The sequence below is a fragment of the Olleya sp. Ti.3.14 genome (assembly GCF_038154885.1).
Classification (GTDB): domain Bacteria; phylum Bacteroidota; class Bacteroidia; order Flavobacteriales; family Flavobacteriaceae; genus Olleya.
In genome coordinates this window covers 807,401-865,071 of the sequence record NZ_JBAKAO010000001.1, presented here as the reverse complement: position 1 = coordinate 865,071, position 57,671 = coordinate 807,401, and the positions used below count along the sequence as shown (strand labels likewise).

64 protein-coding genes and 1 tRNA gene (2 of these 65 running past the window's edge) are annotated in these 57,671 nt (G+C 31.2%); 24 read left to right on the top strand and 41 right to left on the bottom strand.

Translation table 11 applies throughout. From position 1 onward, the window contains the following. The 6 genes from V6251_RS04100 to V6251_RS04075 form a co-directional block, all read right to left on the bottom strand. On the bottom strand, window positions 1-1,616 hold the beginning of the coding sequence (locus tag V6251_RS04100) for a choice-of-anchor L domain-containing protein (protein ID WP_341587135.1). Its footprint begins 3,202 nt before the window's first position; the window shows 1,616 of its 4,818 coding nt (coding positions 1-1,616); it begins with the start codon at window positions 1,614-1,616; its stop codon lies off the left edge, out of view. Between the two features lie 124 nt (window positions 1,617-1,740). Continuing rightward, window positions 1,741-3,579 carry a T9SS type B sorting domain-containing protein gene (locus tag V6251_RS04095; RefSeq protein WP_341587134.1) on the bottom strand — a complete coding sequence of 613 codons (1,839 nt, stop codon included), beginning with the start codon at window positions 3,577-3,579 and terminating at the stop codon, window positions 1,741-1,743. 33 nt (window positions 3,580-3,612) lie between these two features. After that, window positions 3,613-5,973, bottom strand: a complete 2,361-nt coding sequence (locus V6251_RS04090) for a T9SS type B sorting domain-containing protein (protein ID WP_341587133.1) — start codon at window positions 5,971-5,973, stop codon at window positions 3,613-3,615. Between the two features lie 3 nt (window positions 5,974-5,976). Further along, window positions 5,977-9,318, bottom strand: coding sequence for a T9SS type B sorting domain-containing protein (locus tag V6251_RS04085; protein WP_341587132.1), 3,342 nt, complete (start codon window positions 9,316-9,318; stop codon window positions 5,977-5,979). A gap of 82 nt (window positions 9,319-9,400) precedes the next feature. Further along, window positions 9,401-10,225, bottom strand: a complete 825-nt coding sequence (locus V6251_RS04080; RefSeq protein ID WP_292949665.1) for an ABC transporter permease — start codon at window positions 10,223-10,225, stop codon at window positions 9,401-9,403. A gap of 19 nt (window positions 10,226-10,244) precedes the next feature. Beyond that, on the bottom strand, window positions 10,245-11,153 hold the full coding sequence (locus V6251_RS04075; RefSeq protein ID WP_292949662.1) for an ABC transporter ATP-binding protein: 909 nt from the start codon (window positions 11,151-11,153) through the stop codon (window positions 10,245-10,247). A gap of 83 nt (window positions 11,154-11,236) precedes the next feature. Between V6251_RS04075 and V6251_RS04070 the strand changes: the two genes are divergently transcribed. Continuing rightward, complete coding sequence (locus V6251_RS04070) at window positions 11,237-12,310, top strand: hypothetical protein (protein ID WP_341587131.1); 1,074 nt, start codon at window positions 11,237-11,239, stop codon at window positions 12,308-12,310. On the opposite strand, the gene V6251_RS04065 is transcribed toward V6251_RS04070, so the two are convergent. The 5 genes from V6251_RS04065 to V6251_RS04045 are packed head-to-tail and all read right to left on the bottom strand — an operon-like array spanning window position 12,307 to window position 16,340. Then, on the bottom strand, window positions 12,307-12,825 hold the full coding sequence (locus tag V6251_RS04065; RefSeq protein ID WP_145002413.1) for an IS1096 element passenger TnpR family protein: 519 nt from the start codon (window positions 12,823-12,825) through the stop codon (window positions 12,307-12,309). The genes V6251_RS04070 and V6251_RS04065 overlap by 4 nt on opposite strands. Window positions 12,826-12,864: 39 nt before the next feature. Beyond that, window positions 12,865-13,881 carry a COX15/CtaA family protein gene (locus V6251_RS04060; protein ID WP_341587130.1) on the bottom strand — a complete coding sequence of 339 codons (1,017 nt, stop codon included), beginning with the start codon at window positions 13,879-13,881 and terminating at the stop codon, window positions 12,865-12,867. A gap of 17 nt (window positions 13,882-13,898) precedes the next feature. After that, window positions 13,899-14,351, bottom strand: a complete 453-nt coding sequence (locus V6251_RS04055) for a GNAT family N-acetyltransferase (RefSeq protein WP_341587129.1) — start codon at window positions 14,349-14,351, stop codon at window positions 13,899-13,901. Window positions 14,352-14,356: 5 nt separating this feature from the next. Further along, entirely contained in the window at window positions 14,357-15,772 is a 1,416-nt protein-coding gene (locus V6251_RS04050; protein WP_341587128.1) for a CCA tRNA nucleotidyltransferase, read from the bottom strand. A 7-nt stretch (window positions 15,773-15,779) separates the two neighbouring features. Beyond that, the gene (locus tag V6251_RS04045; RefSeq protein ID WP_341587127.1) at window positions 15,780-16,340 is read right to left on the bottom strand and encodes an L-threonylcarbamoyladenylate synthase; all 561 of its coding nucleotides are present in this window, start codon (window positions 16,338-16,340) and stop codon (window positions 15,780-15,782) included. A 66-nt stretch (window positions 16,341-16,406) separates the two neighbouring features. Here V6251_RS04045 and V6251_RS04040 point away from each other — a divergent pair, with 66 nt between their 5' ends. After that, entirely contained in the window at window positions 16,407-17,414 is a 1,008-nt protein-coding gene (locus tag V6251_RS04040; protein ID WP_341587126.1) for a UDP-glycosyltransferase, read from the top strand. Here V6251_RS04040 and V6251_RS04035 read toward each other — a convergent pair. After that, window positions 17,409-18,368: a hypothetical protein gene (locus V6251_RS04035; RefSeq protein WP_341587125.1), complete on the bottom strand. Its 960-nt coding sequence runs from the start codon at window positions 18,366-18,368 to the stop codon at window positions 17,409-17,411. The genes V6251_RS04040 and V6251_RS04035 overlap by 6 nt on opposite strands. 97 nt (window positions 18,369-18,465) lie before the next feature. Between V6251_RS04035 and V6251_RS04030 the strand changes: the two genes are divergently transcribed. Then, entirely contained in the window at window positions 18,466-19,365 is a 900-nt protein-coding gene (locus V6251_RS04030) for a hypothetical protein (protein ID WP_341587124.1), read from the top strand. Window position 19,366: 1 nt separating this feature from the next. Next, window positions 19,367-20,164: a glycosyltransferase family 2 protein gene (locus tag V6251_RS04025; protein ID WP_341587123.1), complete on the top strand. Its 798-nt coding sequence runs from the start codon at window positions 19,367-19,369 to the stop codon at window positions 20,162-20,164. On the opposite strand, the gene V6251_RS04020 is transcribed toward V6251_RS04025, so the two are convergent. After that, complete coding sequence (locus V6251_RS04020; RefSeq protein ID WP_341587122.1) at window positions 20,161-20,907, bottom strand: glycosyltransferase family 2 protein; 747 nt, start codon at window positions 20,905-20,907, stop codon at window positions 20,161-20,163. The two genes, V6251_RS04025 and V6251_RS04020, sit on opposite strands and share 4 nt — an antisense overlap. A gap of 80 nt (window positions 20,908-20,987) precedes the next feature. On the opposite strand from V6251_RS04020, the gene V6251_RS04015 reads away from it, so the two are divergent. After that, window positions 20,988-21,707: a polysaccharide deacetylase family protein gene (locus V6251_RS04015; protein WP_341587121.1), complete on the top strand. Its 720-nt coding sequence runs from the start codon at window positions 20,988-20,990 to the stop codon at window positions 21,705-21,707. Here V6251_RS04015 and V6251_RS04010 read toward each other — a convergent pair. Continuing rightward, complete coding sequence (locus V6251_RS04010) at window positions 21,704-21,925, bottom strand: hypothetical protein (protein ID WP_145002395.1); 222 nt, start codon at window positions 21,923-21,925, stop codon at window positions 21,704-21,706. The genes V6251_RS04015 and V6251_RS04010 overlap by 4 nt on opposite strands. Further along, window positions 21,925-22,662 (bottom strand): glycosyltransferase family 2 protein, encoded by a 738-nt coding sequence (locus V6251_RS04005; protein WP_341587120.1) that lies wholly within the window; start codon window positions 22,660-22,662, stop codon window positions 21,925-21,927. The genes V6251_RS04010 and V6251_RS04005 overlap by 1 nt, the downstream gene beginning before the upstream one ends. A 44-nt stretch (window positions 22,663-22,706) precedes the next feature. On the opposite strand from V6251_RS04005, the gene V6251_RS04000 reads away from it, so the two are divergent. Continuing rightward, on the top strand, window positions 22,707-23,528 hold the full coding sequence (locus V6251_RS04000; protein ID WP_341587119.1) for a glycosyltransferase family 2 protein: 822 nt from the start codon (window positions 22,707-22,709) through the stop codon (window positions 23,526-23,528). On the opposite strand, the gene V6251_RS03995 is transcribed toward V6251_RS04000, so the two are convergent. Then, a complete protein-coding gene (locus V6251_RS03995) occupies window positions 23,525-24,604 on the bottom strand; it encodes a glycosyltransferase family 9 protein (protein ID WP_341587118.1) in 1,080 nt (359 codons plus the stop codon). The two genes, V6251_RS04000 and V6251_RS03995, sit on opposite strands and share 4 nt — an antisense overlap. Before the next feature lie 287 nt (window positions 24,605-24,891). On the opposite strand from V6251_RS03995, the gene V6251_RS03990 reads away from it, so the two are divergent. Beyond that, entirely contained in the window at window positions 24,892-25,467 is a 576-nt protein-coding gene (locus V6251_RS03990) for a lipopolysaccharide kinase InaA family protein (RefSeq protein ID WP_341587117.1), read from the top strand. Window positions 25,468-25,542: 75 nt separating this feature from the next. Here the strand turns inward: V6251_RS03990 and V6251_RS03985 are convergent, their stop codons facing one another. Further along, the gene (locus V6251_RS03985) at window positions 25,543-26,358 is read right to left on the bottom strand and encodes a 2,3,4,5-tetrahydropyridine-2,6-dicarboxylate N-succinyltransferase (RefSeq protein ID WP_145002385.1); all 816 of its coding nucleotides are present in this window, start codon (window positions 26,356-26,358) and stop codon (window positions 25,543-25,545) included. A 102-nt stretch (window positions 26,359-26,460) separates the two neighbouring features. Between V6251_RS03985 and ruvX the strand changes: the two genes are divergently transcribed. From ruvX to mazG, 4 genes are all read left to right on the top strand, one after another. Beyond that, on the top strand, window positions 26,461-26,871 hold the full coding sequence (gene ruvX / locus V6251_RS03980) for a Holliday junction resolvase RuvX (protein ID WP_292949606.1): 411 nt from the start codon (window positions 26,461-26,463) through the stop codon (window positions 26,869-26,871). Between the two features lie 9 nt (window positions 26,872-26,880). Next, window positions 26,881-27,474 carry a peptide deformylase gene (gene def / locus V6251_RS03975; RefSeq protein ID WP_341587116.1) on the top strand — a complete coding sequence of 198 codons (594 nt, stop codon included), beginning with the start codon at window positions 26,881-26,883 and terminating at the stop codon, window positions 27,472-27,474. 104 nt (window positions 27,475-27,578) lie between these two features. Next, window positions 27,579-28,001, top strand: a complete 423-nt coding sequence (locus tag V6251_RS03970; RefSeq protein WP_341587115.1) for a DUF5606 family protein — start codon at window positions 27,579-27,581, stop codon at window positions 27,999-28,001. A gap of 108 nt (window positions 28,002-28,109) precedes the next feature. Next, window positions 28,110-28,883, top strand: coding sequence for a nucleoside triphosphate pyrophosphohydrolase (mazG, locus tag V6251_RS03965; RefSeq protein WP_341587114.1), 774 nt, complete (start codon window positions 28,110-28,112; stop codon window positions 28,881-28,883). A 646-nt stretch (window positions 28,884-29,529) separates the two neighbouring features. On the opposite strand, the gene V6251_RS03960 is transcribed toward mazG, so the two are convergent. From V6251_RS03960 to V6251_RS03950, 3 genes are read right to left on the bottom strand one after another with little or no spacing between them, the layout of a single operon-like run. Continuing rightward, window positions 29,530-30,738, bottom strand: coding sequence for a peptidylprolyl isomerase (locus tag V6251_RS03960; RefSeq protein ID WP_341587113.1), 1,209 nt, complete (start codon window positions 30,736-30,738; stop codon window positions 29,530-29,532). Window positions 30,739-30,757: 19 nt separating this feature from the next. Next, window positions 30,758-31,303, bottom strand: a complete 546-nt coding sequence (gldI, locus tag V6251_RS03955) for a gliding motility-associated peptidyl-prolyl isomerase GldI (RefSeq protein WP_099569773.1) — start codon at window positions 31,301-31,303, stop codon at window positions 30,758-30,760. Further along, entirely contained in the window at window positions 31,293-32,312 is a 1,020-nt protein-coding gene (locus V6251_RS03950; RefSeq protein ID WP_341587112.1) for a DHH family phosphoesterase, read from the bottom strand. The genes gldI and V6251_RS03950 overlap by 11 nt, the downstream gene beginning before the upstream one ends. A gap of 142 nt (window positions 32,313-32,454) precedes the next feature. Here V6251_RS03950 and V6251_RS03945 point away from each other — a divergent pair, with 142 nt between their 5' ends. Beyond that, window positions 32,455-32,874: a nucleoside-diphosphate kinase gene (locus V6251_RS03945; RefSeq protein WP_028281614.1), complete on the top strand. Its 420-nt coding sequence runs from the start codon at window positions 32,455-32,457 to the stop codon at window positions 32,872-32,874. A 151-nt stretch (window positions 32,875-33,025) separates the two neighbouring features. Here the strand turns inward: V6251_RS03945 and V6251_RS03940 are convergent, their stop codons facing one another. From V6251_RS03940 to recF, 5 genes are all read right to left on the bottom strand, one after another. Continuing rightward, on the bottom strand, window positions 33,026-33,217 hold the full coding sequence (locus tag V6251_RS03940) for a cold-shock protein (RefSeq protein WP_028281615.1): 192 nt from the start codon (window positions 33,215-33,217) through the stop codon (window positions 33,026-33,028). 168 nt (window positions 33,218-33,385) lie between these two features. Next, window positions 33,386-33,577 carry a cold-shock protein gene (locus tag V6251_RS03935; protein WP_028281616.1) on the bottom strand — a complete coding sequence of 64 codons (192 nt, stop codon included), beginning with the start codon at window positions 33,575-33,577 and terminating at the stop codon, window positions 33,386-33,388. Window positions 33,578-33,687: 110 nt separating this feature from the next. Continuing rightward, window positions 33,688-33,984 (bottom strand): DUF721 domain-containing protein, encoded by a 297-nt coding sequence (locus V6251_RS03930; protein ID WP_292949577.1) that lies wholly within the window; start codon window positions 33,982-33,984, stop codon window positions 33,688-33,690. Beyond that, a complete protein-coding gene (locus tag V6251_RS03925) occupies window positions 33,984-34,397 on the bottom strand; it encodes a lipocalin family protein (protein WP_341587111.1) in 414 nt (137 codons plus the stop codon). The genes V6251_RS03930 and V6251_RS03925 overlap by 1 nt, the downstream gene beginning before the upstream one ends. Window position 34,398: 1 nt before the next feature. Then, complete coding sequence (recF, locus tag V6251_RS03920) at window positions 34,399-35,478, bottom strand: DNA replication/repair protein RecF (protein WP_292949571.1); 1,080 nt, start codon at window positions 35,476-35,478, stop codon at window positions 34,399-34,401. Window positions 35,479-35,611: 133 nt separating this feature from the next. On the opposite strand from recF, the gene V6251_RS03915 reads away from it, so the two are divergent. The 7 genes from V6251_RS03915 (at window position 35,612) to V6251_RS03885 (ending at window position 42,050) form a co-directional block, all read left to right on the top strand. After that, entirely contained in the window at window positions 35,612-36,382 is a 771-nt protein-coding gene (locus V6251_RS03915; RefSeq protein WP_145006699.1) for a tetratricopeptide repeat protein, read from the top strand. A gap of 8 nt (window positions 36,383-36,390) precedes the next feature. Continuing rightward, window positions 36,391-36,870 (top strand): 6,7-dimethyl-8-ribityllumazine synthase, encoded by a 480-nt coding sequence (gene ribH, locus V6251_RS03910; protein WP_341587110.1) that lies wholly within the window; start codon window positions 36,391-36,393, stop codon window positions 36,868-36,870. Between the two features lie 319 nt (window positions 36,871-37,189). Then, window positions 37,190-37,471, top strand: a complete 282-nt coding sequence (locus V6251_RS03905; protein ID WP_145002363.1) for a riboflavin synthase subunit beta — start codon at window positions 37,190-37,192, stop codon at window positions 37,469-37,471. A gap of 4 nt (window positions 37,472-37,475) precedes the next feature. Continuing rightward, entirely contained in the window at window positions 37,476-39,326 is a 1,851-nt protein-coding gene (gene mutL / locus V6251_RS03900) for a DNA mismatch repair endonuclease MutL (protein ID WP_341587109.1), read from the top strand. Window positions 39,327-39,329: 3 nt separating this feature from the next. After that, window positions 39,330-40,157 carry a rhomboid family intramembrane serine protease gene (locus V6251_RS03895; protein WP_292949561.1) on the top strand — a complete coding sequence of 276 codons (828 nt, stop codon included), beginning with the start codon at window positions 39,330-39,332 and terminating at the stop codon, window positions 40,155-40,157. A 2-nt stretch (window positions 40,158-40,159) separates the two neighbouring features. Then, window positions 40,160-41,017 (top strand): rhomboid family intramembrane serine protease, encoded by an 858-nt coding sequence (locus V6251_RS03890; protein ID WP_341587108.1) that lies wholly within the window; start codon window positions 40,160-40,162, stop codon window positions 41,015-41,017. Window positions 41,018-41,033: 16 nt separating this feature from the next. Then, window positions 41,034-42,050 (top strand): endonuclease/exonuclease/phosphatase family protein, encoded by a 1,017-nt coding sequence (locus V6251_RS03885; RefSeq protein WP_341587107.1) that lies wholly within the window; start codon window positions 41,034-41,036, stop codon window positions 42,048-42,050. A 38-nt stretch (window positions 42,051-42,088) separates the two neighbouring features. Here V6251_RS03885 and V6251_RS03880 read toward each other — a convergent pair whose 3' ends face one another. From V6251_RS03880 to udk, 13 genes are all read right to left on the bottom strand, one after another. Beyond that, window positions 42,089-42,400 (bottom strand): DUF6122 family protein, encoded by a 312-nt coding sequence (locus tag V6251_RS03880; protein ID WP_341587106.1) that lies wholly within the window; start codon window positions 42,398-42,400, stop codon window positions 42,089-42,091. Then, window positions 42,401-43,018 (bottom strand): WbqC family protein, encoded by a 618-nt coding sequence (locus V6251_RS03875; protein WP_341587105.1) that lies wholly within the window; start codon window positions 43,016-43,018, stop codon window positions 42,401-42,403. It abuts the gene before it with no gap. Between the two features lie 26 nt (window positions 43,019-43,044). After that, window positions 43,045-44,736, bottom strand: coding sequence for a signal peptidase I (gene lepB, locus V6251_RS03870; RefSeq protein WP_341587104.1), 1,692 nt, complete (start codon window positions 44,734-44,736; stop codon window positions 43,045-43,047). A 75-nt stretch (window positions 44,737-44,811) separates the two neighbouring features. Further along, window positions 44,812-45,516 carry a 4-hydroxy-tetrahydrodipicolinate reductase gene (dapB, locus tag V6251_RS03865; protein ID WP_341587103.1) on the bottom strand — a complete coding sequence of 235 codons (705 nt, stop codon included), beginning with the start codon at window positions 45,514-45,516 and terminating at the stop codon, window positions 44,812-44,814. A gap of 14 nt (window positions 45,517-45,530) precedes the next feature. Continuing rightward, window positions 45,531-46,172, bottom strand: coding sequence for a DUF5683 domain-containing protein (locus V6251_RS03860; RefSeq protein ID WP_145002345.1), 642 nt, complete (start codon window positions 46,170-46,172; stop codon window positions 45,531-45,533). Next, window positions 46,162-47,070 carry a ParB/RepB/Spo0J family partition protein gene (locus V6251_RS03855; protein WP_028281633.1) on the bottom strand — a complete coding sequence of 303 codons (909 nt, stop codon included), beginning with the start codon at window positions 47,068-47,070 and terminating at the stop codon, window positions 46,162-46,164. Before V6251_RS03855 ends, V6251_RS03860 begins: the two co-directional genes overlap by 11 nt. A gap of 3 nt (window positions 47,071-47,073) precedes the next feature. After that, entirely contained in the window at window positions 47,074-47,838 is a 765-nt protein-coding gene (locus V6251_RS03850) for a ParA family protein (protein WP_145002341.1), read from the bottom strand. A 324-nt stretch (window positions 47,839-48,162) separates the two neighbouring features. Further along, window positions 48,163-48,669 carry a hypothetical protein gene (locus tag V6251_RS03845; protein ID WP_341587102.1) on the bottom strand — a complete coding sequence of 169 codons (507 nt, stop codon included), beginning with the start codon at window positions 48,667-48,669 and terminating at the stop codon, window positions 48,163-48,165. Window positions 48,670-48,726: 57 nt separating this feature from the next. After that, a complete protein-coding gene (gene scpA / locus V6251_RS03840; RefSeq protein WP_341587101.1) occupies window positions 48,727-50,850 on the bottom strand; it encodes a methylmalonyl-CoA mutase in 2,124 nt (707 codons plus the stop codon). Between the two features lie 59 nt (window positions 50,851-50,909). Next, window positions 50,910-51,593, bottom strand: a complete 684-nt coding sequence (locus tag V6251_RS03835) for a hypothetical protein (RefSeq protein WP_341587100.1) — start codon at window positions 51,591-51,593, stop codon at window positions 50,910-50,912. Between the two features lie 23 nt (window positions 51,594-51,616). Continuing rightward, complete coding sequence (locus V6251_RS03830; RefSeq protein ID WP_341587099.1) at window positions 51,617-52,939, bottom strand: methylmalonyl-CoA mutase subunit beta; 1,323 nt, start codon at window positions 52,937-52,939, stop codon at window positions 51,617-51,619. Next, the gene (locus tag V6251_RS03825) at window positions 52,932-53,231 is read right to left on the bottom strand and encodes an FtsB family cell division protein (RefSeq protein WP_292949522.1); all 300 of its coding nucleotides are present in this window, start codon (window positions 53,229-53,231) and stop codon (window positions 52,932-52,934) included. The genes V6251_RS03830 and V6251_RS03825 overlap by 8 nt, the downstream gene beginning before the upstream one ends. 8 nt (window positions 53,232-53,239) lie before the next feature. After that, window positions 53,240-53,848, bottom strand: a complete 609-nt coding sequence (udk, locus tag V6251_RS03820; RefSeq protein ID WP_145002328.1) for a uridine kinase — start codon at window positions 53,846-53,848, stop codon at window positions 53,240-53,242. 325 nt (window positions 53,849-54,173) lie between these two features. Between udk and V6251_RS03815 the strand changes: the two genes are divergently transcribed. Beyond that, window positions 54,174-54,251 (top strand) — tRNA-Pro (locus V6251_RS03815). Between the two features lie 31 nt (window positions 54,252-54,282). On the opposite strand, the gene V6251_RS03810 is transcribed toward V6251_RS03815, so the two are convergent. From V6251_RS03810 to V6251_RS03800, 3 genes are all read right to left on the bottom strand, one after another. Next, entirely contained in the window at window positions 54,283-54,768 is a 486-nt protein-coding gene (locus tag V6251_RS03810) for a hypothetical protein (RefSeq protein ID WP_341587098.1), read from the bottom strand. Window positions 54,769-54,856: 88 nt separating this feature from the next. Next, window positions 54,857-55,009: a hypothetical protein gene (locus V6251_RS03805; protein ID WP_341587097.1), complete on the bottom strand. Its 153-nt coding sequence runs from the start codon at window positions 55,007-55,009 to the stop codon at window positions 54,857-54,859. 9 nt (window positions 55,010-55,018) lie between these two features. After that, complete coding sequence (locus V6251_RS03800) at window positions 55,019-56,383, bottom strand: NAD-dependent succinate-semialdehyde dehydrogenase (RefSeq protein WP_341587096.1); 1,365 nt, start codon at window positions 56,381-56,383, stop codon at window positions 55,019-55,021. A gap of 181 nt (window positions 56,384-56,564) precedes the next feature. On the opposite strand from V6251_RS03800, the gene V6251_RS03795 reads away from it, so the two are divergent. The 4 genes in view from V6251_RS03795 to V6251_RS03780 are tightly spaced (at most 22 nt apart) and all read left to right on the top strand, a layout consistent with a single transcriptional unit that may run on beyond the window. Continuing rightward, window positions 56,565-56,891 carry a YtxH domain-containing protein gene (locus tag V6251_RS03795; RefSeq protein ID WP_292947585.1) on the top strand — a complete coding sequence of 109 codons (327 nt, stop codon included), beginning with the start codon at window positions 56,565-56,567 and terminating at the stop codon, window positions 56,889-56,891. Continuing rightward, window positions 56,892-57,239 (top strand): hypothetical protein, encoded by a 348-nt coding sequence (locus V6251_RS03790; protein WP_341587095.1) that lies wholly within the window; start codon window positions 56,892-56,894, stop codon window positions 57,237-57,239. After that, window positions 57,239-57,442, top strand: a complete 204-nt coding sequence (locus V6251_RS03785; protein WP_145002302.1) for a hypothetical protein — start codon at window positions 57,239-57,241, stop codon at window positions 57,440-57,442. The genes V6251_RS03790 and V6251_RS03785 overlap by 1 nt, the downstream gene beginning before the upstream one ends. Window positions 57,443-57,464: 22 nt before the next feature. Further along, a protein-coding gene (locus V6251_RS03780; protein ID WP_341587094.1) for a hemerythrin domain-containing protein crosses the window boundary here: on the top strand, window positions 57,465-57,671 show its 5' end (the start). Its footprint extends 228 nt past the window's final position; only the first 207 of its 435 coding nucleotides appear in the window; it begins with the start codon at window positions 57,465-57,467; its stop codon lies beyond the right edge, outside the window.

The following is a 57,671-nucleotide window of genomic DNA, read 5'->3' as shown; positions in this document are numbered from 1 at the left end:
AACATTTGCGTGTCTGGATTTATTGCAGGATTAACATTGACTTGTATGTCTAAAGTTGTGGTTGTATTGCATCCCGTAGTTATATCTATGATACTAACATATAATGTTTCAGTATTAGTAGCAGGAGTATAAGGCGAAGCTATTGGGTTTAATCCACTTTCGGCATCAGCCAAATTATAGTGGTAATTAACATTATAATTACTGTTGCCATTTGATATTTCGTCATCTTTATCCGTAAGTGGCACAGAAGCACCTCCTGCAGAACATACAGTTAAAGGTGTTGGGTTGGTTATAGTTAAGTAAGGATTAATTATAAGATTAAACGTACCAATATATACACATCCTGAAACATCATCTTGAACACGGTAAAATACAGATTGTGTTGATGTTGTACTTAAATAATTTACTATTGCATTTGTGTTATTTTCTGCTTCGGTTTGATTAAGATGAAACGTTGTAGTATACGATGCACTTGGTAAAGCAGCTTCAGCTTCAGATATTTTAATAGATAAATCGAAGTTTTCTTCTCCATCGTTAGATACATCGTCGCATACAATTATGTCTGTCAATGTATCTGCAAGTTGTATGCTATTAAGTGTAACGTTTACTGAATCTTCAAACGTGCAAAAATCAGCATTTAAAGGTACAGTAATTTCTACTGTATAATTACCGTCAGTATTTACTAATAATGTACTTCCGGTTTCTCCTGTGATAACAGTGTCATTAAATAACCAAGTGTAAGTTGCTAAAGGATTGTCAGTATTGGCATCCAGAGTTACTGTAGCATCACATGTTGTTATATCATCTCCAAGATTTACACTATCTGTAAAACTATTTCCTTCTATAAAAACAGCTGTATCAAAGTTTCGGTCTGTTTGATCTGCTATAATTAATTTTATATTGTATTGTACATTAGGTAATATGCTTGCAGAAGCTGTTAAAACAGTTGTACGACCATTAAAATTTGTATCTCCAATGTTATAACCTTCAAAATAGGCATTGTTTTCTGCAGGACAAAAACCTACGATTTCGTCATGAATTGTATTTGTATTTACAGCAGTAGACGTTCCAGGAACTACTGCAATGTTTTGATAAGGATTACCACTTCCTGCCTCGCGAATTAAAAATGCAAAACCATCCGAGTATAAACAAGGATATTCAGCAAAATACTCTTCTGAAGCTAGAATGTAATTAAACTGAACATTGCTTGATGTAGAAATAAAATCGAATTGTATAGATGTTGCGTTTAAGGTATTGTCTATGCCTAAAGCAGCTTCTAAATCAGGATCTGTACCCCAAGCAACAGTCCCTTCATTTAAAGGGTTAGTATTTTGTGTGTTTCCTGCTGAAGTAGCGCTACCTGTGGATAGCATTATTCCGTTTTCAAAAGGAAAACCTGAACTTGCATTTTCAAAATAACCAAAACTAGAAAATCCATTAACGTTTCCGTTAATGGTAGATGTAATATTTGTTACTTCAACACAACCTTGTACTAAATTGTTTTCTACAAGTTGCTGGGCTGTAAATGAGTCGTCTACTGTAATTTGTTGTGCATGAGTAGACAAGCAAAACAAGATAAATGTAGCAATGATTGGGGTTTGTAGGTTAAGTTTCATTGACAATAAGGAAATTTAAATAACGACGAATAACATATTTCATCGTTATACTGTGCAATGATACATCAATTATCGATTAAACGCAATAATTATCGATTAAAAGTTTAAATTAATTATTTGTTCCTTAATAGTTTACGTAAACCCAACCTGTTTTTGTTTTATATTTTGGGTCATTTAAATGAAGTACATAAAAGTAGGTACCTATAGGTACTATTTTACCTTGGTTATTTAGACCTTGGTTTATTTGACCATGCCACTTTAAATTATCATCACCTTTAAATATTAAAGTGCCATAACGATTGTAGATTAATAATTCGTGATTTTCAAAAATGGTATATAAACCTTGTATATTAAAATGGTCATTATTAGTATCTTGGTTTGGAGAAAAGCCTTGAGGAATATATGGAGGACAATGTTCTGTAAATAAATCAAATTTAAATATGTCAAAACAAATATCAGTCATAGCTGTAATATATATGGTTTGAGGTGTGTTGTTTGAAAAATAATTACTGGGATTTGTTATATTGGTATTACTAGAAATAGCTTCTAAGGTTTCAAAAAATGAAAAATCTTGATAAATGGTTGTGTCTATTTGGTTTAATGTCTTAGTTAAATCATAATGCGACTTATTATAACCTTCATCACATGCTAATAATGGATTTAATTGTATGGTTTGCGGTAAAGGTATTAGCTGTATTACTTCAAAGGTATCATTATTAACTTCATTAGTTTCTGTTACAATACCATTATAGGTACCATCATTATCCACTGCAATTTCTAAAATAAAGTTATCAGGAAAAGTATCTGGAATTTGGAAACTGATTTGATTGGTTTCCTCTCCACCAATTAATATTGTATTGATGGTTTGATTTTGTGCTACCAGAATACCATCTATAAAAAAAGCAATAGGTGTATTTGCAGGCAAACTGTCTGTACTATTATAATTAAATACAGAGTAGTTTACAGTTAATATTCTATCATTGCAAGTAACCTGGTAATTATTTAATTGGATAGTAGCGTCTGGTAATTGACTATTTAAAACCGTAATAATATTATTGATTATTATTAAATCGGCTCTAAAAGTTCCACCAGAATCTAAACCTCCTGTTGTTAAGTTAATTGTTACCTCTGTATCTCCTATAGCGATGTTGTTTTCTATATTGTAAACATCTAAATCTGCATTATAAAAATCAGTAGCATTAGTAAAAGTATTGGTGCCATTAAAGGCATTGTTTGCTAAATTAAGAGGAGGATTGGATAATACATTACCATTAATAGATAGGGATTCGCCATAGTTTAAGGCATTATCACCTTCCCAAGCTAAAAAACCAATTTTGGCATTGTCATTATCAAGGACATTTACATTTTCTAAAACAATCGTTTTGTTTTGTACGTCTCCATTAATAATTTCTAATCCTAAAAATAGATTTACTTGATTTAAAGGAAGTGTACTGTCTTCAAAAATAACATAAAGACTCCATCCTGCATAGTTGGTCCTATTATTACAGTAACCAGCAGTTGAGGTTAGTACTTCTGAAATATCTAAATCTGCAAATAAGTAGTCGCCATTACCATGCGTAATTACCAAATTGGTAACATCTGCATAGCTAGCAAAGTAAGTAAGCAACCCATCAGATCCAGCGTTATAAGTAACATTATATGTGTCTTCTGCAATTATTGTTTGGCTATTTAATGAGACTTCAGTATCTCCTGGTCCAGAGCCTGACCAAAACAAATAAGCAGATATTATGTTACTGTCCATAGGCAAGTTAAGACTTGCTTGAGATGAAGGTAAAATACTACAAAAGGATTGCGATAAATTATTTTCGGCTTGATTTAATGTGTTTCCAATTGCAGTATAATCATAACGACCATTAAACTGCTGAAACAGCGTTATATCTTGCGCAATGGTAAATTGCGTTGATAAGGTTAATAGTATTAAAGCAATAATTGTACGATACATTTAATAGCGTTTCATCCTTAAATGTACGAATAACTAGCGTTTTAATGTAAAATGATTTTTATAAATTAAACCATTACTTAAGGTTACTACAAACCAATAATCGTTAGTTGGCATTGGATAGCCATTAAAACTGCCATCCCAACCAATGCTAGAAGGTTTAAATTGATTTAACAATTTGCCATATCTATCAAAAATTTGAACTAGTGCGTTTTTTTTAGAATTGTCACTTAAACCTTCGACTTGCCAATAATCATTTTTACCATCATTATTTGGTGTAAAATAATCTGGAAATTTTATTAACCAAATTGGTGCTTCGGCAACACCACAAAGGTTTTTATCTCTAATATAAACTATGTGGTTACCTGCAGTTGTGTTTTCAAAAATGTTATCGTTTTGATAAGGACCATTGATGTTATCCAAAGCATATTCATAATCACCCAAACCTGAAACAATAACCGTTATTGTTGTGTTATTTGTAATAATTTCTTCTATATAAGGAATACTTGAAGCTGTAACTGTTACCAATCGGTCTGCATAACAGCCTTCAGGATTAGTGGTTGTTATGCTGCTTAAAAGTGTGATTCTTACAATATATTCACCAGGTTGAAATGCATCAATTTGTGGTGTGGTTTCTAAACTTGATAACCACAAAAATGAATATTGATTGTGTGGTAAATCTAAATATCCGACATCAATGGTAACAAAATCTGAGACTGAATTTTTACACAAAAAAACATCTTCATCAGCTACAATTGGAGCAGAAACTGTTACTAAATCTAACGTACTTATAGAAAAACAATCACTAAACGTTCCATTTGATAGTGTTACGTAGATTGTTTGGTTAGTACTTGTTGCGTCGTAATTACTAAAATTTAATATATTATTTTCTGTCTGTTGCGCATCTTCTAAAGTTTCAAAATATGCAATATTATAATCTGGACTCAAGTAAGATGATGGAATTGCATTTTGTAGATTAAATAGATTGTCCGTTTGGCAGCTATATAATGGGTCTAAAGTTAAAACAGGTGGTTTATCAGTAATAGTTAAGGATCTGTAAAGGGTTTGGTTTTGACCATCTACAACAAAATTTATAGTAATATTAAAGGTACCATAACTTGAAAAAACATGTGTTGGATTTAGTAATGTTGAGGTGTTGTTAATGCCAGAAGCAGGATCTCCAAAATCCCATTGTATGGCGTCTATGCTTGTACTAAACTCTGTATAAAACTCTGTGACATCACCAAAACATGTATTATTAAAAATGTTTGTAGCGTAAAAATAAGATTGAATAAAAGGTGGTAATCCCAATTGACATATCTTGTCATTTAAATTTACAAATCCTGACAATACATTACAATCCACACCAATAGTGTTAGGATCTGTAATTACAGCCATAGACGTTCGGTCAAACTCAGCAACATAAATTTTACCATCCAACGCTTGTTGTAAGGCACCAAAAGACCCAGTTCTTTGTCCAACGATAATATCAGATGCTATTATGCTTGACGCAGAATTTAAGCCTAAATTGTATTGATGGATAAAGGAAAGGTTTGTATCATAATTTAACTCGCTAACATAAAGTAATTGGCTATCTGGTGAAAACTCGCAACCATAAAATCCTGGATTATTTGTGCTTAAATTAGGAATATAAACAGGATTTGTCAGTTGTCCAGTTAGCGCATTAAAATCAAATACTTCTACTTGACTAACATAACTTACAACCGAAGCTACTTTTTCTCTATTAGGAGAGGCTTTTAAATATCCTATGGTTTGATTAATATCTCCTCCATAATATGTTCCAATACTAGATACAATAGGTGTTGTTGAGACACCTAAATCTGAAACCAGATAACTAACAAATTCGTTACTTTCCCATCTGTGGCTAATAACCCAAATGTCTTCACCATTAGACGCTTCGACAGCCGTAAGTTTTTCTGTAATAGGCGATTCTAGTAAGATGTTTTTATTTGCTGTTACTGCACCTAAACCACCAGATAAAGACAAATCAACTTCAGAAAACCTTAAGCCATTAGATCCAGCTCTGTCGTCGACCGTAAAAATATAATAGATGGTGTCACTATTAGGTTTTGGGATAATTATAGCAGACTGTGTGCTAGAGTCATTACCTAGCAAATCCAATCCATTAGTCATTATGTCATGGTTTTTGTTCCATACGGTTGATCCATCAGAGTAGATAATCAAGTTTCCGCTATTGTCAGACATACTAGCACAACCTTCGGTAGTATTTAACTGAGAAGCACCTAAAGGTAAAGGATATCCAGAATTAAAATTAAGGCCAGCATTTTCTCCAAATGTCCAGTTTGCTGTTTCATTTTGTGAAAAACAAATAGTAATACACAGCATTACGGTTGTATATAATATTTGTTTGTTCATATTTTATCTTTTTAAAGTAAAATGACTTTTATAAAGTCTACCATCTTGTAGTTTTACTGTAAACCAATAATCATTTGTTGGTACAGGTAGTCCGTTAAACGTACCATCCCATCCTTTACTTGTAGGTATAAACTCTGTTAACAATTGACCATATCTATTAAAAATTTGAATTAACGAGTTTGGTTGAAACTGAGACGACACACCATATACTTGCCAATAATCATTTTTTCCATCGTTATTTGGTGTAAAAAACAACGGAAATCCAACTACAGAAAATAATTGATTTACAGTACCGCAATTGTTTTTTGTATCCTTGACATTTACGGTATAAATACCTGGTTTTACGTTATTAAAGATATTACTTTCTTGATAACCAGATGATAAATTTTCTGCGTTTATTATTTCATAAAGGTAATTACCTTCTCCTGACGCTAAAATTGTTATAATATTATTGTTTAAAGTGCCATCAATTACTTCAATATTATCAATAGTAGCGATGTTAGATGCTTCTACAATAATAGTTTTAGTTTTAGAACAGCCATCAACTGTAGTAGCAGTTACAGTATAAGTTCCAATTGTATTTATGTCTATTGTGGCAGTTGTTTCGCCAGTAGACCAATCATAATAATAGTTATTATTTGTTGGTGTTGATGCACTTAATTGTATTGTTTCAGGAAATTCATTTAAACAATATAAGATGGTTTGATCATCGGATAGTTGAGGTAATGGTTTAATTGTCAAAAATACTTGGTTTATACCGTAACAGGCATTATTGTTTTCTGCTCTAGCATAAATTGTTTGAGTATAAGGCGTCGTGTTATTGTATGTAGATGGTAATGCATTTGTTTCTAATAAAGCATCACCATAAGTTTCGTAAAAATTTATGGTTATTCCAGTAGGTAGAAGCGTTAGCATGTCTGCCGAAAAATCATTCAAATTAAAGGTGTTTATACCATCTTCAGATCCTAATTCATCACACACTATAGGTGCATTATAATCCGAAATTTGTGTTACGCTAACTTCTAAAACAACTTCAGAAATTGCTTTGCAACTTGAAGTAGTATTAGTGACAACAGCATAAATTGTTTGCGGATTGGAAGCATTATTATAGGCTTCAGCATTTAAAGGATTAGTTTCTGTTTCCGCATTGGTCATACTGCTATAAAAAGTGGTACTTGTATTAGTTGCGTTATTTGTAATATCAGGAATGGCTTGATTTAAGTTGAAAGTTGTAAAGCCATCCGGAACACCATCCTCATCACATTGAAACAAGATCTGGTTATTAGCCTCTGGTACAGGGTTTATATTAATAACAAAACTTGAAGTAGCATAACAGTTGGTATTATTACTGTTTTCTAATCTAACATATATTGTTTCGCTAAAAGGTGTTGTGTTATAATAATTTGTTGGTAATGGATTAGTATTATCATCTGCATCTAACTGCGTGTTATGATAAGAAATATCATATACAGCAGGACTTAAGGAATTGTAGACTTGAGCGTTATAAAAAGATAAGTCTACGGTTGCTTGTCCATTTGTGTCATCTCCATCAGTAATATCATCGCAGACAGCCAAATCTACTAGTGTAGCTATGGTAGGCGTATTATAGACTTCTAAATTAAAACTAGTCGTGTCAAAACAATTAGGGTTATTAATATTATAAACCCTAGCAAAAATGGTTTCAATAGGATTAGAGTTAGTGTATGGACTTTCTAATTGGTTTTCGTCTAAATCTGCAGCCATTTGAGATAAATAATAGTGCACACTATATTGCATTGGATCTTGACCATTTAATATACTGGCATCCTGCAATTGCAAATCAAATGTTGAGGTTGCATCATTATTATCGTCGCAAATAATTAAGTCGCTTGGTTGTGTTGCTACAGGTATATCGTAATAACTTACTATGGCTTGACCTTCTTTAATCTCGCAGTCACTAGTGCTTGGATCTATAACGACTTCATAATTACCTGCTTCATCAATAAATAACTCATATGGTATAGTTGGAGTTGGGATAGCGACTTCGTCTTTAGTCCAAGTATAAATTGCTCCTGGAATAGCTTCGGCAATTAAAGTATATGTATCTCCAGTACATAAAGGTAATATGACGGTGTTTTGGTCATCTGTTGGAATAATGTCTATTTTTTCTGAAAAATAAGAGGTTATAAAAGGAGGAAGTCCTTGTCTAGAGGATCGACCCATTAAATCAATTACAGCATGTTGATAGTCTGCTGATTGACCAAGATTGTTAGGGTTGTTAATAACGCTTAAAAACGGAGTCCCTTGGTTGTATGTCGCACTTAATGATCGGTAAATTCTACCATTTGGTCCAAGTTGTAAAGCGCTTCTGTACATTACTCTTTGGTCTAATACTTCTTCTGTTTCACTAATATTAGTGGCAGTTAAATCATATTGTAATAAAGCACCATATTGTGCACTTGGATTATCAAAATTAGAACCACTAGTTTCGTAATAAGTGGTGACGTATAATATTTGATTGTTGGGAGAAAACTCGACACCATAAGGGTTTTGTGGTTTTCCGCTAGGCGAAATATTAGTTGCTATAGTAATTGAGTTACTAATAATACCAGTTGCAGGATCAAAGTCTAGTAAGCGTAGTCCATCACTAATATTAGCCATAGCAATTTTTGTTCCGTCAGGTGAAAATTTTAAATACCCTCGTCTTTGGTTTACAGTATATGGTAATGTGGAAATTACAGGTGTGGTATTAATGCCTGTTGCGCTGACTTCAAAAGCATAAAAGGTGTTATTGTTAGTATCTGTCGCACCTGAATTTGATAAAGCATCAGTACTTCCAAAAGCTACAACCCAAATATTTTGTGATTCGCAATCTTTTAAAACAGCACTTAGTTTTTCGCTAGCTTTATGTAATAAAAATTGATTTTTAGCAGTAACATCACCAAAGCCACTATTTAGTGAAATATCAACAATGGAGTAATTAAAACCATTGTCAGGAGTTCCTTCAAAAGTAGTGTCTTGGGTAAAGATATAGTAAATATTTGGGTCACCAGGTTTAGGGACAATTATAGCAGATTGTGTACTGGATTGATTACCAAATAAACCAGTTCCATTAGGCATAATATTATGCTGTCTGTCATATACATTTTCTCCGTTTGTATAAAATAATAAATTACCTATGCTATCAGAGATACTTGTACAACCTTCCTCAGTAGATAATTGTCCATCTGTTAAAGCACTAACTTCATTGGTTGAAGTGTCAAATGTAATGCCTGCATTATTTCCAAAATACCAGTTGGCAGCTTCGTTTTGAGCGGATAATGTAACTGCACATAGTACAGCAAAAATTAATAATATCTTTTTCATTTCTTTTTTCTAGCTAATGCTAGTAAAGATATTATAATTTTATCTTAAATATAAATGTCTGACGTTAAAAAGGTTTTATCAATTATAGGTCTCTTTTTTGCAATAGTTTATATGAGCAGTAGATAAAAATTGTAGTCCAAACCGCAACAATACCTATCTCTTGCCAATGTACTGCAAAGTCATAGACTAGATCTACTTTTTCTGGAGACTTCATGGCTACAATACGTCTAAAAGGTTCGTCAATTAATTTCCACATAGATTTTAATGGAAAATAATTATGAATTTTTGTTGCTATATCATCATCATAGTTTTTTAATATAATACCATATATTATCCATTCTACAATAAATAGTATAAACAAAAAGGCTAGAGCAAAAGCAGATCTTTTTATTAATACTGCAGCAAACAGACACAAACTAAAAAAGCCAATTAGTTTGACAAAATAGGCTAGTAAAAAAATACTTTCGCTAAACATATAGTATGCTTCACTATCGCTGTTATAATACAATCCAATTGCTAAGGTTAGTATACCAACAAGTAGTGTGGATATTAATGAAAAAAATAGCAGTGCGTAAAACTTAGATAGGATAAATTCTTTTTTACTTAGACCATCAATTAAATTTTGTTTTATGGTTTTGTTACTATATTCATTACCTATCATGCTTACTACAACTATAGCAAAAAACAGCTTAAATAGTGCAGCAAAAAATGTGGTGATATGCCAGATATACGGAAAATCAAAAATTCCAACGCTACCTAAATCTATGGTAAAAAGCCCAAAGAAATTAATTTTGAACGAGGATAGTAATATGATAAAAAAGGGTAATATAAATGAAAAGAAAATTAAGATTTTGCTAATCCTATTTTCTAAAAGTTTTTGTAATTCTATTTGTAAAAGTCGTAACATGATTGGTTGTTTTGATTGATTAGTTTTGGTCCTCTAAATTGTCAGTAAGTTGAAGGAATTGTTCTTCTAAACTTTCTTTTCTAAGTACTAAGTGTGACAAGGCTATTCCGTTATCAATTAATTCTTTATTAAAAGCCGATGCTGACATTGGCGCATCTAAAAAGGCAGTAATTAGATCATCTGTTACTTTGGTGTTTTTTATATTTGGATGGCTATTTAAATAGGTTACAAGGTGTTCTGGATTATCACATTTTAGTTCAAAAAAGCCTTCGCTAGATATCATTTGGTCGACAGGTCCTTCGTATAATTTATGACCTTTTCTAAGTACAACTACATGAGAGCAAACTTTTTCTACTTCATCTAATAAATGTGATGCTAATAATATGGTTGTGCCTTGACTTGCAATATCTTTTATAATAGCTCTAATTTGATGTATTCCTTGAGGGTCTAATCCGTTTGTTGGTTCGTCTAAAATTAATATTTCAGGATCGTTTAATAGTGCAGATGCTATAGCTAGACGCTGTTTCATCCCTAACGAGAAGGTTTTAAATTTACTCTCTTTTCTATCTAATAAACCAACTAGTTCAAGTTTTTCGTCAATTTTGTCCTCACTAATCTCCTTAATTTTACAAACTAACTTTAAGTTTTTGTAAGCAGACATGTATGGATAAAAGTTTGGACGCTCAATAATAGCACCTACTTTTTTTAAAGCATTATGCGTGGATGTTTGTCCGTCAAACCAACTAAAGCTTCCGCTGGTTTTATTAACTACATTTAAAGTGATACCCAAAGTAGTTGATTTACCACTACCATTAGGTCCTAAAATGCCATAGACATTTCCTTTTTTAATGGTAAAGGATAAATTGTTTACAGCGGTTAAATTGCCATATTTTTTAGTTAGATTACTAATGGTTAAAATTGTTTCCAAGAGGTGTGGTTTTTTGATTGGTTTAAAAGTAAGACGATTGATTGGTAAAAATGTTACAATTTAAAAATTAGTTATAAATTTGAATGACAGAAAAACTTATGAAGGATTTAAAAATTTCGAAGAAAAAACCATCCTACCCAATTAATGATAGATTGAGTAGTTATTTGTCTGATTATAACCGAAACTCTAAAATTACAATACTGTATGATGACCTTTTGCGTTTTCAAGGTTCTGTAACCGTTTATGATAAAGATGATAAAGATACGTTGTGGATACGTGTTTACTTTAGTGAATTTGATAGAGTAGAAATTGATTTAAGCCTGAAAAAAGTATACAGTAGATTACATTCTGATGGTAACGAAACTAGTAATGCCTTTTTAAATATTGATGCTATTGATTATTGTACTTTTGGAAACTCTAAACCTTTTAGAATAAAAATCCGAAATGTTTTAAATGACAACTACACCTATTTTTATGTCAAAAAAGCAGATGCTTCTCGTATCTATGGTCTAGAATTAGAGCATATGTTATCTCCATATCAATTAAATTTTATGGTACATGGTAATACTTTAATTGAAGAGCATATTGCAGGAATCCCTGGAGATGTATTTATTGAAACTATGTTGGATGACTGTTCTGAATCTGAAAAATCCCAGATAGCAAAAGAGTTTGTTAAGTTTAACGAGCGTTGTATGATCAGGCTACTTGGTGATATGCGCTCTTACAATTACGTAGTTGTGCCAACCCATGACTTTGATCATGTGGTGTTTAAAATTAGAGCTATAGATTTTGACCAACAATGTTATGAAGGTAAGTTTAAGGTATACAGACCTCAGTTTTTTAAAGAAAATCTGCGCTTGGTAGAGTTGGTCGTTAGTAAGTTTAAAAAGGAGTCTATCGATCAATATAAAATTGAAGAACGCAGTATCGTAGCTAAGCGTATGATTAGTTATAACGATCGATTGGAGCGATTACTAGATTGTATGACACACGATGTTATATCTAATGAAGAAAACATAGCGCTATTAAAAACCAAAATCCATGAATATACCATGGATTTAGAGTTTAAAAAAAGTGAAAATATGGGTGGAATTTTAAGAAATGCTCTGGAGTTTGTAAAACGTAACTATGAAGACGTTAATACAAAAGATTTTTAATTCCAGTTTTCTTCAAAGTCCAAATTATCGTAATCATCGATGTTAAAATCGTCATCAAATTCATCATAATCATCATCATTGCTTTCTGCTTCAAATATTTTGTCAGGAGCTTCAGTAGGCACTTGACCTTGTACATACATTAGGTTTGGATAATCAACACCTTCTGCAACTTCAACAATTTCAGCTAATTCAACAAAAAAGGTCCACATATTCATAAAGTCATAGACGTAAATCAATTTAGTTTGTGCTTCATGGACAGTGTCAGATAGGTTAGTTTCATTCATTAATCTAACATCATTTATTCCGTCACTCATGTCAAAAAGGCTAATTTCCTCGCCTTGATTCCATTCGTCGTCACTTAAGTAAAACGAAGCGACTTCATTACCATCAAAGCCAAAACATTGCGTAATAACATTATGTAGGTCTTCTAAAGTATCGCTTTCGCGAATTTCAAAATCTCTAAAAATATCTTCTTCTGTATCGTTGTCTAGTATTACTCTAAATCTGTAAATCATAATAATAAAATAAGGGTGTAAAGATACTGCTTTTAGGTGTTATTTACTAAAGCGATGTAACGTAAATGTCATTGCGCTAAGTAATAAAAAGGCACCTACTTGATGTGCAACACCTAACCAAACCGGAACTTGTAATATTAAAGTAAAAACACCTAATATAAATTGAAAAAATACTAGGTACAATAATAGGTTTAAGGCTTTGCGTTGGTAGTTGGTTTCGATATGTTTTTTTCCTTTAAAATAAATTAATAAAATAAACACAACAACAATATAAGCTAAAGTCCTATGTACAAATTGCACACCGCTTTTACCTTCTGTTAAGTTAGCAAATAAACTATCACGCTCAATATATACGCTTTCATGGATAAATTTTCCTTCGCTCATCATTGGCCAATGGTTATGTACCCAACCTGCATCTAATCCTGCTACAAATGCACCATAAATAATTTGAATTAATAGGACTAATGTACCAACTTTTACCAGTCTGTTAAATCCAGTGTTTACAATTTTATTGTAAGGAAACATTAAGTCTAATGCGACCCAAAAAGTAGCAGAAAAGGTTATAAAAGCAGTAGTTAGGTGCATGGCTAACCTATAATGGCTAACATCAGGTCTATCCACTAAGCCACTTTTAACCATGTACCATCCTAAAAAGCCTTGTAATGCACCTAGACACATTAACCCAATGGACTTTTTAATGGTAGGTTTGGTAAGTTGTTTGGTGACTAAAAAGTATAAAAACGGTAAGAAAAACACCAATCCTATAAAACGTCCAATAACACGATGGATCCACTCCCAAAAGTAAATATCCTTAAATTCCTCAATAGTAAAATGTGTGTTTAGTTTTTGGTACTCTGGATATTGTTTGTATAAATCAAAAGCTTCTTGCCACTCTACATCATTCATTGGCGGAATGGTGCCTGAAATAAGTTTGTAATTTGAAATGGATAATCCAGAATGCGTTAGTCGTGTAATACCACCAACAATAACCATAATAAAAATTAATACACATCCTGTTAACAACCAATAGATGACTTTTTTGTTATCTTTTTTCATTGCCTTTTTCTTTTTTTTTACAATTCTTTTTTAAAACATAAGCTTTCGCTTACACCTTGATATTGTCCGTAATTTTCGGTGATTTGATAATTACATTTTTTATATAAATTAATCGCTTCTATTTGTCTAATTCCTGTTTCTAAAATGCTAAATGTAAAACCTGATATTTTAGCCCAATGCTCTAATGCTTGCAGTATTTGTGATGCAACTCCTTGTCCTCTGGCTGCTTCTGTTGTAAACATACGTTTTATTTCGACTGTATTTTTACTAAATTTTTTAAAGGCACCACAGCCAACAGGTGTACTGTCTTTATAAGCAATTATAACGTTGTTAATGTTTTGCAATCCATTATACTGGTTGTAAAACGCGTGGTCATCACCATCTGTGATTTTTAAAAAATCATCTAATTGTTTGACAAGACTTTTAAAGTCGGTATTATCAGAATTGGTTTTACGTAATTCTAACATCATCCAAATTAATCAGCAGTTAAGCCTAATTGTTCTCCTTTTTTAAGCATTAGATTAAAAGCAGCTTCATGTTGGTTAGGAATATCTCCTTCCAGAATAGCTTCTTTAATTGCTTCTTTTATTATACCAATTTCTTTTGAAGGTTTAAGATTAAAGGTTTTCATGATTTCCTCACCTGAAACAGGCGGTTGAAAGTTTCGGACATGATCCTTTTCTTCAACTTCAATAATTTTTTCTCTAACAATCTTAAAATTGTTGTGATATTTTTGAAAGCGTTTAGGATTTTTTGTGGTGATATCAGCCTCGCAAAGCGTCATTAAATCATCTACAAAATCTCCTGCATCAAAGACTAAACGTCTAACTGCCGAGTCTGTTACAATGTCCTGTGCTAAAACTATTGGTCTAGAACTCATAAATACCATTTTTTGAACAAATTTCATTTTGTCATTTAATGGCATTTTTAAACGCTTAAATAAATGATATACCATTTTAGAGCCTTCAAACTCATGACCATGAAAGGTCCAACCCACTTTTTTACTAAAACGTTTGGTTGGTGCTTTACCAATGTCGTGTAGTAATGCTGCCCAACGTAGCCAAACGTCATCTGTATTTTTAGCAATGTTGTCAACAACTTCTAACGAGTGGTAAAAGTTGTCTTTGTGTGTTTGTCCTTCGACCTCGTCTATACCTTTTAAATTGGTAAGTTCTGGCAATATGTGACTTAAAAGTTTTGTTTTTTCTAAAAGTAAAAATCCTTTAGAAGGGACTGGACTTTCTAGTATTTTATTAAGTTCAACAATTATACGCTCTTTTGTAATTATGTCTAAGCGTTGATTGTTTTTTGTAATAGCATTTAGCGATTCGTCTTCTATTATAAAATCTAGTTGCGTTGCAAATCTAATAGCACGCATCATGCGTAATGGATCGTCACTATAGGTAATGTCAGGATTTAGAGGTGTTTTTATAATCTTGTTTTCTAAATCTTGTATGCCATTAAAAGGGTCCAATAAATCACCAAAATTGGATTGTGATAAGCTTAAAGCTAAAGCATTTATGGTGAAATCACGACGGTTTTGGTCGTCTTGTAATGTTCCGTTTTCTACGACAGGATTACGACTATCTTCGTTGTAAGATTCTTTTCGTGCACCTACAAACTCGATTTCGATATCCTTATAACGCAACATAGCAGTACCATAAGTTTTAAAAACTTGTACTTTAGGCTTGTTGGGTAATAATTTTGCAACAGCCCTAGCTAGTTCAATTCCGCTACCAACTGCTACAATGTCAATATCTTTGGCATCACCTCTTTGTAATAAGTAGTCTCTAACAAAACCACCAATAACATAGCTGTCTAAATTTAGGTTTTTAGAAGCTTCAGAAATAATTTTAAATATCGGGTTTTGTAAGGCGTCTTTGTAATTCATTGTAAATTTACTCACGAATAATTTTCACCTCTCCTTTATTAGATAATTTGATAATGGTAGAGGGTTTTGCGTTTTTATTTTCGCTTTGCAAATTTACGACATAATCCACACCTTTTAAAATAGCATCGCTAATTTCTTCAAAGGATTTTGGTGTTGGTTGGCCTGATATATTTGCAGAGGTAGAAACTATTGGTCTGCCTAAGTATTTTATTAGTTTTTCGCAAAATTTGTGTTTAACAATTCGGATGGCTAATGTATTATCTTCTGCTACTAAGTTTTCAGCAACTCCTGCTGGAGCGTCATAAATAACTGTGGTTGGTTGGTCAGCAATATCCAAAATAGTATACGCCATATTTGGGACATTGTCAACATGTCTTTCTAGCATACTATAGTTATTAACTAAACAAATTAGTGCTTTACTGTCTTGGCGTTGTTTTAGTTTGTAAATTTTTTGTACTGCGTTAGCATTAGTTGCATCACAGCCAATTCCCCAAACGGTATCTGTTGGGTACAATATAATGCCACCTTGTTTTAAGACGGTTATTGCCTTTTCTATTTCGTCTCTCATTCTTTTTTTATTACAAAAATAAAGGTAATTGTAGTATAAAATGTACTTTTATACTTTTAAAATATTATGCAAGACTTTAAAACAATTTTAGTAGCCAATAATCATTTAGAAGGTATTGGTGGTACAGAAACTTTTACGTTTACGTTAATAGAAGCTTTATTAAAAAAACATTATGTTGTTGAGTATTTTACGTTTAAAAAAGGAGAAGCTTCCAATAAAATTGAAAAAAATCTTGGCGTTAACTTTATGTCCAAAAGTAAGTATGATTTAATCTTAGCAAATCATAATACTTGTGTAAATTATTTAAGTAGAAAAGGAATAATCATTCAAACTTGTCATGGTATTTTTCCAAAGTTAGAGCAGCCTAATAAGCATGCAGATGGACATGTTGGAATTTCTGAAGAGGTTATTAATCATCTAACAAACAAAGGGTTTGAGGCTAGGTTAATAGTCAATGGGATTAATTGTGACCGTTTTAATATAGCGCAACCTATCAATCAAAACCTGACTAATGTTTTAAGTTTAAGCCAATCAAGTGTTGCTAATTTAAAGATTGAAGCAGCATGTAAACAATTAAATTTGAATTTCAAAAAATTTAATAAATATGTAAATCCTATTTGGAATATAGAGAAGGATATTAATCAAGCCGATTTAATTGTAGGTCTAGGCAGATCTGCTTATGACGCTATGGCTTGTGGTAGAACCGTCTTAGTATATGACGAAAGAGAATACACAAAAAGCTATGCAGATGGGTATTTAAAACCTGATATGGTAGATTTATGTGTTAAAAACAACTGTTCTGGACGCTATTTTAAAAAACAATTTGAAGTTGAAGATTTGGTCTTAGAATTAAAAAAATATAACTCCAACGATGGTCAAAAACTTAGAGATATTGCTTTAGAAAACTTTAATATTAATTATCAAGTAGATAAATATTTAATGTATGCTCAGTCTTTAAATAAAAAGTCTAATGGTTTTAGTTTACTACTAGCTTTTATGTTTCAAGACATAAAAATAAAAAGCAGACAATTTAGGCATTTTAGAAAGCAATTATTTAAAACCAAAAAATCATAGCTTAAACACTTGTTTTACCCAGTTTTCTAATGTGTATTTGTAATAAATGTCTTCTGGTATTGGATTATAGTCAGTTTTAAAAAACGACTGCTCGATCTTTACATCCTGATCTATAACAACAATATTATTTGCATCGTAAAAATCATAATTTTTACAATTTTTATTATTGGTAATAACCTTTTTTTGAATTGCCATAGCTTCAAAAAACCTAAAACTTAAACCAGTTTGATCATCTCTAATTAAGTCAATAATTATATTTCCGGTTTGGTAAAATTTAATTAATTGGTCTTGTGATAATGCACTTTCAGTAAAATCAATTATATGTTTATATTGTTCTTTTAAAAGATTTAAAGCTTTGTTTTTTCCAACAATAATACATTTAAAACTAATATTTTCAGTTTCTAAAAAACTTAAGATAGAAATTAATTTTGGAAGCCTATCGTCAAAAGAGCCTAGGTATACAACATCGTAATCGGTTGTTGTTGAAGTTTTTAACTTTGGTAGATAATTATAGTTAGAAATAGGTTTAAAACCATAATTAACAATATCGTTTTTGTCAAACGAAAAAATAGTATCAAACAATCCATTTAATAAATGCTCCATTGGGTTTCTGGCAACACTATCGTATAAGTAAGCAATATATCTATTAGTTTGTTTTTTTATAGCTTTATGGTGTTTAAGGTCAATAACTTCAGGGTTAATAACAAGTATTTGATCTTGTTTCCCCATAGTTTCTAAACATTCCAGGATATAATCTTGACGTTTAATTTTTTTTAAATTTTTACCTAAAAAAACTTTACTAAGGGTATTTATAATTTTATCCTTTACGTTTTTATGCTTGTAGTTTCCTATTTTAATATGCTTGGCTTCATGACCTAAATTATTTAATGTATTGGCAATATGGTAATCGTAATTCCAATGGTCAAAACTAACAATACAAATTTTTTGAGGCATAAATCAATTATCTATTTTGGGTAAAAATAAATAAAACCAATAGATTGACTCACTTAAGTTTTAATATTTATTAGTTTTGTTTAACTAATTATTTATAATGAAAAATATTGTTGTTGGCTTTTTGATGTCTTACGACTACGAGAAATTAAAACTGTCTATTCCTCCAGTTTATGAAAAAGCAGATAAAATTTATTTAGCTTTAGACCATAAACAACGTACCTGGAAAGGCGAACCTTTTGAGGTGGATTCTAGTTTTTTTGATTGGCTTACTAATTTTGATAAAGATCAAAAAATTGAAATTTATAAAGACAATTTTTTTGTACCTGAGCTAAATGCAATACAAAACGATACCAGAGAACGTCACATGTTGTCCATTAAAATGGGTATTGGTAATTGGTTAGTGCAAGTTGACAGTGACGAGATTTTTATTGACTTCTCTCAGTTTGTTAAAACATTACGTCAACACGATCATTTTTTGGATAATCCTAAGAAAAATCCAGTTCAAATAGCAGGTTTTTTAATTAATATTTATAAGTATTTAGAAGACGGAATGCTTTACGTGGATGAGCCTACAAAAGTAATGTTGGCGACTAATTACCCCAATTATAAATACGCCAGAAATAGTAAAGAGCGTGTAATATATACAAATAATGTATTGCTACACGAGTGTTTATCTAGAGACGAAGCGTCTTTAAAATTTAAACTTGATAATTGGGGACATTCTCACGAGCTTAACGATCAGTTTTTTCCAAAATGGCAAAAAGCAGATAAAAACAATTACAAAGAATTAAAAAACCTGTTTTATTTAGATCCAGAAATATGGAAAAGCTTAGGGTATTTTCCAACACATGATTTAAATCAAATTAAAAATTTAGTAGAAAAAGACGAAGCTTTGGCTCCTTCTAAAGCCTTTTTACGCAAAAAAAACTTTGGACAATGGTTTAAGTTTTTAAAAGTTTTTAATAAAAGTAAAATCGAATTCGAATCTTATTTTTAGTATGAAGCATTTAAAAACAACCTTATTAATAGCTACTTATAATTGGCCAGAAGCATTAGATTTAGTTTTACAAAGCGTACTAAATCAAAGTCAGTTACCTGATGAAGTTATTATTGCAGATGATGGGTCAACTAATGATACTAAAGCTTTGATTGATAGTTTTAAATCAAAATTTGAAATTCCTTTGATTCATATTTGGCAAAAAGATGAAGGATTTAAAAAAGCCCATATTTTAAACAAAGCAATAGCAAAAGCATCAGGAGATTATATAATACAGGTAGATGGAGACTGTATCATGCATCCGCATTTTATTAAAGATCATTTACAGTTTGTTCAAAAAAACACCTATTTATTTGGTTCTAGAGTTAATATCCAAAAAGATTATTTAGATACTTTGTTTAAGACTAAACAAACCACTTTTTCAGCTTTTTCTAAAGGAATTAAAAAACGTACTCGCGCTTTACACATACCAATATTAAGTAAATTGTATAAACCAAATGCTGAGTTTTCAAGTAAATTTAGAGGTTGTAATACGTCTTATTTTAAAAAAGATTTTATTGCTGTTAATGGTTATAATGAAGATATAACTGGTTGGGGAAGAGAGGACTCTGAGTTAGTGTTAAGAATGCATAATAATGGTTTGCAAGCTAGACGTTTACGTTATAGAGGTATTGTGTTTCATATTTATCACAACGAAAAATCTAGAGATAGATTTGAAATTAATGATACTATTGAGCAAAAAACTATTAACCAAAGTATTAAATGGGCTAAAAACGGAGTAGATAAGTATTTACTTTAATCTATATTACGATACATGGTCCATAATTGGATATAGCGTTTAAACACTGAAAACGCATGGACATAACAAATAATAAACCCTTCTTTACCATCTAAAAATCCAAACCTTAAAAAGTATTGGTGCATAAACCTGTACCAAGGTCTAAATAAAAAATGATACAAATTTGGGCGTACATTTTTTTTAAATAAAGCTTCAGCTTGTAATTTACTGTACTGCGTTAATTTTTGATTATAATTATCAAAATCTTTATACGTTTGGTGCTTAACATGGTGTTTTAATTTACCAATGGTAGCAGTAGTTTGTATAGCTTCATGGACTAATTTACCGTTATACTTACAATAATTTTTGTTAAATAAACGTACTGCAATATCTGTTTGAAAGCCACTATATTTAATACGTTTACCCATAAAATGGTAATCACGCTTTACGCGGAAAGCTTTAGCTGTTGGGTTAGACCTAACGGTAGCGACAAGCTCTGTAGCTAATGATTCAGGCACTTCTTCATCCAAATCAAAAAAGGTTACCCAATCGTGTTTAGCTAAACTAATAGCGTAGTTTTTTTGAGAAGAAAAATCGTCAAAAACGCGCTTGACAAATGTGACTTTTGGATGCTTGGCTAATGCTTCGGTATGGTCAGTACTAAAGGAGTCTACGATAATAATTTCATCTGCAAAAGACATACTATTAATATAGCGTTCTATATTATGTGCTTCGTTAAATGTTATTGCTAGAGCAGTTATCATGCAAGAGAAAATCAGATTTTTGCCAAATATAACCATTAGGCTTTATATATTTGTGTGCAGAGTATTCAAATTAAAACAACGTGCCAAAATTACCCATTTTAATGTATCATAGTGTAACCTTTAAATCTCATGAGAGTAAAGGGTTAACTATTGACGTCAAAATTTTAGAAACACAATTATTGTATCTAAAAGCAAACGGTTACACGACGTTGCATTTCAAAGATTTACAACAATTTAATTCTGCTAAGGATTTTCCAGAAAAAGCAGTAATAATCACTTTTGATGATGTATATGTTAACCAGTTGGAGTTAGCCTATCCATTATTTGTAAAACACAATTTAAAGGCTTGTTTTTATATACCTTTTAAATATGTAAATGGTGTTAATACTTGGGATGAAGGAGAAGAGCCTATCATGTCTGTCCAACAATTACAAAGTTTAAATAGTGATATTATAGAATTAGGCTTGCATAGTTTTGCTCACCAACGCTATGATTTGTTATCTATTGATGCTGTCCAAAAGGATTTTGATTTGTGTAAAGATTTTATAGTCAATAACAATCTTGAAATTAATAATACCTTAGCCTATCCTTACGGGAAATATCCTAAAACAGGCGAGGAGCAGCATGCTTTTTTTAAATGTTTAAAGGATAATAATATTGCTTATGGTTTACGTATTGGGAACAGAGTTAATAAGTTTCCGTTTAAAAACCATTACGAAATTCAGCGTTTAGATATTAAAGGAGATGACAGCATGAAAGTTTTTCAGCGAAAGCTTAAAAAAGGAAAAAACTGGTTTTAGATTAAGTTAAAAAAAGGAAGCGATATACTACCAAAAATTATTAATATTAAACCTCCAACCTTAAAAGTTGTTTGATATTTAGTGTACCAATGGTGTTGTGTTTGAGGCTTGTTTTTAAATAATTTTATAATTTTAAATCCAATAAAAACAAAAGAGGTTCCAATTGCTATTTGTGTTAATGCTATTATTAAGTATATAAATTTTAGTTGTTCTAACATTACCTAATCCCTTTTTGAAGTAACATTAACTTGACATACCTAGAAAATACACCATAAGCATTAACGCTAGCAACGGTCAAACCAGGAATACCATCCATAAATCCACGTCGTAATATATAACTACTAAAAAAACGATAAAAGGGTTTAAACGCTAAATGAAAATAAGTCGCTTTTTTTCCTTTTTTAAGCATTTGCTCTGCCTGAAACCACGCATAGCTATCTTTTTTACTAATGTAATGTAGTAATCCTTTATAGGTAAAATGAAGCACAGGATTTTTTAATTGACCAATGGTACCATCGATAATCAATTTTTCGTGTACCAAACCTTCAAATTTACAGTTATTACGTTTTACTAATCGTGTCACATTATCACTATGATGGTATAAAAAACGATTCATGTAATAATGCGGAAAGTTTAACTTGTAGCCAGCATGTTTGTTACTTTTAATGGCTTTAAAAATTTCTTGTTGCAAGGCATAAGGTATACGCTCATCAGCATCTACAAACAAAATCCATTCGCCTTTTGCAAATTGTAAAGCGTGATTTTTTTGATTAGAAAAATTGTCAAATGCACGCAAATAGACCTCGCAACCCATTTGTTTTGCTATTTGTACAGTATTATCAGTACTGTTGGAGTCCACAACAATAACTTGCGAAGCAAAGTCCACAGATTGGATCGCTTGCGCAATGTAAGCTTCCTCGTTATAAGTTGGTATAATTACTGTAATAGCATCCATATAAAAACCAAAATTACTAAAATAATTTTATCTTTGTAGCTATAATGAAAATAGATACTTCAATAATAATTAGCACTTATAATTCTCCGGAATGGTTAGCAAAAGTACTGTATGGTTATAACAACCAAACGTACCGTAATTTTGAAATCGTAATCGCAGATGATGGTTCTAAACAAGAGACCATAGATTTAATTAAATCCATACAGGAAGAAGTCTTTTATCCTATTATCCATGTGTGGCATGAGGATAATGGTTTCCAGAAATCTGAAATTTTAAACAAATCTATCACACAATGTACATCGGATTACATTATCATGTCTGATGGTGATTGTATACCACGTCAAGATTTTGTTGAAGTGCACGTTAAAGAGCGAGAGATTGGTTACTTTTTATCTGGTGGTTATTTTATGTTACCAATGGATATTTCTCATGCAATCACAAAAGAAGATATTTATAAAGCCAATTGTTTTAATCTAAAATGGCTTAAAAAGAATGGCTTAAAAGCATCCTTTAAAAACAATAAGTTAACTGCTAAAGGCTTAAAATCTAAGATTTTAAATGCTTTAACACCAACAAATGCTAGCTGGAATGGACATAATGCTTCTGGTTGGAAAAAAGATATTGTTGCAGTTAATGGTTTAGATGAGCGTATGCAGTATGGTGGTCAAGATCGTGAGCTTGGTGAGCGTTTAATGAATTTAGGTATTAAAAGTAAGCAAATTAGGTATTCAGCTATATGTGTGCATTTAGACCATAAACGAGGTTATAAAAATGAAGCCTCAATAGCAAAAAACAGAGCGATTAGAGACGTCACTAAAAATGAAAAGAAAGCTTGGACAGATTATGGAATTGTAAAAAAGGCTTAGTTTTTAAAAGCTTTTAAGTGTAAATCTAAAAACGGAGTCAATTTTTTTAAGATCATTTCAGGTGTTAACATTTGATATAATTCGTGCGGATTTTCTTCAATTTTACGTCTTTGTTCTACACTAAACTCGTCAAATAAATTAGGCTTTTCTTCTAATAAATGTATTGATGTGTGTTTTTTACCATCTTCAAAACTAGCCCAATGTTCTTTTAAAACGTAAGGCGAAAATATTGTAAAGGTTGGTTTGTTTAAAGCTTTTGATATATGTACAATACCACCTTCATTACCAACAAGTAGCTCGCATTTGTTCATTAAAGTTATAAAACCTCTTATACTATCTTCGTAAATATCAATGATAATATTAGACTTATTCTGGCATTGGTTGTAAATACTTAACGCATCTGCTTTTTGGTGTGGTGCGTAATTAAACAATACGTTAACATTATAGGTTGCAGTAATATGATCTATTAAAGCAACAATATATTGATATGGCATGGATTTTTGAGGCGTACTTCCTAACACACCTAGCATAATTGCTGGTTTGTTGTATTTGTTTAGCTTGTTGTATTGTTGTTCGTTTTGGGTTAATACAATATGTGGCTCGTAATCTATTTGGTCATGCGCTAACGGAAAAAAGGTATTAAACATGTTTATTCTATCCTCAATAGCTTTACCACTAATGTGTTTTTTTTCATCTAATAAAGGGACAGTGTGTGTGTAAAAATTAAACCAAGGGTTTTTACCTCTTTTCTGAAAACCTATTCGCATGCTAGCTCCCGAAAAATAACAAATAATGCGACTTTGTAATTTAGAGTAAGGGTCAAAAATAATATCATAGTTATTTTTTTTAACTCGTCTAATCAAGCGTTGCATAAATTTAAATTGCTTCAATTCTTTTTCATTTACTGCTATAATGTTATCAATGTTTCGATTGTTTTCAATAACACCAGTTGTAAAGTCATACACCAAATAATCAATTTGACTATCAGGAAAAACAGTTTTCATGTTTTGGGCAATTACTGATGCGATAAGCACATCACCAATACGTTTATTTTGTATGACAAGAATTTTCTTCATTTAAAAGTTGCGTATTTTTTACGCTGTAGCGCAAAATATAATTTTATCGGCTTTTATTAAAATTTAGTTTAATATATCTTTGAACAATCTTAAAATAGATAACTATCATACACTGTCATCCAAAATATAAATACTTAGAGTCACAATTAATTGCGCTTATCCATGAATTTGAAACCTCTGGAGAATCAGTCACTATTGGACAACGTAACGTTATAAAGTCTTTTGAAGTTGAAGGTTTAAAACTAAACGTTAAGTCCTTTAAAATACCAAATGGCTTTAATAGTTTTGTGTATAAATATATACGACCAACTAAAGCAAAACGATCTTTTGAGTATGCTACTAGATTAATTGATTGTGGTATTTCTACACCTTTTCCCATAGCATATATAGAAAACACCACAGTTTTTGGGTTAAAATCAAGTTATTATATTAGTAAGCATATTGATTATGATTTTGAATTTAGAGCGTTAATACATAACCCTCAATTTCCGGAACGTGATAAAATATTGCAGGAATTTGCAGCATTTACCTTTAAACTGCATGAGAATAATATTGATTTTTTAGACCATTCACCAGGTAATACTTTAATAACTAAAGATGATAATGGTTATAATTTCTATTTAATTGATTTAAATAGGATGCGTTTTAAACCAATGAGTTTTGATAATCGTATGCATAATTTTAGACGTTTATGGTTGTCTAAAACTATGATTAAGATTTTGGCAGAAGCTTATGCCAAATTGTATAACAAGTCGTATCAAGATACCTATGATTTAATGCTTAAGCATAGTCGAGCATTTCAACTAAAAATTAATAGTAAAAAATTAAGACGTAGCGGAAGGAAAATGCAGTTTAAGAAATAAATTTTAAATACAAAAAAGCCTCTAAATTTTAAATTTAGAGGCTTTTTACATTTTATAAACGGTTGCTTTTAATTTTTAAACAGCAACATCATACTCTCTTAAAGCATCATTTAAAGAGGTCTTCTTATTTGTACTTTCTTTACGTTTTCCAATAATTAAAGCGCAAGGTACTTGATATTCTCCAGCTGCGAATTTTTTAGTATAACTTCCAGGAATCACTACTGATCTAGCAGGTACACGACCTTTCATTTCAATAGGTGTATCTCCTGTAACATCTATAATTTTAGTACTCATGGTTAACACCACGTTTGCACCTAAAACAGCTTCTTTTTCTACATGTACACCTTCTACAACGATACAACGTGATCCAATAAATGCACCATCTTCTATAATTACCGGAGACGCTTGTAAAGGCTCTAAAACACCACCAATGCCAACACCACCAGATAAATGTACGTTTTTACCAATTTGAGCACAACTACCTACAGTAGCCCAAGTGTCAACCATAGTTCCTTCATCTACATAGGCACCAATATTTACATAACTAGGCATTAAAATTGTACCTGCAGATATGTAAGCACCATGACGTGCAACAGCATTTGGTACCACTCTAATTCCTTTTTCTTTATAACCTCTTTTTAGTGGAATTTTATCATGATATTCAAAAATACCAGCTTCTAAAGTTTCCATTTTTTGAATAGGGAAATATAAAACAACCGCTTTTTTAACCCATTCGTTAACCTGCCAACCATCGGTTGTAGGTTCTGCTACTCGTAATTTTCCTAAATCTAAAAGGTTAACCACTTCTCTAATAGCTGCTATGGTTTTTTCGTCTGTCAATAACTCTCGGTTATCCCAAGCAGTCTCTATTGTTTTTTGTAATTCTGTCATGTCAATTTTAATTTAAGACAAATATAATTCGTAAAAATTAAAATATGGCACAATATTTAAGGTGTTAAGATTATAAAACTATAAATTTGCACAAAATTTAATATGGCTCGCATTTTAGCAATTGATTACGGAAAGATTAGAACAGGATTAGCAGTGACTGATGAGATGCAGATTATTGCTTCTGGATTGACTACTGTAAATACCAAAGAGCTTATTACTTTTTTAAAAGACTATTTAAGTAAGGAGCAAGTCGAATTATTTTTAGTCGGAGAACCAAAACAAATGGATAATACGCCAAGTGAGAGTGAAGCGTTGATTATTCCGTTTTTGGTGAAATTAGAAAATGTATTTCCTAAGATTCCGATAAAACGTGTAGACGAGCGTTTTACCTCTAAAATGGCGACGCAAACCTTAATAGATAGCGGGTTAAAGAAAAAACAAAGACAAAATAAAGCGCTTTTAGACGAGGTTAGTGCAACCATAATCTTACAAAGTTACCTTTATAATCAATAAAAAATTAGTATGATATTACCAATTGTTGCCTATGGCGATCCCGTTTTAAAGAAAAAAGCGACAGACATTACAAAGGATTATCCAAAATTGAAAGAGCTAATTGCAAACATGTACGAGACCATGTATGGATCGTTTGGTGTAGGTTTAGCAGCTCCTCAAATTGGGTTGTCAATCCGTATGTTTATTGTAGATGCGACTCCGTTTGCAGATGATGAAGAAGTAATGAGTAAAGCGGAAAGTGACTTTTTAAAAAGCTTTAAACATACTTTTATTAACCCAGTTATTTTAGAAGAATCTGGTGACGAATGGGCTTTTAATGAAGGTTGTTTAAGTATTCCTGATGTTAGAGAAGACGTCTTTAGAAAACCAAATATTAAAATTGAATATTTTGATGAAGACTTTAACAAGCAAACTATGGAATTAGATGGTTTGGCTGCTAGAGTGTTTCAGCATGAGTATGATCATATCGAAGGGATTTTGTTTACAGACCATTTGTCTGCTTTAAAAAAGCGTTTGATAAAAGGAAAATTAACTAACATCTCTAAAGGAAAAATTAATGTGGATTATCGCATGAAATTTCCATTAATGAAAAAGAAACGTTAAACGTTTGGAAAACCCAAACTAACATAAGATATTTGCCATCCAATTTTTAACACTATGCAGCGTCATAGTGAAAGATAAAAGGATAATTAAAAAGAATAAACTATATGGCTTTAGATAAAGTATTAGCAATTGCAGGTAAACCTGGATTATATAAATTAGTAACTCAAACAAGAGGTGGTTTTATTGCCGAATCTTTAATTGATAACAGACGTATGTCTGTTGGAATACAACAAAACGTTAGTATTTTAAGTGAGATTGCAATTTATACTTTAACAGAAGAAGTACCATTAAAAGATGTCTTAAGTAAAATTAAAGACAAAGAAAATGGTGCACAAACTAGTATTAGTCATAAAGACTCTAAAGATAAATTAGAAGAATACTTTTTTGAAGTATTACCAGACTATGATGAGGATAGAGTGTACCCAAGTGATATCAAAAAAGTAATACAATGGTATAATATGTTACAAAAAAATGACATGTTAGACTTTGATACTGCTAAGACTGAAACGTCTGACGAAGAAGAATAAATTGACTTTATTTATAGATATTAAAAATCCAGCTTTTGCTGGATTTTTTTGTTTATCATATTTTAAGATGAAACAAATCAACGTACTTTTACAAAAACCTTTTTTTATATGAATTCTAGAGCAGACCAATTAAAAGCATTTGACCGTTTATTGACTATTATGGACGAGTTACGCGAGCAATGTCCTTGGGATAAAAAACAAACCATGGAAACCTTACGTCATTTAACTATTGAAGAAACGTATGAGTTAGGCGATGCTATTTTAGAAGACGATTTAGAAGAAGTTAAAAAGGAAATTGGTGATTTAATGCTGCACATGGTTTTTTATGCCAAAATTGGAAGTGAGAAAAAGGCATTTGACATTGCAGATGTTTGTAATGGTATCTGTGAAAAGCTAATCCATAGGCATCCACATATTTATGGCGATGTGACTGTAAAAGACGAAGCTGAAGTCAAACGTAATTGGGAAAATCTAAAATTAAAAGAAGGCAGAACAAGTGTTTTAGAAGGCGTACCTAATAGTTTGCCAGCGTTAGTAAAAGCAAGCAGAATACAAGAAAAAGTAGCAGGCGTAGGTTTTGATTGGGAAAAACCAGAGCAAGTATGGGAAAAAGTAGAGGAGGAGTTAAATGAATTTAAAGCTGAGGTTGATAAAGGCGATGCTGATGCAATGGAAGACGAATTTGGAGATGTATTGTTCTCTATGGTAAACTACGCTAGGTTTTTAAAGATAAACCCAGAAAACGCTTTAGAGCGTACTAATAAAAAATTCTCTAAGCGCTTTCAGTATTTAGAGTCAAAAGCAAAAGCATTAAATAAAGATTTAAAAGACATGACTTTGGGTGAAATGAATGTTTTTTGGGAGGAAGCCAAAAAACAGTAATTAGAAAATCTGTGATTTTCAAATACTCAGTTTTTTTGGGAGGAAGCCAAAAAACAGTAATTAGAAAATCTGTGATTTTCAAATACTCAGTTTTTTTGGGAGGAAGCCAAAAAACAGTAATTAGAAAATTTGTGATTTTTCACATACTTAGTTTTTTCGATTGAAAAATATAAGAGATTAGGTTTGGTTTTTAGCTAGAATTGTGAAAAAATATTTTAAAATCCTGCTATTGTAGGATTTTTTTATTCAATAAATATTGAAAACATAAATAGCTTGAAATGCGCATTATCATTTAATTGTGTGCTAAAATCTAGGTGTTATAAAATGTTGTTTTTTCTAAAATTTTAATTTTTATTCTATTTAAAAAGTCCAAAACTAGAAATGTGTCGTATATACTTATAAATGACATAATCTTTTCAAGATAATATAGTTGATTAATAGCATACATCACTTTGATGTCATTAAAGGAAAATTATTTCTTACAAGCGAAGAGAAGTAATTGGTTAGTTTAGTTAGGAGCCACAATCCTACTTCTTTTTAGGAGTAGGATTTGGTTTTTTATAAAGGTTTAGTCTCTATTATAAAATTGTTTATAACAAAAAAAGCACTCATAAAGAGTGCTTTTTTTCTGTAAAACAGAAATAATTTATTTGATTGATACAATTTCTAAATCAAAAATAAGGTTTGCATTTGGTGGTACTGGACCACGACCTGAAGCACCATATCCTAAATAACCTGGTACAAATATTCTAGCTTTATCTCCAACATTCATATTTAGCATAGCTTCTCTAAAACCAGGGACTAAAGTTGCAGACTCGTTATAAGGCATTGCAAAAGGTTGGTATGCACCTTGTTTTGCAGCGTCTTCATTGTATTGGTCATATTTTTTAGCATCAGATTCTATTGTAGAAAAGAAGAAACGTCCATCTTCAAATAATCCAGTACAATCAATTAATACTTGATCTGACGGTTTTGGTGTAACTCCGTTTGGATTTGCTTCAATAATCATTACTAATCCAGTTGGAAATTCTTTTACTTCACCTGGTATATCAGCATTAGCTTTTTTAAAGTTGTTAGCAGCTTCTTTAGCTTTTTCTTTCAAAATTTCTTGAGCTTTTACTTCTAAATCTTTTAATTTTTGTGGTAAAAGTGGCTCTTGTTCTGTAAAAACTTTAGCTGCATCAAATGCTTTAGCATCTTTACCTTTACGGATGATATTTAATTGTTGGATAACAATATCTTCAATTGGTTTGTTGCTTCCAGGTGTAACTTTAACGTTAGAGATTGTGTCTTGTACTTCAATACCTTTAACTAATTCTCCAAATACAGAGTGACAACTTACCCTTGGTGCACCACAGTTTTTTAAACTTCCGTCTGCGTAAAAAGCATCTAGGTTTTGCTTAGGTATTTCGGTAATAAAAAATTGACTTCCATTTGTGTCTAATCCACCAGAATTAGCCATAGATAAAATCCCTGCTTTGTCATGACTTAAGTCTGTATCAAATTCGCTAAAAAATTTATATCCAGCACTTCCAGTTCCTGTTCCGGTTGGGTCACCACCTTGAATCATAAATTTATCCATTACTCGGTGAAAAGTAACACCATTGTAAAAAGGTTTTCCTTTTAAAGAGTCATCTAGTTTTGGGTGAGTACCTTCTGCTAAACCAACAAAGTTAGCAACCATTACAGGCACTTTGTCGTAAAATAACTTGGCAACCATTGTACCTTTATTTGTAACAAATTCGGCATATAATCCGTCTTCCAAATCTGGATATTTATCTTGGCAAGATGTGTTAGCCATACTAACCAAAAGAGCAATCAATAATAGTTTCATTGTTTTAATTAATTTGTTCATTTTAATATTGGGTTTGTTTCTATTCTTTTTTAGTAATTGTGTTAACTGTAACTTTGCAGATTAGTGGTGTATTTGTTCCTATTCTGTTTTCGTCTCCATAATAGCCATAAGCTTTATGTGATGGAAACAAAAAGGTTACCGTTTCTCCTGCTTGCATTAGTTTTAGACCTTCACGTAAACCTGTAAAAAGTTCTTGTTGGTCCATTGCGTAATTTTGTGTTTTTAATTCTTCTTCAGTATAAATGGTTTTTCCATCTAAAGCTTTTACGTCATAATTAAAGTTTACAATGTCTGCAAAATCAGGTTTTACAATGCTATCTGTTTCAATTTTAGTATTGTAATAGTACCAAAATCCATTGCCTGATGTTTTATAATCATTTTGTGGTTGACTTGCTATTACTGTTTCAATTGCTTTAATTTCTTTTTTGTTTAACGCTTTGTTTCTAGCAACAGATTGGTCGATAAAAGATCCCGAACTAACCGATTTTGGTTTTCTAGCTTCAGGTGTTTTACAACTTAAAACAGTAATTAATATTAGTAATAGTATGGCTAAATTACGCTTCATGTAGTGCTGTGTTGTATTGTGGTAATATACTAATAAATTTTTCTGTGGTTTCCTCTAAGTTTACATCACTTTTTCCTCCTGCAGCATTGGTGTGTCCACCACCTTGAAAGTAAGCTCTAGACATTTCGTTAACAGAGAAATCACCTTTAGATCTTAATGAAATTTTAATGATACCTTGTTGTAAATCCTCGATAAATATAGCTGCAAGTACAACATTGTTTAAAGATAAAGCATAGTTTACAAAACCTTCAGTATCTCCTTTTTTGTAATCAAATTGTTGTAATTCTTTTTGAGATAACGTAATGTAAGCAGCTCTAGATTCTGGTACAACTTTTAAATTACTTAAAGCACAACCTAATAATTGCAAACGGTTATAGCTGTTAGTGTCGTATACTTGATTGTGTATCATGGTGTTGTCTGCACCTTTGTCTATTAAATTAGCTATTATTCTATGCGTTGCACTTGTAGTAGATCTAAATCTAAACGATCCTGTATCTGTCATAATACCTACGTAAATTGCTGTAGCTATATTGCTATCTATTATAGGTGTGTCCTCTAGCATGTCAATAAAATTATACACCATCTCACAAGTCGAGCTCATGCTAACATCACTGTACATATATTTTGCAAAATCATCAGGTTGTTGATGATGGTCTATCATTATTTTTAATGCTTTGCAGTCTGTTAACACGTGTTCCATGTCACCAGTTCTGTGAAACGCGTTAAAATCTAAAGCAAAAATGATATCTGCTTCATTTAGTGCTTGTTCGCTTTCTTCTTTTTGACTATCATATTTTAAAATCAAATCCTGACCAGGTATCCATTTTAAAAAATCAGGATAATCGTTTGGTACAATAACCGTAGCTAAGTGATTAGTTTTTGTTAAATAATGAAATAAGGCTAGGCTAGAACCAATAGCGTCTCCATCAGGATTTTTATGGCTTACAATTACAATTTTTTTAGGTGTTTCTAATAACTGTTTAATTGCTGTAATGTCTTGTTTTGTCATAGCCCACGAAGATACAATTTTTTAATATTCGAATATATTGTTTTTCTTAATAAATGGCGTACTTTTGCACAAAATTAACAAGCACTTTTAACTATAAAAGGATTGTTGTTTTAAATAAATTAGATAACATTAAAATAAAAAAATGGCAACTAACAGAACATTTACAATGCTTAAGCCTGACTCTGTTGAAAAAGGGTACATTGGCGCAATCTTAGAAAAAATTAACGCTTCAGGTTTTAGAATCGTTGCAATGAAATTAACACACATGACTAAGCAAGATGCTGAAGCATTTTACGCTGTACATAGTGAAAGACCTTTTTATGGTGAGTTAGTTGAGTACATGACACGTGGACCAATTGTAGCTGCTATTTTAGAAAAAGATAACGCTGTTGAAGATTTTAGAACTTTAATTGGTGCAACTAATCCTGCTGATGCAGCAGAGGGAACGATCCGTAAATTATATGCAGCGTCTATTGGCGAAAATGCAGTACACGGAAGTGATAGTGATGAAAACGCAGCTATTGAAGGTGCTTTCCATTTTGCTGGACGTGAAATGTTTTAGTTTTAAAACTATATAAATTAGAAAATCCAGCTTTTTGCTGGATTTTTTTTGTTTTATAATTAAAGACTTTGAAGTGTTTTGGATTTAAAAACAAAAAAAAGCCTCTCTAAATAAATAGAGAGGCTTTAATCTTAAAGATATATGGTAGTTGTTAAATTACTTTAACGTTAACTGCGTTTAATCCTTTTTTACCTTCTTGTAAGTCGAATTCAACTTCGTCACCTTCGCGAACTTCGTCGATTAATCCTGAAATGTGTACAAAATGGTCTTTGTTTACACCTTCTTCTGTTATGAATCCAAAACCTTTAGCGTCATTGAAGAATTTTACTGTGCCTTTACTCATTGTAATAAAATTTAATATTAATTATTTTAATTATTGCAAAGATGGTACCAATAATTTTAATAATGCACTTTTATTTTATTTATTTTCAATTATTTAGCAATTTTAACTAAAAAAGCCTTTCCGTGTGGAAAGGCTTTTTTTGTAATGATTTAAATAGAAAATATATAATTATACTACTTTTACATTTACTGCGTTCATACCTTTTCTTCCTTCTTGTAAATCGAATTCTACAACATCACCTTCACGAACTTCGTCGATAAGTCCAGAGATGTGTACGAAATGGTCTTTGTCTGATCCTTCTTCAGTTATAAAACCGAATCCTTTAGAATCATTGAAAAATTTTACTGTGCCTTGAGCCATTGTAATAAAAAAAATTTGTTAATAATGTCTCAAAGATATAATATTTAATAATACTATAAAGTAAATTTTAATTTATTTTAAAAAATATATTTTGCTGGTATTATTTTCAATTATCTCAATATCAGTTTTTTAATTATTTCTTTACCTAGTTCTTCGTTTAATAACTTAATTATTTTTTGGTTACCATAACTAAGCTCTTCTCTAAGTGCGCTAGAGCTTAGTTGTACATAAAGTATGTCTTTTTTAAGCTCGATTGCTGTGGTATAATTAGTAATACCATTACCCATTAATTTTGCCCAAGCGTCTTTTACATTAACTTTATCCAGTCCTTTTTCCAGGTTGTTTTCTGTAACAAAATCTTTTAATGCGTCAGAGATATTAAGTAAGTTGTTGTTTCGTTTTGCCATTAGTCTACGGTTATAGGTGTGTAGCGTTTATATAAATACAAATCTTTATTTTGATTCATAATCTGTAATTTGTCTTTGCTAGCGTGTAAAATAGTTTCTTTCCAGTTAGCAAATGGTGTTTTATAATAAAGGTTAAGACTGTCGTTTTCTACTTTAAAAATAAAATGTTCAACATCTTTAGAGGTTTGGTAAGTCCCATTAAAGTTTGGTTTTAGTTTCTTTCTAAACCCAACAGAGTCTTTATCTAAATTTATATAATCTATTGTTTCGTTTATATTATACACTTTTTTTGTACCATTACTTAAGGTTACTTCGTTTATTTCCCAATAACCCGAAAGGTGTTGCTTTAAATCTTCAGGATTTTTTGAGCATCCTACTAGTACTATTAATAATAGGTAATACGTCTTTTTCATATTATAATTTAAATATTTCATACGATTGATGTACTTGTTTAACAGCGTTTTCAGTACGTTCGGCATGTGTGTCGCTAATAAAGATTTGTCCAAAATTTTCATCATTAACTAATTTAATAATTTGTGCTACACGTGTTTCGTCTAATTTATCAAAAATATCATCTAATAATAAAATAGGATTATCACCACTAATAGCTTTTATACTATCAAATTGTGCTAATTTAAGCGCAATTAAAAATGATTTTTGTTGTCCTTGACTTCCAAACTTCTTAATTGGATATTCGCCTAAATTAAATTCTAAATCATCCTTATGTACACCAACACTAGTGTATTGTAATGCCTTGTCTTTGTTAATTGTTTTTTTTAATAGCTGTTCTAAGCTGTCCTCAAACAAATCACTTTTATAATTTAAACTTACGTCCTCGTTATTATTGCTTATGGCTTTGTATCTAGCTTTAAATAAAGGTATAAATGACTCTAAAAACTGTTTTCTTTTTTCAAAAACAAGGGTTCCATATTGTTGTAGTTGTTGGTTGTAAACATCCACAGTGTCATTATTATAAGTGTGATTTGCAGCAAAATATTTAAGCAATGAGTTGCGTTGAGATAAAATTTTGTTGTAATTAATTAGATTACTTAAGTAGTTTTTATCGCTTTGGCTAATAACGCTATCAATAAATTTTCGTCTAGTATCACTACCTTCAATGATTAAATCTCTGTCAGCTGGACTTATTATCACTAAAGGTAAAAAACCAATGTGATCACTAAACTTGTCGTAAGCTTTGCTGTTTCTTTTTATAATTTTTTTTTGTCCTTTTTTCAGACTTACTACAATGTTTTCTGTTTTTTCGTCTTTGTCATATTCACCATTAATAACAAAAAACTCTTCGTCATATTTAATATTCTGTGATGCTACAGGATTAAAGTAGCTTTTACCAAAGGATAAATGGTAGATTGCATCCAATACATTGGTTTTTCCAACACCATTATTACCAACAAGGCAGTTAATAGTATGGTTAAACTCGAATGATTTAGAGTCGAAATTTTTATAGTTTAAAAGCGCTAAAGATTTTAAAATCATGTAGTTATTGCTAGGATATAGGGTTTTAAATAGGGTAGCCTAATAAGGATGTGCAAATTATTGAAAATTATCAAATAATAACCTTTTATTTCTGAAGAAAAATTATATTTTTGTGCGCATTAATAAAACTAATATGGCGACTTACAAGAAAAGAGGATACAAACCAAATACTAAAGTAGAAAAGGAAATAGAGGTTGAAGAAAGCTCAACAACTGCTGAAGTTTTTAATACATTAGACGAATCTGCAAACAAAGCAGAGGAGTTTGTTGAAAAAAATCAGAAAAACATTTTTATAATAATTGGTGTTGTAGCTGCATTAGCTTTAGGTTATTTAGTTTATCAACAATTTATAGTTAAGCCTAAGCAAGGTGAAGCAATGAATGAAATGTACCAAGCACAAAAATTCTTTAATGAAGCTGTTACAAATGGTGTAGCACAAGATTCTTTATACAATCTAGCACTTAAAGGAGGTGAAGGTAAATTAGGTATGGTAGATATTGCAGACCAATATAGTGGTACTGCTGCAGGAAACTTAGCTAATTATTATGCTGGTATGGCTTATTTAAATATTAAAAACTACGAACAAGCAATTGTTTATTTAGATAAGTTTGAAAGTGAAGATGAAGCATTAGCACCTATGGCTAAAGGCGCAATAGGAGATGCTTTTGTACAATTAACAGATAATGAAAACGCTTTAGATTATTATACACAAGCTGCTAACTTACGTCAAAACGAATTTACAGCTCCAACATATCTATACAAAGCAGGAATTACTGCTTTAGACTTAGGTAAAGCATCTAAAGCATTAGACTTTTTTAATAAAATAAAAGACAACTATCCAAACTCACCAGAAGCTACTCAAGCAGAAGTGTTTATTGGAAAAGCGCAAGCAATGTCTAACTAAATAAGCTTATGGCAACAACAAATTTATCAGCATACGATAAAGCATCAATCCCAAACGGAAAGCAATTTCGGTTTGGGATTGTTGTTTCAGAATGGAATGACAATATCACACAAGGGTTGTTAGAAGGTGCTAAAAGCACACTTTTAGAACATGATGTGCAACCAGAAAATATTTTGGTTTGGGATGTGCCAGGAAGTTACGAGTTAATTTACGGTTCTAAAAAAATGATAGCACAAAGTGTTGATGCTGTCATTGCGATAGGAAGTGTAATCCAAGGCGAGACTAAACATTTTGATTTTGTTTGTGATGCAGTAGCCCAAGGTATTAAAGACCTTAATGTTACTACAGAGACACCTGTTATTTTTTGTGTATTGACAGATAATACGTTGCAACAAGCTATTGATCGTTCTGGTGGTAAACATGGTAATAAAGGTGTAGAGGCAGCAGTTGCAGCTTTAAAGATGGCAACACTACGTAAAAACGCCTAAAATTCTGTTAACATTTTTTAGCATTCTTAAACAACCTTTCTGTAGTATTTTCAGTATTTTTGGATATTAATCACATTAAAACTGTAAAGGCTTGTTTGGTCAAAAGAAAAATAAAAAATTTAACTACCAATCCCGTTTTTCTAAAGAAGAAAACTCAGCTGTAAAGCTAAAAGAGAGTTTAAATACTAGCTGGAATGGTTCAAGAAAATCTAAGACTAATTCTAAAAAAAGCAATACGTTATTTTTTTTAGTTGGAGTTTTGCTTTTTTTGGCTGCTTTAATGTACTATTTAGAAACTAAAATTAAGTAATCTTTTACTATGGGATTTCTCTCTAAACGAAAAAATAAAAAATTTGATTATACACCTCGTTTTTACAAAGGTGAGGGTAGTCCATTTGAAATAAAACATAAGTTTGACGAGCATAGGACTACAGTAGGAGACAATCCTAATTTAAAGCAGAAATTTAATAATGCTATCGAAGATTTAAAAAACAATACAGATAAAACTGCCAATAGAAGGATTGTTTTAATTGTAGCTGTTTTAGTGTTTTTATTTTTATTAATTATAGGTTTCGATTTATCTATTTTCTTCCCTAATTAGACTTATGGCAGATATTATTCAACTATTACCAGACCATGTTGCCAATCAGATTGCAGCAGGAGAGGTTGTACAACGTCCAGCGTCTGTTGTTAAAGAGTTGTTGGAAAACGCTATCGATGCAGATGCAACAGTTATTAAGTTAATAGTTAAGGATGCAGGAAAAACGTTAATCCAAGTTATCGATAATGGTAAAGGGATGAGCACGACGGACGCTAGATTAAGTTTTGAGCGTCATGCGACATCAAAAATTAAATCTGCTGAGGATTTATTCCAATTACATACTAAAGGATTTAGAGGTGAGGCATTGGCAAGTATTGCTGCAATTGCGCATGTCGAGCTTAAAACGAAGCAAGACAATGAAGATCTTGGATCCACTATAATTATAGAAGGTAGTGAAGTTAAGTCTCAAGAAGTTGTTGTGACACCAAAAGGGACATCATTATCCGTAAAACATTTATTTTTTAATATTCCTGCTAGACGTAACTTTTTAAAGTCTAATACAGTCGAATTACGACATATTATAGACGAGTTTCATCGTGTAGCATTAGCACATCCATCTATTAGCTTTTCTATGTTTAGCAATGGAAGTGAGACTTTTAATTTACCAGAAAGCAATTACAGACAGCGTATTGTAAATATTTTTGGAAATAAAACTAATGAGAAGTTAGTTCCTGTTGAGGAAGCTACCGAAGTGTTGACCATTTCAGGGTTTGTTGGTAAACCAGAGTTTGCTAAAAAATCTAGAAACGAACAGTTTTTCTTTGTCAATAACCGTTTTATTAAAAGTGCGTATTTAAATCATGCTATTAATTCTGCTTTTGAAGGTTTACTTAAAGATGGTGCACAGCCTAGTTATTATTTAAATTTAACAGTTAATCCGCAAACAATAGATATAAATATTCATCCAACTAAAACCGAAATTAAGTTTGATGACGAACATACATTATACGCTATATTAAGATCTGCAGTAAAACATAGTTTAGGGCAGTTTAATATTGCTCCAGTTTTAGATTTTGACAGAGATGCCAATTTGGATACGCCATACAGTTACCAACAAAAAGGAATGCCAAGTGTTGAGGTGGATCGTACATTTAATCCATTTAAAGAGGAAACACCTAAAGTTAGAAATGTCTCTAACTACAAAAAAGAACCTGTTGCTACAGCAAGTTGGGACAGTTTATATGTTGGTTTAGAATCTAAAGGCACAAAAACAAATACAGAGTTTAGTGAAGTGCATTTTGAAAGCGAACCAAATACCGAGAGCTTTTTTAAAAATGAAAATGAAGTAGAAACAAAGCAATCCACTTATCAATTAAATAATAAATTTATAATAAGTACCATCAAATCTGGAATGTTAGTTATAGATCAACATCGTGCACACCAACGTGTGTTATATGAAGATTATTTAAGACATATTACAATTAAAGAAGGTGTAAGCCAACAACTATTATTTCCGTTAGACCTACACTTTTCAAAGCAAGAAATAGCATTAATAAATCAATTAAAAGAGGACTTGGAGTCTACAGGTTTTGTTTTTCAATCTATTAAAAATGAAACAGTAGAAATAACAGGTGTACCAGTTAATGTGCCAGAAAGCGAAGTATCCATAATCTTAGAGCAATTAATTAGCGATGTAGAAAATGAAGTGCCAGATAGTAACTTTTCTGCAACAGATTTATTAGCAAAATCTATGGCTAAAAGCTTAGCGATTAAAACAGGACAATCATTAACCAATACAGAGCAAGAACATTTGGTAAATCGTTTGTTTGCTTGTAAGGAGCCTAATGTGTCACCTACTAACAGAACCACTTTTATTACGATGTCTGTGGATGAGTTAGAGAAAAAATTTATGTAACGTATGATGAGAATAACAGATACTGTAAAACATTTAATAATCATAAACGTACTTATGTTTGTAGGTACAATGACTGTTGGAGATGGTCGTTTGTTTTATGATTTATTTGCAATGCATTTTCCTGCAAGTGATGCTTTTAAGCCTTGGCAAGTAGTAACGCACATGTTTATGCATGGTGGATTTACACATCTATTATTTAATATGTTTGCATTATGGATGTTTGGAGGTCCAGTTGAGCAACGTTTAGGTCGAAATAAATTTTTGTTTATTTACTTTTCTGCTGGTTTAGGAGCTGTATTGTTCCAATTAGCAGGTTATTATTGGGATTATCTTCCTGCTTTAAAAAGTTTAATGGAGTCTGGTTTAAGTAAAACCGCTATTAATGATATTATTAATTTTAATATTTTAGATGGTAACCAATACACAGGACAACTTTTACAAGAACAACTAACCGTGTATTTAGCAGATAATAATATTAGCGCAAGTGTAATTAATCAGGCGTCTTATCAGGCATTATTTGAGACTAATGTATTAATCCACAATAGTACAATGGTAGGAGCATCAGGTTGTATTATGGGTGTTTTAGCAGCTTTTGGTATGATGAATCCAAACGCAGAGTTAATGATGATTTTCTTACCCATACCTATTAAAGCTAAATATTTTATTCCAGGAATTATACTATTGGATGTAATATCAGCGTTTACTGGTCAATCCTTTTTTAGCCCAAGCAATACAGCATATTTGGCTCACGTTGGTGGTGCAATTATAGGGTTTATAATTATGTGGTATTGGCGTAAAACACAATTTAATAAAAACCGTTGGGATAGATAAAAATGAATCAAATAGAGCAACTTAAATATAAATATGCAAGACTTAATGTCTTAGAAAAAATTATAGCACTAAATGTTATTATTTTTCTATTTGCTGCTTTGTTTAGAAAGATTATACCTGGTTTTTTTTCATGGATATATTTGCCTAGTAACTTTTGGGCTTTTTTAAGTAAACCATGGACTTTAGTTAGTTATGGTTTTTTACATTTTGATTTTTTACACCTATTATTTAACATGTTATGGCTTTATTTTTTAGGACGTATGATGTTAAATCTGTTTAGTCCTAAAATGGCTTTAAATATCTATTTTATGGGTATTATAACAGGAGGATTAGTCTTTTTGTTAGGTTATAATATTTTTCCTAATATATTTACTGCTAATGCTTATGTTTTAGGTGCTTCAGCAGGTGTTAGGGCATTACTTATTTTTATCTGTGCTTATATGCCCAACAAGGATATAAGGTTTTTTACGTTTAATCTTAAATTATGGTGGATTGGAGCAGTACTTATAGGTCTTGACATTTTAGGTATTGTAAACGGAAATAACCAAGGTGGTAGTTTAGCGCATCTTGGAGGTGCTATTTTAGGTTATGTATATGCTAAACAATTAGTCAAAGGTCAAGATATTGGAACTGGATTTGGACGTTTTATGGATTGGTTTAGTATGTTATTTAAAGCTAAACAAAAAGTAAAAATGAAAACGGTTCATAAAAAAAGTAAAGTAGCAGGTTATAAAAAAGAAGAGTTTAATCAATTTAATAACCAGAAAAAAATTGATACTATTTTAGACAAAATAAGTAAAAGTGGATATGATAGTTTGTCTAAAGAAGAAAAAGAATATCTATTTAAAGCAGGAAAGTAGTCACTAATTAGTGTATATGAAAAACTTAAGATTTTTCGAAAAAGTTGTCTTTATCATCAATTCCATTGTGGCTTTTTTGTTACTACTCTCTTATGTTTTACCTAACATTCCTCCAAAAACCTTTGCAATACTTTCAGTTTTAAGTTTAGGCGTTCCTTTATTAATCTTGCTTAACGTTTTGTTTTTTGTGTATTGGTTGTTTAAAATTAAAAAGCAACTCTTATTATCACTTGTAGTTATTTCTATTGGTTATTTTTTATTTGGATCCTTATATAAATTTTCTAATTGGGAAGAAGACGATGCTGAAAGTTTGTCTATAATGAATTATAATGTCCGTTTATTTAATCTTTATGATTGGATACCAGAAAAGGATATAGATTTAAAGTTAGTCCAATTTGTTAAGGAGCAAAGTCCGCAAATTTTATGTATTCAAGAGTATCATCCTCAAGATAATATTGATTTCTCGTTTTATAAATATAATTATCAAAAACTAGAAGGTAAAAAAACTAAATTAGGTCAAGCTATTTTTTCTCAATATCCAATTATTAATTCGGGTTCTGTTAATTTTCCTAATACAGCCAATAATGCCATATTTGCTGATATAGTTAAAGGTAAAGATACTGTCAGAGTTTATAATTTACATCTTCAATCGCTAAGGATTGATCCTAGAGTTCAAAGCTTAACGACCGAAAATTCTGAAAAATTATTAAACGGAATCGGAAAGACCTTCAAGCTTCAACAAACGCAAACCGAATTGTTTTTAGAGCACAAGAAAAAAAGTCCTTATAAAGTCATTATTTCTGGAGACTTTAACAATTCTGCTTTTTCATATGTTTACAATGCTATAAAGGATGATATGAAAGACACCTTTAAGCAACAGGGTAATGGTTTTGGACGTTCTTATAATTTTAAATTTTTTCCGTTAAGGATTGACTTTATATTAGTAGATAAATCATGGACAGTCAATAGTTTTAAGACCTTTGATGTCGAGTTTTCGGACCACTATCCAATAATGACTAAAGTTAGTTTTTAACTATAGTAACTATTAAGCTAAGGCGTGATTAACTGTGACTAAGTCATCATCATGCAATCCGTAAAGTCGGCAATAATATGTATAACCAATCCTAACCCTATAAGCCTTGTCTTTTTAGGTATTATTAATGCGATATAAACAATAATCGCATAATAGGAGTGTAGTGGATGGAAATTAATACTACATCTATTAGGTAAAAAAATAGGAGTGGCTAATAAATGGTCCAAGTCAATTAGCATACCAAGTAGCATAATACCTAAAGCGTACTTCCATTGTTTTTTAAAAAATAGTAAAGCAACGATTACAGGTACTATAAAATGAATGCCATAATGTATAATGTCTTTATACATTTAAGGTTGTATTTGGTTTTCTAAATAGGGTAGTGCGTTGGTACCTTCATTAAATAACAAGTCTAAAATACTTAAATTATTAATGTAGCCATGCTTTTCTGTAAACACTTGGTTGTAATTTTCAAATACATTAGGCTGTTCTTGCCTAGCATTTGTTAAAAAGCGTAAATCGGTAAGTGTTTTTGGTTCTTTTTCAAATGTTGATGTAAATTTTGGTGTAATATCCAATTGTAAACACTCAGTAATAACTTCAAAACATTTTAAATTATGATCAAATATAAATTTTGACTTTAATTTAAAAAGCGGTTGTAATTCATATGCATAAAACTCAAAAAAAGGTGACGTACGATAAGCAGACTCTAAACTTTTCCAGTGCAACAACTGCCATTTTTCGCGATCACTTATTTTTACATCCTTGTATAACTGACGTTTTTTATGACTATGAATAACAGGAACGCTTAGTTGTAGTTTTCCATTTGCTGCGTATATATAGGCTCTGTTTCTGTAAGACTGTTTTTGGTAGTTATCATTAATTTCAAACGTAACACTATTAGCATTTGCTATAGCAGTAAACTGAGCAATGCTTGGAAAATAGGTAGGATGAAGTAAAATGTCCATTAATTAGTACAATCTATTAGTATTGACTACGCTTTTTTACGTTTTCTGTATTTATTAAATCCATAGATTAAACCTAATAATACTAAAAACGGAATGAAATATGAGGTTAATTTTCCATTACCACCAACAGTAGTAAATAATCTATTCCAGCGTATTTTGTTTATACCTTTAGCGTTAGAGTCCCAGCTCATCCAAACTAATACAGGTTTTCCAACGACATGGTCAAATGGTACAAATCCCCACATTCTGGCATCTTGTGAGTTATGTCTATTATCTCCCATCATCCAATAATAATCTTCAGTAAAAGTATAAGAGTCTACAACCTTGTCATTAATTAATATTTGGTTACCGTTTACTTTAAGTGTATTTCCTTCATAGGCTGTAATAGCACGTTTGTAAAGTGGTAAATTGTCTAAAGTAAGTGCAATAGTTTTTCCTGCTTCAGGAATGTAAATTGGACCAAAAAAGTCACGATTCCATGTGTAACCTTGTGATTTTGGAAAAATGTTTTCGGTAGTACTATTTGATAGGTCTTTGGTTACGGTTAAAACATCTGGATCGCTAGTCATTATATTAGCTAAATCCTCTGTTAAGTTAACATAAAGTGCTTTTTCAGCAATTTCTAGTTTTAATAAATCGAATGATTTTTGATCCAAATTTGATAAAAACCTAACCTCAGTCGAGTCCTGTTTAATAACTTCTGTTCCAATCTTTTTTACTTTTAAGTAATTTTGAAACTCAGGTTTATTCCAGTTATCAGTAGGTGTTTTAAAAACGTAACGTTCATAATTTTCTGTGATACCATATTTTTGGTAAATAGACTCAGCAGAAACATCGTTAAGAATAACTTTATAAAAAAACTGTAATTTAGCTCTGTCTGGTAATTCATTTTTCTTACCATTTATGTATACATAACCATCTTTAATTGATAGTGTATCACCTGGTAATCCAACACAACGTTTTACGTAATTAGTCTTTTTATCTACTGGTTTATATCTAACACCACCATTTTCATTATTAATATCAACTAGAGTATCTACAGGCCAATTAAAAACTACAATATCGTTACGTTTTATAGATTGAAATGCAGGAAATCTAAATTTAGGTAGTTGTGGGAATTTAAAATATGAAGGTGTTGATGTTCCAGGAATAGCGTCATGAATCATTGGTAAAGCAACAGTTGTTTCTGGTGTACGTGCACCATAGTGTACTTTACTAACAAATAAGAAATCACCAACTAATAATGTTTTTTCTAAAGAGGACGTAGGAATAACAAAAGGTTGTATAAAATAAGTATGCACAATAGTAGCAGCTACAACCGCAAATAATATAGAACTTACCCAATCACCTAATTCTGTTCTTGGTTGTAAACTTCGGTCTTTAACGTAATTTAGGTCTTTGGCAGCATAGTTTAAATAAAAGCTATAAAAACCTAGTGTAAATATGGCTAAAAAAGTATCTAATGGAGTATTTTTTTTAAAACTTCTAGCAATTTCTACCCAAACTACCGGAAACAAAATTAAGTTAACAATAGGTAAAAATAGTAAAATGGTCCACCACCAAGGTCTATTTATAATTTTCATTAAAACAACAGCATTATATACAGGTATAAAGGCTTCCCAAGCTTGTTTTCCTGCCTTAATGTATAATTTCCAAGTAGCTAAACCATGTAAAATTTGTATGACAAAGAAAAATATAATCCACTGTGTTACGTCCATATTATTTTTATTAAGGTAGTTGTCTAAAAGACTTTGGTTAGTTGTTAGTTACAAATGTTGTTAAAAATAATAAAGTTACCCAATATTTAACACATCTTTCATAGTAAATACGCCAGTTTTATCTATAATCCATTCTGCAGCTATCACAGCACCTAAAGCAAAACCTTGTCTGTTATGTGCTTCGTGTTCAATTTTTATGGTATCTATTGGACTATTATAACTTATCGTGTGCGTTCCTGGTACATCTGTAATACGTTTTGCGTGTATTGCAATACTCTGTTGGTCTTTAGCTTTTTCTAAATCCCATCTAGTGTAAGCCTTATTATTTTGTATAATACCTTCGGCTAAAGTAATAGCAGTTCCACTTGGAGCATCTAGTTTTTGTGTGTGGTGTATTTCTTCAATATCAACTTTATAATCTTCTAATTTAGCCATCATTTTAGCTAAGTATTGATTAAGTTCAAAAAAGATGTTAACGCCTAAACTAAAATTAGAAGCATAAATAAAAGCTCCTTTTTGTTTTTCGCAAAGCGAAACTATAGCGTTGTATTTTTCTAACCATCCTGTGGTACCAGATATTACAGGTACATTATGGTTTATACAGTTACTAATGTTATTATAAGCAGCAGTTGGGACACTAAAGTCTATAGCAACATCTGCAGTCGTAATATCGTAATCTTTATCTTGAGACGTTTTGATTACTATGGTGTGCCCACGTTGTAAAGCAATAGCTTCTATTGCTTTTCCCATTCTACCATAGCCTAGTAAAGCGATTTTCATGAAATAGTATTTAATTAAAATTGAAAATTTAAAGATAGACCAACGCGTCCAACGTTATCAAATTCTTCAATTTTATAATGCGGTCTTAAACTTAAGTCATTACTAATGTTATATTGAAGCAAGTGCGCGTCAACATTGGCATCTATAATATTTAAAGCGTATAATCCAAAGGTAACTAGTAAGGATAGCTCTTTGTTTCTTCTATAATTTTTTTGTGCTTCACGCAAACCGTCATCGGTTAACCTGTTCTGGAACTCGTCATCACTAAAACCAGCCAATCTTCTTTTATAAGCATCTCTTACACGATTATATTGCTTGTTATTGTCAATATAAAAATAGACACCTGTCCCAATAGCAGCATACACAATAGGGATTTTCCAGTACTTACCATTGTAAGCCTGACCTAAACCAGGTAATATTGCAGAGTAAAAAGCAGCTTTAGATGGAGCTAATGGGTCATACGCTTTAACTTGTTTTAAAACAGTTGAGTCGATTATGACAGCTTTTTCTTTTTTATTTTTCTTCCTTGTTTTTAATACTTTGGTGTCAGGTAGGCTTTCTATTTCTACTTTCGTAGAATCAGAGCCTTCTTGCGCAAAAGATAGTGCACAAATAAAACAGCATATAATAACAAGTATGTGTGACTTATTTATCACCTTCTACTAACTTTTTAATACGATTAAAATCCTCTTCAGAATGAAACGGAATAGTTATTTTTCCTTTTCCGTTACTAGCTACTTTAACGTCTATTTTGTGTCCAAAGTATTCTGAAAATGCTGCAACTCCTTTTTTAACATATTTTGGTAATTCTTCTGCTTCTTTTTTAACAGGCGTCTTAACCTCGTTAGTTGTATTGTAGTTTCGTACTAAGGTTTCTGTGTCCCTTACAGATAATTTATTACTTAATATTTTTTCGTAAATCTCTAACTGAATATTTTGGTCTTCAATGTTTATAATTGCACGACCATGTCCCATTGATAAAAATCCATCCCTCATTCCGGTTTGGATGATTGGATCTAATTTTAATAAACGTAAATAGTTAGCAATAGTACTACGTTTTTTACCAACACGTTCGCTCATTTGCTCTTGTGTTAGTTGGATTTCGTCAATTAAACGTTGGTAGCTTAAAGCAATCTCGATTGGATCTAAATCTTGACGTTGTATGTTTTCAACCAATGCCATTTCTAGGCTTTCTTGGTCATTTGCTATTCTAATATAGGCAGGTACAGTTTCTAATCCTATTAATTTTGAAGCACGAAAACGACGCTCTCCAGAGACTAATTGGTAACTTTCAAATCCTAATTTTCTAACAGTAATGGGTTGTATAATACCCAACTCTTTAATAGAAGATGCTAATTCGCGTAAAGCTTCTTCGTTAAAGTTAGTTCTAGGCTGAAATGGATTCATTTCAATAAAGTCTAAATCTAGCTCGACTATATTACCTATTACTTTGTCTGCGTTTTTATCTTTTGCAGATTGTATATCGTTTTCGGGATCTTTTAGTAATGCTGAAAGTCCACGTCCTAAAGCCTGTTTTTTGGTTGCCTTCGCCATAAATTAGGAGTTTTTTGTAATAATTTCTTTAGCTAAACTTAAATAGTTACTTGCACCTTTACTAGAAGCATCATAATTTATAATACTTTCTCCATAACTAGGTGCTTCACTTAGTTTTACGTTACGTTGTATGATAGTTTTAAAAACCATATCGTTAAAATGCTTTTGTACTTCTTCCACCACTTGATTGGATAAGCGTAAACGCGAATCGTACATGGTTAACAATAATCCTTCAATATCTAATTCTGGATTGTGTATTTTTTGAACACTTTTTACCGTATTTAATAACTTACCTAAACCTTCTAATGCAAAATACTCGCATTGGATAGGAATAATTACAGCATCTGAAGCAGTTAAAGCGTTAAGGGTTAATAGACCTAATGATGGTGCACAATCTATAAGTATATAATCGTAATCATCTTTTATATCCTGTAATGCTTTTTTAAGCATGTATTCTCTTTGGTCCTTATCCACTAATTCAATCTCAATAGCAACTAAGTCAATATGAGCAGGGATTATATCAAGATTAGGTGTATCAGTCTTGACAATAGCTTCTCTTGCTGTATTTGTATGTTCTAATAATTGATAGGTACCAATGTCTACGTTTTCAACATTAATCCCTAAACCTGACGATGCATTTGCTTGTGGATCTGCATCAATTAATAGTACTTTTTTTTCTAGAACACCTAACGATGCAGCTAAGTTAACAGAGGTTGTTGTTTTACCAACACCACCTTTTTGATTGGCAATTGCTATTATTTTACCCATTAATTTGAATTGGTTTTAATTGAAATTTAGCTTTTAACTAAAGCTAAAAGTCCAGCGTAAAAATACAATTATTTATGAGGAAATGAAATGTTAGTTGTTAACACTTAATCAAACTTTAGTGCTAGCAGTTGTAACTATTAGATAATTTGTTGATTTATAAAATTTAAAACAAAGATTTAGAATAGTTTAGGGCTTTTAACTACTTTGTTTTTTTATAGTTATCTAATTTTTGATATCCTTTTATTTTAAACAGAAATAGCTAAGAACAATCTTCTTTTTTATAAACAACTGTTAGTCAGTTTTTAAAAAATCGTTAATTTTAGTTTAATAATCTTCTCCATAATATTTTAAGAATTTCCCGTTTGGTTTTATGATAATAAATGCAGAACACATTTCACGCTCAGTAAAAATATTATTTGAGAAGAAACCAGAATCCATGATGAAATTATTTTTCATAGCTACACGATCCATTAAATAAGCATCTTTAGTAAATACAAAAAAGTCTGATAAACCTTGACCTCTTGAAACTTTAGAAGACATTTTTAAATTAAATTTTAAGCTTTTTAAATAATTTGATCCATTCTCACGCATAGAAATACAGTTGTCAGCTTGTTGTCTAAAATGGATTAAAACAGCGTCTTGTGGTGAAATTTTATAAGGCAATTCTTGCTCTATTTTTTTACAGATGACTTCATATTCTTTACTTTCAATTTGCCCATAATACTCTTTAATATGACGTTTGTACTCATTATTAAAAGTTGTATTTATGTTTTCAGTTAAAACAATAGAAGCATTTGTGCTACCAGTACCATTACTACTTCCGCAAGACACTAGAACTACAAACGTAATTATGGTTATGGATAATTTTTTTTAAAGTCCCATGTGATTCTAATCGATTAAAATCTCTAAAATTTTAATCGCAGCTTCGCTAATTTTAGTTCCAGGTCCAAAAACAGCAACAGCTCCAGCATCAAATAAATATTGGTAATCTTGTTTAGGTATAACACCTCCTACAATTACCATAATATCTTCGCGACCATACTTTTTAAGCTCTTCAATAACCTGAGGCACTAATGTTTTGTGTCCAGCAGCTAATGATGACACACCAAGTATGTGTACGTCATTTTCTACTGCCTGTTTTGCTGCTTCATGTGGTGTTTGAAATAATGGTCCAATATCCACATCAAAACCAACATCTGCATAACCTGTAGCTACAACTTTTGCACCACGATCATGTCCATCTTGTCCCATTTTGGCAATCATAATACGAGGTCTACGACCATCTTGCTCTGCAAATTGATCTGCCAATGCTTTTGCTTTTGCAAAAGATTTATCGTCTTTAATTTCTTTACTATACACGCCTGAAAAAGATTTAATTTGTGCTTTATAACGTCCAAAAACAGCTTCTAAAGCATCACTTATTTCGCCTAAAGTAGCACGTTCTCTAGCTGCTATTACAGCTAAAGCTAATAAATTTTCTTGACCTGTTTTAGCAGCTTCGGTTAAATTTGTTAGCGCTATATTAACTTGGTTTGTATTTCTTTCAGCTTTAATTTTTTCTAAACCTTCTATTTGCTGTAGACGTACAGTTTGATTATCAACTTCTAAGGTTGTAATAGCATCCTCTTGGTCTAAAACATATTTATTAACACCCACAATTATATCTTGACCAGAGTCAATACGTGCTTGTTTACGTGCAGCAGCTTCTTCAATACGAAGTTTAGGTATTCCTGCTTCAATCGCTTTTGTCATACCTCCAAGTGCTTCGACTTCTTCAATTAAAGACCATGCTTTTTCTGAAATATCATGAGTTAGTTTTTCTACATAAAAACTTCCAGCCCAAGGATCTACTGTTTTTGTAATATTAGTTTCTTCTTGTAAAAATATTTGAGTGTTACGTGCAATACGTGCCGAAAAATCTGTTGGTAAAGCTATAGCTTCATCCAAAGCATTTGTGTGTAAACTTTGTGTACCACCAAATGCTGCAGCTGCTGCCTCAATAGTTGTACGCGCCACATTATTAAATGGATCTTGCTCTGTTAAGCTCCAACCACTTGTTTGACAGTGTGTACGTAAGGCTAAGCTTTTTTCGTTTTTAGGACTAAATTGACTTACCATTTTCGCCCAAAGCATTCGTGCAGCGCGCATTTTGGCAATTTCCATAAAATGATTCATACCAATTGCCCAGAAAAAGGATAGTCTAGGTGCAAAGGTGTCAATATCCATTCCTGCATCTAGTCCTTTTTTAATGTATTCTAGACCATCTGCTAACGTATAAGCCAGCTCGATATCACAAGTAGCACCAGCTTCTTGCATATGGTATCCCGAAATACTTATACTATTAAATTTAGGCATATTTTTGCTAGTGTATTCAAAAATATCCGATATAATTTTCATTGAAGGCGTAGGAGGATAGATGTAAGTATTACGCACCATGAACTCCTTTAAAATATCATTTTGTATGGTTCCAGCTAATAGCTCTGGTTTAACACCTTGCTCTTCTGCAGCTACAATGTAAAACGCCATTATTGGTAACACTGCACCATTCATAGTCATAGATACAGACATTTTATCTAACGGTATTTGGTCAAATAAAACTTTCATGTCCTCAACAGAGTCTATTGCTACTCCTGCTTTACCAACGTCACCAACTACACGTTCGTGATCGGAATCGTACCCTCTGTGTGTGGCTAAATCAAAAGCAACGGATAGTCCTTTTTGACCTGCTTCTAGATTACGTCTGTAAAAGGCATTACTCTCTTCAGCAGTACTAAAACCTGCATATTGGCGTATGGTCCATGGTCTTCTGACATACATTGTGCTATATGGTCCACGAAGGTTTGGAGCTAACCCAGCAACAAAATCTAAATGACTAACCTCTTTTAAATCATCTTTGGTGTATTCTGATTTTACAGGTATGTCTTCAGCAGTTAAAAAAGGCGTGTTAGTTAAAGGCTTAGCACTTTTACTATCTGTTTTTAGCGTTATATGTTGAAGGTCTTTTCTGGACATTGTCTGATTATGTTTGTTGTGTTTAATAAGCTGCCATATAAATTTAAAACGTAATCGTTTTAATTATGGTTGTGACCTGTGTGATCTTCTTCCTTTTGTTGTTTTGCAGGTGTATTGACAGGTCTTTTATTAAAATCTATTGGTTGATCTTTAGGTTGATTAAGAGATAAGTCTACCGTTGTAAAATCTATTGTATTAAATTTTGAATAAAATAAGTCTAATGCTATAAAGGTCGCTAGGTTTGTGTCTCTAGAATAAGACGTATTGCTTCGTAATGGTGGAGCAAATATCTCAGAATTCATGCTATTTGTACTTTTTAAAGCATTTAAAGTTTGTTGTAACCCTTTGTCTTTTATACTGTCTATTATACAAGTTATAGCTGTACTATTATAATTTAAATGGTTACCATCCCATAATTCTTGTTTAGATTTTAATACATCATATACCGCTTTGGTATGTGGAGTAACGATTTGCTCTAAAGCGGTTCTGTTTGAAATATAATTACTTATATATGCTCTGTAAGCTCTTAGTTTATTTTTTGTTTTAGGATCGTATTTATTTACTATATCCTGTTCAAAAGCATACAATGCCTCACTTAATAAGTCGTCATATCCAGAGTCGCAATTTACTGCTTTAGGTAGGTCTGCGTATTTAAATTCAGCTAATTTTACTTCAGCTTTTTTACAACTTACATTAAAAGTTATAATCAATACTAAGGCTATTTTAAAAATACGTGTGTTCATAATTAAGATAATTAAGTAAAAATTTATTCGGTTTTTAATCTGTTTTGTTCTAAAATTTCGGCAAGTCTTTTTTCTATGATAGGAATAATCAGAGTTTTTCTTGGGTTAGTTTTTAAAAACGGAAATAACTCTAATTCATCTTTCATTTTATCGTCTTTATTAGGATGTTTATTAGTTCCTAATAATGTAATTTTACCACTATCAAATAATTCTTGTTCTTTGGTTGCACTTTCTTTAATTTTTTTCTGAATAATGCCTTCTTTTAACTGAGCAATAAAACCACCATTAGCTTCAATATCTTTAAATAAGGTTAAAGCTTTTTCTGCTAACTGTGTTGTTAATGTTTCAATATAATAACTACCATCTGATGCATTATTTACAGCGTCAAAATAGCTTTCGTTTTTTAAAATTAAAAGTTGATTACGCGCTATACGCTCTCCAAACTCGTTGTCTCTATGGTAAATAGCATCGTAAGGTAAATTAAATACTGTGTTTGCACCACCAAGTATAGCGCTCATGCACTCTGTGGTTGTACGTAACATATTGGTGTTGTAATCGTAGATTGTTTTGTTACGTTTGGTAGGAATGGCGTTAATAATTAATTGAGCTTGGCAATCGTACTCTGATGCTAAGGTATTGTATAGTGAGCGTAAGGCTCTAAGTTTTGCTATTTCAAAAAAATAGTTAGTACCAACAGCTGTATTAAAATATACTTTTTTTAACTCCGTACTATTGTAGGTTATATCGTTAAAGTATTCATTTAAATGTGCTAATCCGTAAGCTAATTGTTGTATAATTGAAGCACCTGCATTTTGATAAGTCGTGGTATTGACTGTAATTTGATTTGATAAAACAAGCGCATTGTTAGTGGTTTCAAACCAATTTCCTGTAGCTGCCAAATGACCAATAGGATCAACAATAACTTGTACGTTAGAAGCTATTGTATTTAGGTTACTAATATATTCTGAATCTGAAAATAATAATTCTAATTGTATTTTAGTAGCGTTTAAATCTATATTCTCAAGTGTTTTTAAAGCTGAAGTTTGTTTATTTGGGATTATAAATTTAATGGTTTCGGCACCTCTTTCAATAGCATTTATGGCTTTACTGTTAGATGCTTTTTCATTTTGGACAAAAATAATTTGACCAACAGACCATTGTTGTGGTTGTAGTTTTAAAGTATCCAACATTTCGTCTTGATGATAAAAAGGACGTACATCAATACCTTCAGTCGTTTTCCAAATTAGTGTATCGTTGTAATCAGCACCTTTTAAGTCTACTTGGATTTTTTGTTTCCAAGCTTTAGATGATACTTTTTCAAATGCAGAAAAAAGGGATTTAGTCATTGTTTTTAATTTTTAAACTGTCTTCATACTCGATGATATAAATATCTTCGTTTTCTTTTTTCATGTAATATTTTTCTCTTGCAAAAGTTTCTAAACCATCTTCTGTACTTAGTTTTTTTATAGCTTTTTTATCTTTTGCAATTTCTTTTTTATAGTAATCTTTCTCGTCTTCCAGCTTGTTGTATTCTTGGTTGACTTCATGATGGCTTATTAATGAGTTGGTGTCAAAAAAAATCATCCATACACCAAAACTGATGAGGATAATTATATATATGTTTTTGTACCACTTCATTGTATTTGTTATTGTAGTTTTTCGTTAATAATGGTCTTAACAATGTCCACAGCTACAGTATTATACTTATTGTTAGGTATTATTATGTCAGCATATTCCATCATTGGTTGTATAAACTGTTGATGCATTGGTTTTAGTGTGTTTTGGTATCTTGCTAAAACCTCGTCTATATCTCTTCCGCGTTCAGTGATATCTCGTTTTAATCTTCTTATTAATCGTTCGTCGCTGTCTGCATGAACAAATATTTTAATATCAAACATTTCTCTTAGCTCAGGATGTGTTAGTATCAAAATACCTTCTACTATCATAACTTTTCTTGGTTTAGTTTTGATAGTGTCTCCTGTTCTGTTGTGTTTTACAAATGAATACACAGGTTGTTCTATGATTTGTCCGTCTTTTAAATCTTTTAGGTGTTGTTCTAATAAATCAAAATCTATAGATCTTGGATGGTCAAAGTTGATTTTGATTCGTTCGTCATAAGACAAGTGACTTGTATCTTTATAATACGAATCTTGAGAAATTATCCCAACTTCGCCTTCAGGCAACTGATTTAAAATTTGATTAACAACTGTTGTTTTTCCACAACCAGTACCTCCTGCAATTCCAATTATAAGCATATTCTATTATTAAATCTTTGGTGACAAATTTAATAATTCTAAGTTATCTAATTGGTATTTTTATAACGTATTAATTTGGTAAATTGTTATTGCGTACGTCTTGCTGAATTTTTTTTGTAAACTTTAGCTTTAGAATAAAAAATAAAGTGAAATGTTTTATAATTTTAGAATAAATTTTTAAGGTTAAATCATTGATTTTTAATATGTTTTGATGTTGTAGTCCTGTGTGTTTAGAATTTTAATATTTTTTCTGGTTTTAGTTAAAAGAAAAGATGTATATTTGCACCTCCAAAAAGGAAATCCTTTGAGGAAATGATAATCAAATCGGGGTGTAGCGTAGCCCGGTTATCGCGCCACGTTTGGGACGTGGAGGCCGCAGGTTCGAATCCTGCCACCCCGACCAAAAAAAGCTTCAGTTTTACTGAAGCTTTTTTTTATTCTAATTTTATATAATTCTCTGAATATATTCTTGATCCATTCTCGTCCAATTCTACTTGACTAAATCTATTTTCTGAAAGTATTAGTTCGTATTCAAAGGTTTTTCGAAGTTTCATGATATTATCCATAGTTAATGAGCCATATTCAACATGTTCAGTTAGAATATTATCATTAATGTTGTATTTACCAAAAGCAAACCATTCGGTTGAATCTGCAGGTCTTTTTTTACTCCACATAAATTTTCCATCGGTAAACAATTTAATTTGTTTTTGATTGGCATTGGAGAATGTGGAATCTTTGATTTTATCGTTGACATAGTTATAGAAACTCACTAATTGCCATGCACCTTGAAGATTTTTACTTTTATTGTCTGTTTTAATTTGCGTAAAATCCTTTTTACTGGTTTCTCGGTTTATGTCACTATTATTTTTACAAGAAAATAATAGTAGCAGAATTACTGAAAGTAGTATTGTGTTTTTCATAATTCGTGAATTAAGTTATTGATTTACTACAATTTACGAAAAAAATAATGAAAACTTTTTTGTTGGTACAGAATATATTTGAACCTTATTAAAACCATTTGAAAAAGAAACCAGAAATTAATACTGCCACGACAAGCAATAGTAATATTATTACTACAAAGCCACTTGTTAATTTAGTTGTTTTATCTTTTTGTAAAATGTAATCTTTTCTATCTTCGTTTTTATCTTTTATTAAACTCATATTTTAGTTTTATTTGTTAATGTATACTGTTTTAGTGTTTACAAATTCTAATATTCCTTCTTTTGACAATTCTCTACCATAACCTGAGGCTTTTGTTCCGCCGAAAGGCAATCTAGGATCAGATTTTACCATTTCGTTTATAAATAAAGCACCATCAGGGATTTGACTGATATTATCATAAATGCCATCAATATCATTTGTGAAAATCATTGTACCCAAACCGAATCTAGAATTTTTAGCTAGCTGTAAAGCATCTTGTTTATCCTTAGCTTTAATTATTGCTGCTACAGGTCCAAAAGTTTCTTCATCAAAAACTGGCATTCCAGGCGTTACATTAGTAAGTATAGTTGGTTGGTATTTTGCTTTTTCTCTGGTATTGCCATAGTGTACAGTTGCGCCTTTTTTTAATGACTCGGTTACTTGTTTTTCTAATTCTTCAGCTAAATCTTCTCTTGCCATGACGCTCATATAGGTGTCTTTGTCTTCAGGGTTTCCATATTTTAAAGCTTTTATTTTTTTAGTGAATTGCTCTAAAAATGTGTCGTAAATTTTTTCTGAAACAATAAATCGTTTCGCAGCAATACAACTTTGACCATTATTTTGCATTCTGGCGCTAACCATTGTGTCTAAATATTTGTCTAAATCTGCGTCATCTAATACAACACAAGCATTATTACCACCTAATTCTAATACCGTTTTTTTAAGGCTTTTTCCAGCAACAGCAGCTATACTTTTTCCAGCTTTTTCGCTACCAGTAAGTGTCACTGCTTTTACTATATCATTTTGGATTACCGCTTCTAAATCCTTGTGGTTAATTAGTAAAGCTTGAAAACATCCTTCAGGATAACCTGCATCGATAAATAATTTTTGTATTGCAATTGCTGTCCCTGTTGAATTTGATGCATGTTTTAAAAGCCCCACATTACCAGCTGTCAATGTTGGAACAGCAAATCTAAAAACTTGCCAAAAGGGATAATTCCAAGGCATTATGGCTAATATTGTGCCTAAAGGATCGTAGCTTATAAAACTTTCTGAAGCTTCAGTTTTAATGATTTGATCAGATAAAAAGTTGTCTGCATTAGCAATGTAAAAATCACAAAGGACAGAACATTTTTCAATTTCGGCAATACCTTGTGCTACCGGTTTTCCCATTTCGGTTGCCATTAATGTGGCATAATCTTCTTTGTTTTCTTCTAGAAGATTAGCTAAGTTTTTTAATAATTTGGTTCTGTTAGAAATTTCGGTTTGGCTCCAAGTTTCAAACGTTGTGTTTGAAACAGTTAATATGTTAGAAATTTCTTCTGGCGTGTGATAATTATATTTATTAATTACGTCACCTGTATGCGGATTAGCTGTGATTATTTCCTTTTTCATTGGTTTATTTTTTGTTAAAATTATAAATAATCCATAGTAATTTATGATTTAAATCTTATTTTAACATAGATTTATCAATTTATTTAAAGTTTTATTAAGAATAATTAAACGCTTATATTTTATCTTTGTTTCAGGCTGATACAAACCATCAGTATAAATATTAACCATAAAAAAAAATAAAATGAGTAAGAACACAAATACAGCGTTAGGACTATTATTAGGAGGAGCAATTGGAGCAACTTTAGGAATATTATTTGCACCAGATAAAGGTGTAAATACAAGAAAAAAACTTAAGGACGACGCAATTGCTACTAAAGATAAATTAGCAGATAGTGCTTTGCATTTAAAGGATCAAGTAGCTAGTACTATAACGTCACAAAAACATAGTTTAGATTCTCAGTTAGAAACTGTAATTTCTGATGCTAGTTATAAAGCAGACGATGTAATTACTACGTTAGAAAGTAAATTAAAAGATTTAAAAGCGAAGAATAAAAAACTTCAAAAATAGATGACTGTTTTTGAATCCATACAAGATACCTCGAATCAAGCGATTGATAAAGGTGAAGAATATTTAAAAAAATCCCATGAGTATTATAAGCTAAAGGTTTTTCAGCAATTGACAATGTCAATTAGTTTAGTTTTAAAATCATTATTAATTGGTGGATTAATACTTATAGGATTTGTTTTTGTAGCGGTTGCTGGAGCAATTGCTGTAGGTAACATGTTAGATAGTTTTTCACTTGGATTTTTAATTGTCGGTCTTATTTTTATGTTATTTTCTGCAGTTATTTATTTAATAAGAAAACAGATAAACAGTAAGGTTATTCAATCACTGTCAAAAACATTTTTTGAATAATGATGAAACAATATAAAACAGAACACGATTTAGAGAATGACCTTAAAAGACTTAGTCTTGAAAAGCAAATTGCATGGGAAGAATTAAAATCTATTAAAGGGGACTTTAAAGAAGCTGTGCAACCTCCAAATTGGTTACAAACAGGTTATAAAATGTTTACAAAATTTGGAATGATGATGTTATTCAAAAAAATAATAAAATAATTTAACCATTAAAAATCAACCAATGACCATATTTGAATCTATAAGAAAAGACCATGATACCCAAAGGGAATTACTAGATCAGTTAGTAAAAACTACAGGAGATAGTAAACAACGAGATGAAATATATAAGCAGTTAAAAAATGAATTAAATACTCATGCAGAAGCGGAAGAACGTCATTTTTATAAACCACTTATAAGTAATGACATGATGCAGGAAAAAGCTAGACAT

Coding starts and splice junctions, on each gene's coding strand:
- V6251_RS03905 (WP_145002363.1), top strand. CDS start 37,190: ATGGGATTTCTCTCTAAACGAAAAAATAAAAAATTTGATTATACACCT.
- V6251_RS03890 (WP_341587108.1), top strand. CDS start 40,160: ATGAATCAAATAGAGCAACTTAAATATAAATATGCAAGACTTAATGTC.
- V6251_RS03970 (WP_341587115.1), top strand. CDS start 27,579: ATGGCTTTAGATAAAGTATTAGCAATTGCAGGTAAACCTGGATTATAT.
- V6251_RS03950 (WP_341587112.1), bottom strand. CDS start 32,312: ATGACAAAACAAGACATTACAGCAATTAAACAGTTATTAGAAACACCT.
- V6251_RS04045 (WP_341587127.1), bottom strand. CDS start 16,340: ATGAGAGACGAAATAGAAAAGGCAATAACCGTCTTAAAACAAGGTGGC.
- V6251_RS03825 (WP_292949522.1), bottom strand. CDS start 53,231: ATGAAGTGGTACAAAAACATATATATAATTATCCTCATCAGTTTTGGT.
- V6251_RS03885 (WP_341587107.1), top strand. CDS start 41,034: ATGAAAAACTTAAGATTTTTCGAAAAAGTTGTCTTTATCATCAATTCC.
- V6251_RS03985 (WP_145002385.1), bottom strand. CDS start 26,358: ATGACAGAATTACAAAAAACAATAGAGACTGCTTGGGATAACCGAGAG.
- ribH (WP_341587110.1), top strand. CDS start 36,391: ATGGCAACAACAAATTTATCAGCATACGATAAAGCATCAATCCCAAAC.
- V6251_RS03875 (WP_341587105.1), bottom strand. CDS start 43,018: ATGGACATTTTACTTCATCCTACCTATTTTCCAAGCATTGCTCAGTTT.
- scpA (WP_341587101.1), bottom strand. CDS start 50,850: ATGTCCAGAAAAGACCTTCAACATATAACGCTAAAAACAGATAGTAAA.
- V6251_RS04060 (WP_341587130.1), bottom strand. CDS start 13,881: ATGAAAAAAGATAACAAAAAAGTCATCTATTGGTTGTTAACAGGATGT.
- V6251_RS04035 (WP_341587125.1), bottom strand. CDS start 18,368: ATGCCTCAAAAAATTTGTATTGTTAGTTTTGACCATTGGAATTACGAT.
- V6251_RS04010 (WP_145002395.1), bottom strand. CDS start 21,925: ATGTTAGAACAACTAAAATTTATATACTTAATAATAGCATTAACACAA.
- V6251_RS03880 (WP_341587106.1), bottom strand. CDS start 42,400: ATGTATAAAGACATTATACATTATGGCATTCATTTTATAGTACCTGTA.
- V6251_RS03960 (WP_341587113.1), bottom strand. CDS start 30,738: ATGAACAAATTAATTAAAACAATGAAACTATTATTGATTGCTCTTTTG.
- V6251_RS03850 (WP_145002341.1), bottom strand. CDS start 47,838: ATGGGTAAAATAATAGCAATTGCCAATCAAAAAGGTGGTGTTGGTAAA.
- V6251_RS04080 (WP_292949665.1), bottom strand. CDS start 10,225: ATGTTACGACTTTTACAAATAGAATTACAAAAACTTTTAGAAAATAGG.
- def (WP_341587116.1), top strand. CDS start 26,881: ATGATATTACCAATTGTTGCCTATGGCGATCCCGTTTTAAAGAAAAAA.
- ruvX (WP_292949606.1), top strand. CDS start 26,461: ATGGCTCGCATTTTAGCAATTGATTACGGAAAGATTAGAACAGGATTA.
- V6251_RS03805 (WP_341587097.1), bottom strand. CDS start 55,009: ATGAGTTTAATAAAAGATAAAAACGAAGATAGAAAAGATTACATTTTA.
- V6251_RS03800 (WP_341587096.1), bottom strand. CDS start 56,383: ATGAAAAAGGAAATAATCACAGCTAATCCGCATACAGGTGACGTAATT.
- udk (WP_145002328.1), bottom strand. CDS start 53,848: ATGCTTATAATTGGAATTGCAGGAGGTACTGGTTGTGGAAAAACAACA.
- V6251_RS04030 (WP_341587124.1), top strand. CDS start 18,466: ATGAAAAATATTGTTGTTGGCTTTTTGATGTCTTACGACTACGAGAAA.
- V6251_RS04005 (WP_341587120.1), bottom strand. CDS start 22,662: ATGGATGCTATTACAGTAATTATACCAACTTATAACGAGGAAGCTTAC.
- V6251_RS04095 (WP_341587134.1), bottom strand. CDS start 3,579: ATGTATCGTACAATTATTGCTTTAATACTATTAACCTTATCAACGCAA.
- V6251_RS03915 (WP_145006699.1), top strand. CDS start 35,612: ATGGCGACTTACAAGAAAAGAGGATACAAACCAAATACTAAAGTAGAA.
- V6251_RS03940 (WP_028281615.1), bottom strand. CDS start 33,217: ATGAGTAAAGGCACAGTAAAATTCTTCAATGACGCTAAAGGTTTTGGA.
- V6251_RS04020 (WP_341587122.1), bottom strand. CDS start 20,907: ATGATAACTGCTCTAGCAATAACATTTAACGAAGCACATAATATAGAA.
- V6251_RS03895 (WP_292949561.1), top strand. CDS start 39,330: ATGATGAGAATAACAGATACTGTAAAACATTTAATAATCATAAACGTA.
- V6251_RS03830 (WP_341587099.1), bottom strand. CDS start 52,939: ATGACTAAATCCCTTTTTTCTGCATTTGAAAAAGTATCATCTAAAGCT.
- V6251_RS04025 (WP_341587123.1), top strand. CDS start 19,367: ATGAAGCATTTAAAAACAACCTTATTAATAGCTACTTATAATTGGCCA.
- V6251_RS04000 (WP_341587119.1), top strand. CDS start 22,707: ATGAAAATAGATACTTCAATAATAATTAGCACTTATAATTCTCCGGAA.
- V6251_RS03855 (WP_028281633.1), bottom strand. CDS start 47,070: ATGGCGAAGGCAACCAAAAAACAGGCTTTAGGACGTGGACTTTCAGCA.
- V6251_RS03835 (WP_341587100.1), bottom strand. CDS start 51,593: ATGAACACACGTATTTTTAAAATAGCCTTAGTATTGATTATAACTTTT.
- V6251_RS04040 (WP_341587126.1), top strand. CDS start 16,407: ATGCAAGACTTTAAAACAATTTTAGTAGCCAATAATCATTTAGAAGGT.
- V6251_RS04070 (WP_341587131.1), top strand. CDS start 11,237: ATGACAGAAAAACTTATGAAGGATTTAAAAATTTCGAAGAAAAAACCA.
- V6251_RS03945 (WP_028281614.1), top strand. CDS start 32,455: ATGGCAACTAACAGAACATTTACAATGCTTAAGCCTGACTCTGTTGAA.
- mutL (WP_341587109.1), top strand. CDS start 37,476: ATGGCAGATATTATTCAACTATTACCAGACCATGTTGCCAATCAGATT.
- recF (WP_292949571.1), bottom strand. CDS start 35,478: ATGATTTTAAAATCTTTAGCGCTTTTAAACTATAAAAATTTCGACTCT.
- gldI (WP_099569773.1), bottom strand. CDS start 31,303: ATGAAGCGTAATTTAGCCATACTATTACTAATATTAATTACTGTTTTA.
- V6251_RS03790 (WP_341587095.1), top strand. CDS start 56,892: ATGACTGTTTTTGAATCCATACAAGATACCTCGAATCAAGCGATTGAT.
- dapB (WP_341587103.1), bottom strand. CDS start 45,516: ATGAAAATCGCTTTACTAGGCTATGGTAGAATGGGAAAAGCAATAGAA.
- V6251_RS03810 (WP_341587098.1), bottom strand. CDS start 54,768: ATGAAAAACACAATACTACTTTCAGTAATTCTGCTACTATTATTTTCT.
- V6251_RS04090 (WP_341587133.1), bottom strand. CDS start 5,973: ATGAACAAACAAATATTATATACAACCGTAATGCTGTGTATTACTATT.
- V6251_RS04065 (WP_145002413.1), bottom strand. CDS start 12,825: ATGATTTACAGATTTAGAGTAATACTAGACAACGATACAGAAGAAGAT.
- V6251_RS03785 (WP_145002302.1), top strand. CDS start 57,239: ATGATGAAACAATATAAAACAGAACACGATTTAGAGAATGACCTTAAA.
- V6251_RS03930 (WP_292949577.1), bottom strand. CDS start 33,984: ATGGCAAAACGAAACAACAACTTACTTAATATCTCTGACGCATTAAAA.
- V6251_RS03995 (WP_341587118.1), bottom strand. CDS start 24,604: ATGAAGAAAATTCTTGTCATACAAAATAAACGTATTGGTGATGTGCTT.
- V6251_RS04085 (WP_341587132.1), bottom strand. CDS start 9,318: ATGAAAAAGATATTATTAATTTTTGCTGTACTATGTGCAGTTACATTA.
- V6251_RS03795 (WP_292947585.1), top strand. CDS start 56,565: ATGAGTAAGAACACAAATACAGCGTTAGGACTATTATTAGGAGGAGCA.
- V6251_RS04055 (WP_341587129.1), bottom strand. CDS start 14,351: ATGATGTTAGAATTACGTAAAACCAATTCTGATAATACCGACTTTAAA.
- V6251_RS03935 (WP_028281616.1), bottom strand. CDS start 33,577: ATGGCTCAAGGCACAGTAAAATTTTTCAATGATTCTAAAGGATTCGGT.
- V6251_RS03925 (WP_341587111.1), bottom strand. CDS start 34,397: ATGAAAAAGACGTATTACCTATTATTAATAGTACTAGTAGGATGCTCA.
- lepB (WP_341587104.1), bottom strand. CDS start 44,736: ATGGACGTAACACAGTGGATTATATTTTTCTTTGTCATACAAATTTTA.
- V6251_RS04050 (WP_341587128.1), bottom strand. CDS start 15,772: ATGAATTACAAAGACGCCTTACAAAACCCGATATTTAAAATTATTTCT.
- mazG (WP_341587114.1), top strand. CDS start 28,110: ATGAATTCTAGAGCAGACCAATTAAAAGCATTTGACCGTTTATTGACT.